Annotated in this window: 46 protein-coding genes and 1 other annotated feature (1 of these 47 running past the window's edge); of the genes, 26 read left to right on the forward strand and 20 right to left on the reverse strand. The window is 44.1% G+C overall.

Annotated elements, in window-relative coordinates:
* A protein-coding gene (locus GM612_RS02710) for a LysR family transcriptional regulator (RefSeq protein WP_155430842.1) crosses the window boundary here: on the forward strand, window positions 1–367 show its 3' portion. 530 nt of this gene lie to the left of the window's left edge; the window shows 367 of its 897 coding nt (coding positions 531–897); the start codon falls outside the window, past its left edge; it ends in the stop codon at window positions 365–367.
* A 219-nt stretch (window positions 368–586) separates the two neighbouring features.
* Here GM612_RS02710 and GM612_RS02715 read toward each other — a convergent pair whose 3' ends face one another.
* Both GM612_RS02715 and GM612_RS02720 read right to left on the reverse strand, forming a co-directional pair.
* Window positions 587–970, reverse strand: coding sequence for a hypothetical protein (locus GM612_RS02715; RefSeq protein ID WP_155430843.1), 384 nt, complete (start codon window positions 968–970; stop codon window positions 587–589).
* Complete coding sequence (locus GM612_RS02720) at window positions 971–1192, reverse strand: AbrB/MazE/SpoVT family DNA-binding domain-containing protein (protein WP_173021200.1); 222 nt, start codon at window positions 1190–1192, stop codon at window positions 971–973. It abuts the gene before it with no gap.
* A 506-nt stretch (window positions 1193–1698) separates the two neighbouring features.
* On the opposite strand from GM612_RS02720, the gene GM612_RS02725 reads away from it, so the two are divergent.
* The 5 genes from GM612_RS02725 to GM612_RS02745 all read left to right on the forward strand — a co-directional run bounded on the left by GM612_RS02725 (window position 1699) and on the right by GM612_RS02745 (window position 14333).
* Window positions 1699–2862 carry a 2-isopropylmalate synthase gene (locus GM612_RS02725; RefSeq protein WP_155430845.1) on the forward strand — a complete coding sequence of 388 codons (1164 nt, stop codon included), beginning with the start codon at window positions 1699–1701 and terminating at the stop codon, window positions 2860–2862.
* A complete protein-coding gene (gene leuB, locus GM612_RS02730) occupies window positions 2862–3932 on the forward strand; it encodes a 3-isopropylmalate dehydrogenase (protein WP_155430846.1) in 1071 nt (356 codons plus the stop codon). The genes GM612_RS02725 and leuB overlap by 1 nt, the downstream gene beginning before the upstream one ends.
* A complete protein-coding gene (gene leuC / locus GM612_RS02735) occupies window positions 3913–5289 on the forward strand; it encodes a 3-isopropylmalate dehydratase large subunit (RefSeq protein WP_155430847.1) in 1377 nt (458 codons plus the stop codon). The genes leuB and leuC overlap by 20 nt, the downstream gene beginning before the upstream one ends.
* On the forward strand, window positions 5289–5870 hold the full coding sequence (gene leuD / locus GM612_RS02740; RefSeq protein ID WP_155430848.1) for a 3-isopropylmalate dehydratase small subunit: 582 nt from the start codon (window positions 5289–5291) through the stop codon (window positions 5868–5870). The genes leuC and leuD overlap by 1 nt, the downstream gene beginning before the upstream one ends.
* 516 nt (window positions 5871–6386) lie before the next feature.
* Window positions 6387–14333 (forward strand): mucin-binding protein, encoded by a 7947-nt coding sequence (locus GM612_RS02745; RefSeq protein WP_155430849.1) that lies wholly within the window; start codon window positions 6387–6389, stop codon window positions 14331–14333.
* A 165-nt stretch (window positions 14334–14498) separates the two neighbouring features.
* Here the strand turns inward: GM612_RS02745 and GM612_RS02750 are convergent, their stop codons facing one another.
* Complete coding sequence (locus GM612_RS02750) at window positions 14499–14984, reverse strand: GNAT family N-acetyltransferase (RefSeq protein ID WP_155430850.1); 486 nt, start codon at window positions 14982–14984, stop codon at window positions 14499–14501.
* Between the two features lie 111 nt (window positions 14985–15095).
* Between GM612_RS02750 and GM612_RS02755 the strand changes: the two genes are divergently transcribed.
* The 9 genes from GM612_RS02755 to GM612_RS02795 all read left to right on the forward strand — a co-directional run bounded on the left by GM612_RS02755 (window position 15096) and on the right by GM612_RS02795 (window position 25316).
* A complete protein-coding gene (locus GM612_RS02755) occupies window positions 15096–15968 on the forward strand; it encodes a LysR family transcriptional regulator (RefSeq protein WP_155430851.1) in 873 nt (290 codons plus the stop codon).
* Window positions 15969–16181: 213 nt separating this feature from the next.
* Window positions 16182–16419: a binding site (T-box leader), on the forward strand.
* Window positions 16420–16577: 158 nt separating this feature from the next.
* Window positions 16578–17984 (forward strand): branched-chain amino acid transport system II carrier protein, encoded by a 1407-nt coding sequence (gene brnQ / locus GM612_RS02760; protein WP_155430852.1) that lies wholly within the window; start codon window positions 16578–16580, stop codon window positions 17982–17984.
* Window positions 17985–19094: 1110 nt separating this feature from the next.
* On the forward strand, window positions 19095–19253 hold the full coding sequence (locus GM612_RS02765; protein WP_155430853.1) for a hypothetical protein: 159 nt from the start codon (window positions 19095–19097) through the stop codon (window positions 19251–19253).
* 515 nt (window positions 19254–19768) lie between these two features.
* A complete protein-coding gene (gene pxpB, locus GM612_RS02770) occupies window positions 19769–20521 on the forward strand; it encodes a 5-oxoprolinase subunit PxpB (RefSeq protein ID WP_343031767.1) in 753 nt (250 codons plus the stop codon).
* On the forward strand, window positions 20511–21512 hold the full coding sequence (locus tag GM612_RS02775) for a 5-oxoprolinase subunit C family protein (RefSeq protein WP_155430855.1): 1002 nt from the start codon (window positions 20511–20513) through the stop codon (window positions 21510–21512). Before pxpB ends, GM612_RS02775 begins: the two co-directional genes overlap by 11 nt.
* An 18-nt stretch (window positions 21513–21530) precedes the next feature.
* Window positions 21531–21947, forward strand: a complete 417-nt coding sequence (locus tag GM612_RS02780) for an acetyl-CoA carboxylase biotin carboxyl carrier protein (RefSeq protein ID WP_155430856.1) — start codon at window positions 21531–21533, stop codon at window positions 21945–21947.
* Between the two features lie 13 nt (window positions 21948–21960).
* Window positions 21961–23271 carry an acetyl-CoA carboxylase biotin carboxylase subunit gene (locus tag GM612_RS02785; protein WP_343031768.1) on the forward strand — a complete coding sequence of 437 codons (1311 nt, stop codon included), beginning with the start codon at window positions 21961–21963 and terminating at the stop codon, window positions 23269–23271.
* A gap of 26 nt (window positions 23272–23297) precedes the next feature.
* Complete coding sequence (locus tag GM612_RS02790; protein WP_155430858.1) at window positions 23298–24059, forward strand: LamB/YcsF family protein; 762 nt, start codon at window positions 23298–23300, stop codon at window positions 24057–24059.
* Between the two features lie 30 nt (window positions 24060–24089).
* On the forward strand, window positions 24090–25316 hold the full coding sequence (locus GM612_RS02795) for an NRAMP family divalent metal transporter (RefSeq protein WP_155430859.1): 1227 nt from the start codon (window positions 24090–24092) through the stop codon (window positions 25314–25316).
* Between the two features lie 189 nt (window positions 25317–25505).
* Here GM612_RS02795 and GM612_RS02800 read toward each other — a convergent pair whose 3' ends face one another.
* The 5 genes from GM612_RS02800 to GM612_RS02820 all read right to left on the reverse strand — a co-directional run bounded on the left by GM612_RS02800 (window position 25506) and on the right by GM612_RS02820 (window position 30797).
* Entirely contained in the window at window positions 25506–26699 is a 1194-nt protein-coding gene (locus GM612_RS02800) for an MFS transporter (RefSeq protein WP_155430860.1), read from the reverse strand.
* Window positions 26700–26828: 129 nt separating this feature from the next.
* Entirely contained in the window at window positions 26829–27722 is an 894-nt protein-coding gene (locus GM612_RS02805; RefSeq protein WP_155430861.1) for a DMT family transporter, read from the reverse strand.
* Between the two features lie 277 nt (window positions 27723–27999).
* On the reverse strand, window positions 28000–28557 hold the full coding sequence (locus tag GM612_RS02810; RefSeq protein ID WP_155430862.1) for a ferritin-like domain-containing protein: 558 nt from the start codon (window positions 28555–28557) through the stop codon (window positions 28000–28002).
* A 13-nt stretch (window positions 28558–28570) separates the two neighbouring features.
* Window positions 28571–28813, reverse strand: coding sequence for a heavy-metal-associated domain-containing protein (locus GM612_RS02815; protein WP_155430863.1), 243 nt, complete (start codon window positions 28811–28813; stop codon window positions 28571–28573).
* Window positions 28814–28880: 67 nt separating this feature from the next.
* Entirely contained in the window at window positions 28881–30797 is a 1917-nt protein-coding gene (locus tag GM612_RS02820; protein WP_155430864.1) for a heavy metal translocating P-type ATPase, read from the reverse strand.
* Between the two features lie 182 nt (window positions 30798–30979).
* On the opposite strand from GM612_RS02820, the gene GM612_RS02825 reads away from it, so the two are divergent.
* The 3 genes from GM612_RS02825 (at window position 30980) to GM612_RS12605 (ending at window position 35161) form a co-directional block, all read left to right on the forward strand.
* The gene (locus tag GM612_RS02825) at window positions 30980–32227 is read left to right on the forward strand and encodes a DUF998 domain-containing protein (protein ID WP_216644504.1); all 1248 of its coding nucleotides are present in this window, start codon (window positions 30980–30982) and stop codon (window positions 32225–32227) included.
* 94 nt (window positions 32228–32321) lie between these two features.
* The gene (locus GM612_RS02830) at window positions 32322–33923 is read left to right on the forward strand and encodes a peptide ABC transporter substrate-binding protein (RefSeq protein ID WP_155430930.1); all 1602 of its coding nucleotides are present in this window, start codon (window positions 32322–32324) and stop codon (window positions 33921–33923) included.
* A gap of 323 nt (window positions 33924–34246) precedes the next feature.
* Window positions 34247–35161 carry a DMT family transporter gene (locus tag GM612_RS12605; protein WP_343031770.1) on the forward strand — a complete coding sequence of 305 codons (915 nt, stop codon included), beginning with the start codon at window positions 34247–34249 and terminating at the stop codon, window positions 35159–35161.
* Between the two features lie 459 nt (window positions 35162–35620).
* Here GM612_RS12605 and GM612_RS02840 read toward each other — a convergent pair whose 3' ends face one another.
* Both GM612_RS02840 and GM612_RS02845 read right to left on the reverse strand, forming a co-directional pair.
* Window positions 35621–35794, reverse strand: coding sequence for a hypothetical protein (locus GM612_RS02840; RefSeq protein ID WP_155430865.1), 174 nt, complete (start codon window positions 35792–35794; stop codon window positions 35621–35623).
* Between the two features lie 233 nt (window positions 35795–36027).
* Window positions 36028–37395, reverse strand: coding sequence for a uracil-xanthine permease family protein (locus GM612_RS02845; protein ID WP_155430866.1), 1368 nt, complete (start codon window positions 37393–37395; stop codon window positions 36028–36030).
* Between the two features lie 561 nt (window positions 37396–37956).
* On the opposite strand from GM612_RS02845, the gene GM612_RS02850 reads away from it, so the two are divergent.
* Entirely contained in the window at window positions 37957–39291 is a 1335-nt protein-coding gene (locus tag GM612_RS02850) for an MFS transporter (RefSeq protein ID WP_155430867.1), read from the forward strand.
* A gap of 467 nt (window positions 39292–39758) precedes the next feature.
* Here the strand turns inward: GM612_RS02850 and GM612_RS02855 are convergent, their stop codons facing one another.
* On the reverse strand, window positions 39759–40598 hold the full coding sequence (locus GM612_RS02855) for an aldo/keto reductase (protein WP_155430868.1): 840 nt from the start codon (window positions 40596–40598) through the stop codon (window positions 39759–39761).
* A 114-nt stretch (window positions 40599–40712) separates the two neighbouring features.
* Window positions 40713–41552, reverse strand: a complete 840-nt coding sequence (locus GM612_RS02860) for an aldo/keto reductase (protein ID WP_155430869.1) — start codon at window positions 41550–41552, stop codon at window positions 40713–40715.
* A 265-nt stretch (window positions 41553–41817) separates the two neighbouring features.
* Here GM612_RS02860 and GM612_RS02865 point away from each other — a divergent pair, with 265 nt between their 5' ends.
* Both GM612_RS02865 and GM612_RS02870 read left to right on the forward strand, forming a co-directional pair.
* Complete coding sequence (locus GM612_RS02865) at window positions 41818–42741, forward strand: ABC transporter ATP-binding protein (RefSeq protein ID WP_155430870.1); 924 nt, start codon at window positions 41818–41820, stop codon at window positions 42739–42741.
* Window positions 42728–44344, forward strand: a complete 1617-nt coding sequence (locus GM612_RS02870; protein WP_155430871.1) for an ABC transporter permease — start codon at window positions 42728–42730, stop codon at window positions 44342–44344. The genes GM612_RS02865 and GM612_RS02870 overlap by 14 nt, the downstream gene beginning before the upstream one ends.
* 149 nt (window positions 44345–44493) lie before the next feature.
* Here the strand turns inward: GM612_RS02870 and GM612_RS02875 are convergent, their stop codons facing one another.
* The 3 genes from GM612_RS02875 to GM612_RS02885 form a co-directional block, all read right to left on the reverse strand.
* The gene (locus GM612_RS02875) at window positions 44494–45159 is read right to left on the reverse strand and encodes a DUF6198 family protein (RefSeq protein WP_484592874.1); all 666 of its coding nucleotides are present in this window, start codon (window positions 45157–45159) and stop codon (window positions 44494–44496) included.
* A gap of 466 nt (window positions 45160–45625) precedes the next feature.
* Window positions 45626–46174, reverse strand: coding sequence for a PadR family transcriptional regulator (locus GM612_RS02880; protein ID WP_155430872.1), 549 nt, complete (start codon window positions 46172–46174; stop codon window positions 45626–45628).
* Between the two features lie 69 nt (window positions 46175–46243).
* Complete coding sequence (locus GM612_RS02885; RefSeq protein WP_155430873.1) at window positions 46244–46780, reverse strand: phenolic acid decarboxylase; 537 nt, start codon at window positions 46778–46780, stop codon at window positions 46244–46246.
* A 608-nt stretch (window positions 46781–47388) separates the two neighbouring features.
* Here GM612_RS02885 and GM612_RS02890 point away from each other — a divergent pair.
* From GM612_RS02890 to GM612_RS02910, 5 genes are read left to right on the forward strand one after another with little or no spacing between them, the layout of a single operon-like run.
* The gene (locus GM612_RS02890) at window positions 47389–48468 is read left to right on the forward strand and encodes a methionine ABC transporter ATP-binding protein (RefSeq protein ID WP_155430874.1); all 1080 of its coding nucleotides are present in this window, start codon (window positions 47389–47391) and stop codon (window positions 48466–48468) included.
* Window positions 48465–49136, forward strand: a complete 672-nt coding sequence (locus tag GM612_RS02895; RefSeq protein WP_155430875.1) for a methionine ABC transporter permease — start codon at window positions 48465–48467, stop codon at window positions 49134–49136. Before GM612_RS02890 ends, GM612_RS02895 begins: the two co-directional genes overlap by 4 nt.
* Window positions 49137–49166: 30 nt before the next feature.
* Window positions 49167–50027, forward strand: a complete 861-nt coding sequence (locus GM612_RS02900; RefSeq protein WP_155430876.1) for a MetQ/NlpA family ABC transporter substrate-binding protein — start codon at window positions 49167–49169, stop codon at window positions 50025–50027.
* Window positions 50028–50057: 30 nt separating this feature from the next.
* Window positions 50058–50531, forward strand: a complete 474-nt coding sequence (locus tag GM612_RS02905; protein WP_155430877.1) for an S-ribosylhomocysteine lyase — start codon at window positions 50058–50060, stop codon at window positions 50529–50531.
* Window positions 50532–50576: 45 nt separating this feature from the next.
* On the forward strand, window positions 50577–51347 hold the full coding sequence (locus GM612_RS02910; protein ID WP_155430878.1) for an acetoin reductase: 771 nt from the start codon (window positions 50577–50579) through the stop codon (window positions 51345–51347).
* 89 nt (window positions 51348–51436) lie between these two features.
* Here GM612_RS02910 and GM612_RS02915 read toward each other — a convergent pair whose 3' ends face one another.
* The 5 genes from GM612_RS02915 to GM612_RS02935 all read right to left on the reverse strand — a co-directional run bounded on the left by GM612_RS02915 (window position 51437) and on the right by GM612_RS02935 (window position 56930).
* Window positions 51437–51634 carry a hypothetical protein gene (locus GM612_RS02915; RefSeq protein ID WP_155430879.1) on the reverse strand — a complete coding sequence of 66 codons (198 nt, stop codon included), beginning with the start codon at window positions 51632–51634 and terminating at the stop codon, window positions 51437–51439.
* Between the two features lie 103 nt (window positions 51635–51737).
* Window positions 51738–53909 carry a hypothetical protein gene (locus GM612_RS02920; RefSeq protein WP_155430880.1) on the reverse strand — a complete coding sequence of 724 codons (2172 nt, stop codon included), beginning with the start codon at window positions 53907–53909 and terminating at the stop codon, window positions 51738–51740.
* Between the two features lie 464 nt (window positions 53910–54373).
* Window positions 54374–55447: a recombinase RecA gene (recA, locus tag GM612_RS02925; protein ID WP_155430881.1), complete on the reverse strand. Its 1074-nt coding sequence runs from the start codon at window positions 55445–55447 to the stop codon at window positions 54374–54376.
* Window positions 55448–55721: 274 nt separating this feature from the next.
* The gene (locus GM612_RS02930) at window positions 55722–56126 is read right to left on the reverse strand and encodes a hypothetical protein (RefSeq protein WP_155430882.1); all 405 of its coding nucleotides are present in this window, start codon (window positions 56124–56126) and stop codon (window positions 55722–55724) included.
* 294 nt (window positions 56127–56420) lie between these two features.
* Window positions 56421–56930: a DUF2798 domain-containing protein gene (locus GM612_RS02935; protein WP_155430883.1), complete on the reverse strand. Its 510-nt coding sequence runs from the start codon at window positions 56928–56930 to the stop codon at window positions 56421–56423.
* Between the last annotated feature and the right edge of the window lie 741 nt (window positions 56931–57671).

Genomic DNA, 57671 nt, shown 5'->3' on the forward strand with positions numbered 1-57671 from the left:
TGAGCAGGGCAGCGTCAATTTTAAACAGTTGGCAAATGAAAAATTTATTATGCTGAACCGCAAATTTATTCATCCTAAAGTGTTCAAGGCGTATTCCGAATATGCTGGTGTCAACCCGCCGGTAATCTACAGAACCCCTGATATCGCCTGGATCACTAGTTTAGTTAAGGAAAATTTGGGTATCAGTCTACTAGTTCGTGATATTGTGGCTAAGAGTGACGAAGATGTCCTAGCGTGTCTGACAATTAATGATCCGCTTCCGGAACAGTTTAACGTGTCAATTGTCAGTCGGAAGGGCTACGTTTTAACCCCAGATGAAAATCATTTTGTGCACGATTTGATGCAGTTAAAATTGCCAAAAAGTTGATCTGATGAGCTTTTGAATGTCATACACGCAATCGTTGGTTGGATAACATCACCCAAAATATTACGACAACAACGTAAATCGGACTCAGTATCCTAGAATTGAACGCAATCAGGCGGTATCAGATGAATTCGATAACTTTGGAATTCTTCTGATACCGCCTGATTTTAAATGAAATGGGCTATATATCGTCTTATCGTCAATTGTCTTCATAGCGGGGCACTAATGCTCCTTTAAATGGTCGTTAAAAATATTGAATAATTCGGTTTCAGGGACCTGGTCTTGATCAACACGATTGACTAAGTCAGTGAACTCAGCGTTACTGAAAGTTAATTCATAGTCGTTCAGGTCAGCCAACGTTGACACCGCAATGGCGGCCGTTTGCAAATTATAACTGGAAAATGGTTTACCAGAAATGATCGACGCAAAGAGGAAGCCGGTTTTATTGGCCACCATTTCACGTAAGTTTCGGTCATAAAAGTTTGCTTGCGGCACTGCAATGATCTTATTTAGGAGATCAGCGTTGTTGATGCCGGGTTGCTGACCAGCATCGATCACTAACCGGCTATTAATGGCAATCAGTTCATCCGCTGTAATATAACGCATCTATTCGTCACCTCGTAGTTGATCTAGGGTCAAATCGTATTGGTTGATAGCTCTGTCAAGACTACTGTAAAACTGGTCGTCAAGCTGAACATCATTTCTAAACGTGACATCGATTTCATCACCCTTTTGAGCGTTTAATTTGCGGGCAATATTAGCGGGAATCGTAATGGCAAGTGAATTACCCACCTGAATAATTTGTCGACGTGATTTGATTTCATTCATTGTAAGGAACATCCCTTCCGTTATAACAAATTCATATTTATCCACGTGCATTATAGCACAAATGATACATTTCATCATTAGTATCTTAAATCGTACAATTAGAATTCCGATACTATATCAAAGAATCCGGAATATATTTCTGAGAAAAAAGAATATCAATAAATGCGCGTGGAACGAGATTCCAGACATTAACGGGAATTTGGCCTGCTTAAAATGAGAAAAATATTAGGAATATTAGAAAACACGTTGTCAGCTCTCATTTAATATGCTAAAGTTTGGCCATACTAAAAACGACGAGGAGGTTACACATGATGACTGTTCAATTTAACAACAACTCAACACTTGCAACCTCTTTATTAGCCTTATTACTATGACTTAGGATTTGACAATGTAACACGTCAAGTCCTATTTGCGTTATGGAATGGGGCTGACGAAACAACACCCCATTCTCTGTGAATGGGGTGTTGTTTTTGGTTAAAATACTAATCCTGAGAGGATGATCCACTATGACAAAACAGATTCAATTTTTTGATACCACGCTGCGTGACGGCGAACAAACCATTGGTGTTAACTTCAGTATTGATGAGAAAGTAGCAATCGCAAAGCAGCTTGAGGCGTGGGGTGTCGACGTCATTGAAGCCGGCTTCCCAGTTGCTTCCGAGGGCGATTTTGAGGCCGTTCAAGCAGTTTCACGCGCCGTGAAGAAGGCCTGCGTAACTGGTCTTGCGCGGGCCCGAAAAGGTGACATTGATGCTTGTGTAAAAGCAACTGCCGATGCCGCCCATAAACAGGTACACGTTTTCATTGCTACCAGTCCGATTCATCGTGATTCAAAATTACATATGACTAAGCAGCAGGTGATTGATACTATCACCGACTGCGTCTCTTACGCCCATCAGTTTTTCGATATCGTTGAGTTCTCACCGGAAGATGCTACCCGGACGGAACCTGATTTTCTCGTTGAGTCGATCAACGCTGCCACTGCAGCTGGTGCTACAGTGATCAATATTCCGGATACGGTGGGCTATACGAACCCCGTCGAATTCGCAGAACTCTTCAAGAATCTCCGCGAAAACGTGACGGATTTTGATAAATACACCTTTTCGGTTCACTGCCATGATGATTTAGGAATGGCCGTTGCTAACAGCCTGGCATCAATTGAAAATGGGGCGACTCGAATTGAAGGCACCATCAACGGAATTGGAGAACGTGCCGGCAACGCAGCGTTGGAAGAAGTTGCGGCTGCCATGTACGTTCGTAAAGATTACTATGATGCTACTAACAACATTAATATGAAGGAAACTAAGCGCACCAGCGAGATGATCAGTCGATTTGCTAAGATGCCGGTGCCGCATAACAAGGCGGTTGTCGGTGCCAATGCATTTGCCCACGAATCAGGGATCCACCAAGACGGCATGCTGAAGAATCCACAGACTTATGAAATTCTGACGCCTGAAAGCGTTGGCGCCCAAAAGACGACCCTGCCCCTTGGTAAACTTTCTGGTTCACATGCGGTGATGACCAAGCTAAATAAAATGGGTTACGATGTCGACCGTGATGATATGAAGACGATTTTTCCACGGTTCAAAGATAAGGCCGACCATACCGACATTGTCTCCGAAGATGATTTGCGTGTGATCATGGATCAATACAACGAGGTGAGCGCCTAATGACAGCACAGATCACAGTTCTTGCCGGTGACTACATTGGACCAGAGATCATGGCAGCAGGGCTGAAGGTTTTAGCCGCTGTCAGCGAGGGTCAAAACTTCGACTATCAATTACATGAGATGCCATTTGGCGGTGCTGGCATTGACCAAGCCGGCGACCCCTTACCAGCCGAAGCACTGCAAACTGCCCAGAAAAGTGACGCCATTTTGTTGGCAGCAATCGGCGGGCCAAAATGGGATGGTGCGCCTAAGACGCCAGAGCAGGGACTGTTAGCGATTCGAAAGGCACTGAATTTATTTGCAAATATCCGACCAACTGAAATTAGTCCGGCTATGCAAAAATATTCACCAATTAAGAACACTGAACCGGTTGATTTTGTCATCGTCCGTGAGTTGACTAGCGGTATCTACTTTGGTCAGCCACGAGAAACGACTTCGGAGTACGCACTGGATACGATGCGCTACACCAATCAAGAAATTGAACGGATCACGCGAGTGGCATTTGACATGGCAATGAAGCGCCGCAAGCACGTCACGCTGGTAGATAAGGCCAACGTGCTGGATACCAGTAAGCTCTGGCGAAAAATCGTCGCTCAGATTGCCACTGAATATCCAGCAGTCACCTACGACACCAGTTACGTCGATGCAGCTTCAATGAAAATCATTGCTTCGCCAAGTCAATTTGACGTCATACTAACTGAAAACCTCTTCGGCGACATTTTGAGTGATGAAGCGGCACAGATCACCGGTTCACTGGGAACGATTCCCTCGATGAGCCGGGGCAGCAATGGGCCGTCGCTATACGAACCGATTCACGGGTCGGCGCCAGACATTGCCGGGCAGGGAATCGCTAACCCGATCTCAATGGTGAAGTCAGTGGCCATGATGCTGACCCACTCGTTTGATCGAGCCGACCTCGCGAAACAAATCAGCGATGCAGTTGATGCGACTGTTGAATCAGGCGTTGTCACACCAGACTTGGGCGGTAACGCAACCACCGATGAGATGACCAGTGCAATTATTAATCATATTAAGGAAAGCAGGCATTCATATGAGCCAGACCATGTTTGATAAAATTTGGAACCAGCACGTGATTACTGGAAATGCAGGGGAGCCGCAATTGATCTACGTCGATCTGCACTTACTCCACGAGGTGACTTCACCGCAGGCCTTTGAAGGGTTGCGCGAAAATCACCGAAAAGTCCGTCGAACCGACAAAACCTTCGCGACGATGGATCACAACGTACCGACGGAAGATATCTTTAACGTCAAAGATAAAATTTCTCGTCTGCAGATTGATACCTTAGGGAAAAACGCGAAGGAATTCGGCGTTCGCCTAGCTGGTATGGGGGATGAAGACCAGGGAATCATCCACGTTATTGGCCCGCAATTGGGATTAACGCAACCGGGGATGGTTATCGTTTGCGGGGATTCGCACACGGCTACTCACGGCGCATTCGGTTCCATTGCATTTGGCATCGGGACCTCCGAAGTTGAACACGTTTTGGCTACGCAAACGATTTGGCAGACTAAACCAAAGACGATGGGGATCCACGTTCATGGTGAGCTGCCCCACGGGATCTACGCTAAGGATATCATTATGGGATTGATTGCGCGTGAAGGGGTATCATTTGGAACGGGCTACGCGGTTGAATTTTACGGGGATACGATCGACCGGATGAGCATGGAAGAGCGCATGACCCTGTGTAACATGTGTATCGAAGGCGGTGCCAAAATGGGTGCGATGAAACCAGATCAAAAAACCTTTGATTACGTGGCGGGTCGAAAGTATGCTCCAAAGAACATGGAAAAGGCTATCCAGTATTGGCAGCAATTCTACACGGATGATGAATCGGCATTTGATACCACCCTTGATATGGACGTTACCGAACTGGCACCGTTCGTATCTTGGGGAACCAATCCCGGGATGGCCGTTCCGGTTGACCAACCGTTTCCGGAAATCAAAAATGAGGATGATCGTAAGGCGTATGAATATGTTGGCTTACATCCAGGTCAAAAAGCGCCGGAAATTCCAATTGAATTTGCCTTTTTTGGTTCATGTACAAATGGTCGTTTGTCTGATTTGAAGATTGCGGCATCGATCCTCAAGGGTCATCACATTGCGCCGCAAGTCACGGCCTTAGTTGTACCGGGGTCACGGACGATTAAACACGAAGCCGAAAAGTTAGGCCTGGATAAGATCTTTAAGGATGCGGGCTGTGAATGGCGAGAACCTGGTTGTTCAGCTTGTCTTGGCATGAATCCTGACCAAGTGCCGGCCGGCGTGCACTGTGCCTCAACTTCGAACCGGAACTTTGAGGGCCGTCAAGGGGCAGGATCACGAACCCACCTGGCCAGTCCGGCAATGGTTGCTGAAGCAGCCATCAATGGTCACTTTGTTGATATTCGAAAGGTAGGCGTTGCATAATGGAACCGATTACCACAATTACAGGCACTTCAGTACCAATCATGAAAGATAACATTGATACCGATCAGCTAATTCCCAAGCAATTTTTGAAAAATATTTTAAAGGTTGGTTATGGTCGCCATTTATTTTTCGATTGGCGTTATAACAAGGATGGCTCGCCAAACGCGGATTTCATTTTAAATCGGCCGGAACGGCAAGGTGCTGAGATCTTGATCGCGGGGGATAATTTTGGCTGTGGCTCTTCACGTGAACACGCCGTTTGGGCACTTAAAGATTACGGCTTTAAAGTGGTGATTGCGGGTGGCTTCAGTGATATCTTCTATATGAACAGTACGAAGAATGGCTTCCTAGCAATCAAGCTGCCACGAGACCAGCGAGAGACATTAGCGGCCGCACCAGCGGATGCCAAAATTACCGTTGATCTGCCTAATCAGGAAGTTCGTTATGATGGCCAAACTTTTCCGTTTGATATTGATCCATTGTGGAAGCATAAGTTCGTTAATGGTTTGGATGATATTGCGATTACGATGCAGTATGAAGATCAGATTGAAGCTTACGAGTCAAAGATCCCCCAGTTTTAGAAATCCAGTTGAACGGATCAACTAAATTCGAATTAAATAAAGGGACACTATATTAAATTATGTCCCATTTAACGTCTAAACGTCCTTGTTGTTTTTGATGAACAGCAAGGACGTTTTAGTGCAGTTGACTTTTTAATGATTAGATTTTAATTTTTTCATTAAATTATCAGGCGTTACCGAATTTTAGAAATCTTTTTTATAGTTGAGTTTCTAGGAATATTGATCTATAGGTTGATACTTCTTTTATCAGCTTACCAAAAAATTTCAAAAAAAGGTAAAAAATTAAAAAAGTTGGGAAACAATACATCTATACAATCAGAAAAAATTGTGCCATTATATACCCGGATATTTGATTTTTGTAAATCGTTTAGGGCGTTCATTAGATTGTTAATCACGATGGATGGACTAAATAGATTGTCATTCGCAAGTGTTTAAGAATGGATGTTTTAAAGGGATTTTAACTTTCAGCGTTAAGCTTTGAGTACTGGCGATTAGTATGGTAGGGGGGATTACCAGATGGTTGGAAAAAATAATCAACAGAAGTTAATCGATTCAAATGTTAGGGAGCATTATAAAGCATATAAGGTTGGAAAAAAATGGGTCTTTGCGAGCATTGCTAGCCTGTCACTGAGTGCGGCTTTGTTTTTGGCTGGCGGTACAACAGCCTTTGCTCAAGATAATACCGTGAATACTGGCACCAACGATACGACAGAAAGTACACCTAATTCTAAGTTAAGTGGGTCGAGTGTGAAGCTAAGCAGTGCGGCCGATTCTAGTCAGACGGATTCAGCAGCTCATGCTAACACCAATTCTCAGGGTGCAGATCAATCAGGTACAGCAGAGAATAAGGGCACTGGAAATACTCAGGCTAATCAAAATTTAACCTCAGCTGCAGCAAAAAGCACCGCGGCAGCTCAGTCAACGCCAACTGCTTCAGTTTTCGATTCAGCTGATACAGACAGTCAGCAACAGACAGTTCAACCGGGCAAACAGTCAGGGACTGCAGATCAACAGACTGCTCAGTCAGATCCGCAATCAGGGGCGTCGAATCAGCAGACAGTGCAGACTGATACACAGACAAAAGGTACCAGTCAGGATGCCAATACCAAGACGCTGGTTGAACCAACTGCCAGTGAACTTCAAACAGCGAAAAACCAATCTGCACAAGTATACACGCAAACTCTTAAACCACAGACGGTCATTGCCGTTGGTGATTCAGATACTGAGGCGTCACTAACGTTGAGCTCTCCTGGCGTTGGGTATGGGACAACTAATCCTAACGATCAACTTGTTGCGACTTTCAAAGTGACCGCTCAACCAGGTGATAAGTATGTGATTACTTTGCCGGCTGCCACACAGGTATTTAGTTACAAATCGGTTGATCCATTGGCTGCAGCTGTTGGGACAACAGTTGTTGATACACCTAAAAATGGGCCAGTTACCATTACTGATACCTTTAATGTTGCAACAGTAACCACTCAGTTGATCAAGATTGGTTTAAATGATAATTATCTTGCCCAATGGCAGGCCATGGATAATGTGGGTAAAACGGTCACCGAAACGATAACCTGGTCTGCAAACGGTGGTGATCCGGTGCCGGTTACGTTTACTCAAACGATTAAACCAACCGTTAATCTAACTGGTGTGACACAGCTGTTTCCTGACGCAGGTAGTGTTCCCGAGCTACTACCAAATACGAACTATGTTTTTAGTTTGGCAGTCAACGAAGCTAACGGTGTTAAGGATGGTGGTTCAACAACTTCTTTAGTAAATCTTGATGATAATTATGGTGGGACGACGGTGACGATTCCGGTGCCAGCCGGGTTCAAACTTGATGAGACAAACACTGCAAAAATTAATAGTTTCTCCGCTGGTCATCCTGACAAGACAACCATTACACAACCAGGCGGAGCAGGCACCGATTTGATTATTAATGTTCCTGTCGGCAGTGGTACTGAAAACTGGCGCAATGAAGGCCCTTATAAAATTATTGGTTCTTTTGATATCACGCAACCAGCTACCGATACCGATTATACTGCTGATGGCGGGCCCGCCTTCAGTCAGATCATAAACTCAGACGGGGATAAATTAACCGCAACTGCTGCACCTTGGAAGGTTACTATTCTTGGTGTCAATTCGGGTGGTTCAGCCATTGGGGCTGGTAAAGCAACCGTCTCAGCACATGCTTCAGAGGCTCAATTATTGCTCGATAATGACCCGACGGATGATCCAACTTATCTATCAAGTTTTGGGTTTATGATGAATGCAATTCAAGATACCAGTGACGCTACGATTACAATTAAGATTCCAGATGGACTTGATGCAACTGGCATTCAGACGCCAACTTCAGATGTCAATCCGAAGGTCTATCTGCCTGGGACTACTAGTTACTCATACGTTTTGACCCTAGCTGATGGTTCAACTGAAACGGGGACGGTGAACGCTGGTGACAAGGTGGTTCCTACTAAGTCGTCATCCATTAGGACACTCGTATTGACGCCGAACCAACTTGCTCCAGGGGCAAATACTGAAACGGCTGTCGGGTATGATGTCACTAAACCGGTTACCGGTCCATATCAAAATTTAATTGTTTATGGTAATTTGGCACAAACTTATGATAATGGTGATCCAGTTAAATATGGAGATACTTTAACTTCATCGATTGCACTCTCAACTTCTAAATCAGATGCTGCGGCTGATACTGTGTCAGCAACGATTGTTCAAACTGTCGTCGAAGATAGTTCTTATGGAATAGGATATGCAAAGCAGTCAAGCACTACCCCAGGTGAAGAGGGTGGGAACTTTTATGTTCAAGGCGGTAATTACGGTCAGGTTTCGAAAAAGATTTTTGAACCAATTTTCTACTTTGTTTTACCGACTGCCGTTGCTGTTGATGGCACGCCCACTGCCTTACCGGGAGCCAAAATTAGTGAATTTAAATCTAATGATGGCCATACTGTCGTTAAAATTGACTATACGGGTACTGGTATTACTGTGAATACGGATGATGCAAGTAAAAATGGTAATATCAATGTCGTCAATAACCCCGATGCACTTCCAGGTTCATACCCGTATTTGATGTATATCGTATCGCCAACCACTAAGCTTACCAATAAGACTCGAGTTGAGAACACTTCATATACTGAAGGTAATCAGAATGCCTTTTTGATGCAAAATGGTTCCGGAAACTGGCAAATTGTGACTGCTAGTTCGTTTTTTAACACATCATTGGCACAGGGTAACACTGATCCTGATCCTGTAGCTGCTGGCAAGAGTGATGATCAAGGGTCTTCAACGCTAACCTTTTATGATAATATTCTTTATCTTGCTCTTGAGGCCAATGCCAAAGATAGTCAGGCATCAATAGCGATTAATCTGCCGACAATTGGTGATGCGAAGGGGTCACAGTACACCTTTAATTTAGACGGTCCAATCACTGTCCCAACTAATTATACGGATGTCAGTGGGACTGGTACGGCCATTAATCCAACAGTCCTTTATTCGACGAAACCACAAACGATGCTTGGAACTGAGACTGCACCTGATTTAACGGGTTACGTTCCGGCGTCAGAGGTTAAAGATTGGTCAACAATTCGCTCCGTAATTGTTCAAATTAAAGATATTAAGGCCAACAGTTCAACGGGTCGAATTGCCTTAACTGGGACCACGGCTGAACCGTTTGCTACTCAGGCGGGTAAAACCGGATCCCTCCAAACGGCATTTTACGGTGATGGTGCGAAGGTCAGTCTTGGTGGCAGTCAAGACGCATCGATCAAGATAATCGGGGACTCCACTATCCAGGCTCGCTATCACTATGTTGACCAAAACGGTAAAGACCAATATGTAGCTCTCGACGATTTAAAACAAAAACTAAATGATAATGTTGATGTGTTTAAGAATGACTATCCGACGAAAGTGACGGACTTTTCGGCAGCTGACCAAGCACTTATTCCAGCCGGCTATTCATTGGTTCAAGATTCAGCAGGTAATGTTGACCCGAAAATTATCGATGGTACTGGAGACGGCTCTGCGATCTTTGGAACAGTTGCTCAATATTTCTATGATGGCGATTTTGTTCAATATGAGCTGGAAAGCAACATTAGTGCAACGGTTAATTATGTTGATGATGATAATGGGGGCGCAGTGGTCGGCTCGGGTGTCGAGTTGAACGGTGCAGCAAATGCGACATCAACTTGGAACCTCGGCAAGGTGCCAGCGGGATACGTTTTGGTTGATAATCAGCCAAATGTTTCAGTGAATAGTGATACGAAAGACGTTACTGGGACATATACGTTTACTACTGATCCAAAACAAACAATAAATGTTCACTTGACCCACCATGTCTCACATGGGACTGTCCAAACGACACGGACTATTAATTATTTACTGAATGGTTCGACAACCCAAGTAGCTGATCCTACTATCCAAACAATTACTTGGAATTCCAGCACCGACGATATTACTGGGGCGACTGTCTATACGGCCCAAAATCCTTTTGGACCACAAAATACAGCGGTTGTTCCTGGCTATTCTGCAAAGTTAGCTGAGGTAGCCGCAGAATATCCAGATGCCACAACTACGAAGCCAACCGACAGCAGTGTTGATGTTTACTACACCGCAGATCCACAAACCTTGAAGGTGACCTACGTCGATGATTCGGATGGGTCCACTGTTAAGACAGATAGTGTTAATGGTGAAACAAATGGGACTGGAACTTATACCGCAGTCGTGCCCGCGAAGTATGAATTAGCCAAAGGGCAATCAAGTACGGTGCCATATACGTTAACTACTGGGATAAATGCTATCACCATTCATTTGACCCACCACTTTACGACAAGTGCTGCAACCACGACCCGAACCATCAATTATTTGTTGAACGGGACGACAACACAGTTGGCGGATCCAACAGTTCAGACGATTACCTGGGCTGTTAGGACTGATGATGTGAATGGTAATACTGTCTACACGGCTCAGGATCCTTATGGTCCGCAAGCTACGGCAACTGTTGCTGGCTACACCGCAAAATTGGCTGAGGTAGCTGCAAATTATCCAGATGCCACAACTTCGAAGCCAACTGACAGCACTGTTAATGTATACTACACTGCTGATCCGCAAACCCTGGCGGTGACCTATGTCGATGATACCGATGGTTCCACTGTTAAGACTGACAGTGTTAACGGTGAAACTGATGGCACTGGAACTTATACCGCAGTTGTGCCTGCTAAGTATGAATTAGCGAAGGGTCAAGCTGCTACTGTACCGTATACGTTAACTACTGGGACAAATGCCATCACAATTCATTTGACCCATCACTTTACGACAAGTACTGCAACCACGACCCGAACCATCAATTATCTGCTGAATGGGACGACAACGCAGTTGGCTGACCCAACGGTTCAGACGATTACCTGGGCTGTTAGGACTGATGATGTGAATGGTAATACTGTCTACACGGCTCAGGATCCTTATGGTCCGCAAGCTACGGCAACTGTTGCTGGCTACACCGCAAAATTGGCTGAGGTAGCTGCAAATTATCCAGATGCCACAACTTCGAAGCCAACTGACAGCACTGTTAATGTATACTACACTGCTGATCCGCAAACCCTGGCGGTGACCTATGTCGATGATACCGATGGTTCCACTGTTAAGACTGACAGTGTTAACGGTGAAACTGATGGCACTGGAACTTATACCGCAGTTGTGCCTGCTAAGTATGAATTAGCGAAGGGTCAAGCTGCTACTGTACCGTATACGTTAACTACTGGGACAAATGCCATCACAATTCATTTGACCCATCACTTTACGACAAGTACTGCAACCACGACCCGAACCATCAATTATCTGCTGAATGGGACGACAACGCAGTTGGCTGACCCAACGGTTCAGACGATTACCTGGGCTGTTAGGACTGATGATGTGAATGGTAATACTGTCTACACGGCTCAGGATCCTTATGGTCCGCAAGCTACGGCAACTGTTGCTGGCTACACCGCAAAATTGGCTGAGGTAGCTGCAAATTATCCAGATGCCACAACTTCGAAGCCAACTGACAGCACTGTTAATGTATACTACACTGCTGATCCGCAAACCCTGGCGGTGACCTATGTCGATGATACCGATGGTTCCACTGTTAAGACTGACAGTGTTAACGGTGAAACTGATGGCACTGGAACTTATACCGCAGTTGTGCCTGCTAAGTATGAATTAGCGAAGGGTCAAGCTGCTACTGTACCGTACACGTTAACTACTGGGACAAATGCCATCACAATTCATTTGACCCACCACTTTACGACGAGCACTGCAACGACTACTCGAACGATCAATTATCTGTTGAACGGGACGACAACGCAGTTGGCTGACCCAACGGTTCAGACGGTTACTTGGGCTGTTAGGACTGACGAAGTTAATGGTAATACTGTTTACACGGCTCAGAATCCTTATGGTCCGCAAGCTACGGCAACTGTTGCTGGCTATACCGCCAAATTAGCTGAGGTAGCCGCAAATTATCCAGATGCCACAACTTCGAAGCCAACTGACAGCACTGTTAATGTATACTACACTGCTGATCCGCAAACCCTGGCGGTGACCTATGTCGATGATACCGATGGTTCCATTGTTAAGACTGACAGTGTTAACGGTGAAACTGATGGCACTGGGACTTATACCGCAGTTGTGCCTGCTAAGTATGAATTAGCGAAGGGTCAAGCTGCTACTGTACCGTACACGTTAACTACTGGGACAAATGCCATCACGATTCATTTGACCCACCACTTTACGACGAGCACTGCTACGACAACTCGTACCATCAATTATCTGTTGAACGGGACGACAACAAAGTTGGCGGATCCAACAGTTCAGACGGTTACCTGGGCTGTTAGAACTGATGATGTCAATGGCAATACTGTATACACGGCTCAGAATCCTTATGGACCGCAAAATGCAGCGGTTGTTCCTGGCTATACCGCAAAATTAGCTGAGGTAGCCGCAGAATATCCAGATGCCACAACTACGAAGCCAACTGACAGCAGTGTTGATGTTTACTACACCGCTGATCCGCAAACTCTGCAGGTAACCTATGTGGATGATACGGATGGCTCAACCGTTAAGACTGATCACGTAAATGGTATTACAGACCAAACTGGCAGTTACAGTGTGACGGTTCCTGCCGGTTATCTGCTCGCAAATGGTCAAGCAAACACGTTGCCATATACTTTGACAGCTGGCAACAACTCACTCACCGTGCACTTGACCCACCACATTACTGATTCAACGATGCAGACTACGCAAACGGTGGACTACCTGATTCAGGGCACCACAACGCCGCTGAAAGCACCAACTTCCCAGACCATCACGTGGAACGTGGCCAAGGATGATGTCACTGGTATATCTACCTACACGCCGGAGACACAGTATGCCGCGACCAGCGCACCTGCATTTGACGGGTATATTCCTTCTACCTACGAAGTAACGGCTTCCACACTGACTGCCACGACGAGCAAGCCAAACAATAGCGTTGAGACGATCTTCTACGGGCCGGTGCAGGAGGGTCTGACTGTCAAATACATTGATGACCCAACCGGCAAGCTAGTGAAAACTGAACAGATGGGTGGTTCTAATGGTACGACATTAACAATCGATCCAGTGGCACCTGCTGGTTACGTATTGGCAAATGGCCAACCAACTGAGCTGACGTACACGCTGACACCTGGCGATAATGCGGTCACCGTGCACTTGAATCACCACATTACTCATACCAATTGGGTTACAACTCGCACGATCCACTTTGTCGATCAAAATGGTAATCAAATAGCTGACCCAGTCACACAAACCTTAACCTGGAACGTTTCAACCGATGATATCACTGGCCGGACCGTTGCAATTCCTCAGGGTGGCTACGCAGAATATCCTGCCAAGGACATTAGTGGTTATACGGCCACCACTGCGGGTATTCCAGCTGATGACTTGTATCCAGTTATGGGTGACGATGTGCACAGTTCTAATGTTTACATTGTTTACACAGTTAATCCAACGACGCCGGTTACACCACTAACTAATGGTGGTGAAGGCACCGATGGTCAGCCAGACGTCAATCAACCTGGTGGTGGCACTGATGAGACTCAGCAACCAGGAGAGGGTGAGGATCAAAATGATGATCAGCACCCACAATCTGGTCAGAACAATGATCAAAATGGGGCTCCAGGTCTGCAATCCGGTCAAGAAAATGCAACTGGTGAAGAATCAGGCGCTGAGATGGCTTCTGCTGAGAACAGTGGGGCAAAAGCCCGCGTTAAAGCTGATATGAGTCAGAGTGCTTCCCGTCAGTCTCAAGCCGCTGCAAGTAAGGGCGAAAAGTTACCTCAAACCAATGAACATGAGAATCACTCATCGCTTATTGGTCTGGCATTACTAAGCGTCATGAGCTTGCTTGGACTTGCTAAGCGTAAGAAGCATGAAGAGTCATAATGTTACACGTGAAACAAAGCGAGTGTGACAAAACTCGTAGCGAAAAAGGGGATTTCCACTTGGGAAATCTCCTTTTTTGACGCTATAAGGCCAGAATCTAAACTTTGGCATGCCGATGTTCATAATATTCTCAGCAATAAGGGATTGATTGTCCCAAGCGACGGGTTATAAATTCAGTTCGTACAAGCGCGAATTTCGATTCGGATAGGCATAGGAGACGCCCAACTGTTCTGCCGTGATTTGCTTAAATCCTTGACGTTCGTAAAAGGTATGTGAGCGGTGCTCGCCCTCAGGAGTGTCCAATACAAGGCGTTTAAAGCCGTGAGAGGCTGCAAATCCCATCAGCACGTCAAAGAGCTGCTGACCCAAACGAACCGGTTGTCCGCGATATTTTGGATAGGTAAAGAATTTTTTTAGCACGGCGGTGGTTGGCTGTACGGGCAACAAGGCAATGCACCCCACGACCTGATCCCTTTCTAGAGCCAGCCAGAAATTACCGCCAGGTTGCTGGTAATAAGCCTCAATATTAAAAATATCATCCTGTTCCGCCATTTTGATACCAAGATGAGCTTCTTCATTTTGACAGTAGTTGATTAAATCGACTAGTTGCGCCGTGTGATGGTAGTTTGGCTTAAATGGTTCAATCTGCATTTTAAAACCCCCGTTGTTTATTCTGATAAGAATAGTGTATGCTGGGTAGGGATATAAGTAAAATTGATAGTTAAAATATCGGATATCACGATAATTGATAGTGAGGCTCATATGGAAATCAGACAACTTAAAACATTGCAAATGATTGATGAATTGCACAGTTTCTCTAAGGCAGCGAAACGCCTTGGCTACACCCAATCAACCGTTTCGATGCAAATTCAAAAACTGGAGTCAGAAGTTGGGGGCAAGTTACTTCAGTACGATGGTCACGATGTTACACTCACGGCTGCCGGGCAAGCCATGATGCCAATGGTTAACCGAACCTTACAAGATTATGGTTCCTTAGAACGGTTTTCACAGACGACTGATCAGTTCGGTCAGTTGCGAATCGCGGCGCCTGAATCGTTAACAATTTCGTTAGTGACCCCAATGCTGAAACGATTCCACAAGGTACAACCGAAAGTTGATATTCACCTTCAAAATGCCACCTGCCTGCATAATGAAGAAGCACTTATCCGCGGGGATGTCGATGTCGCTTTCATGATGTGGCCTAGTCGCCCGAAACCGCAGTTAGTCGATAGGGACTTGGGCGAGCAAGAAATTGTGCTTGTGGTCTCTAAGACTGCCACGTTCAAACAGTTACTAGCGGATCCTAGTGCCACTTTCATCATCAACGAGCCAGACTGTTCTTACCGTAATCAGTTTGAAACCAGCTTGTGGCAACAGCACCAGCGGAGATTTCCGACTTGGATGCTACCAAGTATTGCGGCGATCAAAGCCGCGGTCATTAATGGACTGGGGTTTAGTTACTTACCAAAGTCAATGGTGATAGCAGAACTTGAGAGTGGTGAATTGACTGCGATTCCAACCGATATTGAAAATCACATTCACGCCCATTTGCTGACGCGAAGCGATTCAAAGGAGAATCGTTCTATTGCCAAGTTCACTTCATTATTTAATGCAGTCCAGCAAGAACCAAACTAATTTGAAATGAGTGGTCTTAACGCATCGGCCGATTTATAGAGTAGCGTGTTTTAATTTGGTGATGTCGATTAACGACGTAATAACCCGGTCGGCTATCACTTCAAATATTTTTGGACGGGAAAAGTGAAGATTTCAGACTAACATAACAAAAAGATTAGAATTTAATGTTGACATTCTAATCGACTGTGGCTATGATAGACCCAATGAAACAATTAAAACGCTATGAGAAAGTTAAGTAGCTGTTCAGCACCTGTAAGCGAGCTTCGGTTGGTGAGAGGAAGCCAGAGTTGAATAGTGAAGATCCCTTTCGAGCGACGTACCGAAGTTGAAGTAACGTACGTTGGGTACTCCCATTATCGAGTTAGCGTATCGCCAATTGGCCGTACGTGAAGAGGCTATTTCAGTGATGAGATAGCAAGATAAGGTGGTACCGTGCATACGCACCCTTAGCTCACATGAATTGTGAGCTGAGGGTGCTTTTTTGTTACATAGCGTCATATCAAATAAAGGTGGTGGTTTCCGTGGAGGATCAGATTAGTCATATTAGTCAAAACCAGATTCATATTCAAAATTTAAGCAATTATACACATATTACGGAGGTCTTCACATATGGAAGAAGTCAAAGATTTAAATCCTAAACCGTTAACAGTCAGACAGTACCTAGTCGTGAGTTCGATGCTTTTTGGACTCTTCTTTGGAGCCGGAAACCTAATTTTCCCGATTCACCTGGGACAGCTTGCCGGTGCTCACTGGGTCATGGCAACGGTTGGTTTTCTAGTTACTGCGGTGCTGCTGCCAATGTTATCCGTGCTCGCCGTTGCCGTCACCCGTTCAAAGGGGGTCTATGACATTGGCCGGCCACTTGGTCCAACGTTCGCACTGGTCTTCATGGTTTTGATTCACGCAACAATTGGGCCACTTTTTGGGACACCGCGGACCGCTTCAATTCCATTTTCAGTTGGTGTTCAGCCATTATTACCAGCTAATATGGCCCACGTTGGTCTACTGGTATTTTCAGCCGTCTTCTTTGGGGTAGCTTTCCTCATTGCTTATCGGCAATCAAACATCATGACAACTATTGGTAAGGTTTTGAATCCGTTATTCTTGCTGATGCTATTCTTCGTCTTCGTTTTAGGCTTCTCACACCCAATGGGTCATGCATCGCAACAGGCCGTTACATCTGCCTACGTTCACGCGGACTTCTTCAACGGCTTTTTGCAAGGCTATAACACGATGGATGCCTTAGCTGGTTTGGCATTTGGTGTAACCGTTGTTACTGCCGTTTCTCAATTAGGTAAAACCTCCGCTAAGAGCAACGCTAAAGTGACTGCCCGTGCTGGTGTCATGGCAACGGGGATGATCGGTGTGATCTACGTTGGTTTGATTTTCCTTGGTGCAACAACTTTAGGTCGCTACAAAGTTTCTGCTGATGGTGGTGTAGCCTTCAATCAACTGGTTGGCTACTACATGGGGACGTTTGGCCACGCACTGCTGGCAACGCTGCTCACAGTAACTTGCTTGACCACTGCAGTTGGTTTGATTGCTGCATTCGCACAAGACTTTCACAAGCATTTCAGCCGTGTCAGTTATCGTCAGTGGTTAGGTTTCATGAGTGTAGCTTCCTTCTTGACCGCTAACTTCGGTTTGGATACGATCATTGCTTGGTCAACACCAATGTTGATGTTCCTGTACCCATTCGCTATGGTTCTTATCCTGCTGTCAGTCTTCTCACCACTGTTCAAGCGTGATAGTGTCGTTTATGCATTCGTCGTTGTCTTCACGGCGATCCCAGCATTCTTCGATATGATTGCGGCATTTCCGGCAGTTGTTAGCCAAAGTGCATTTGGGAAAGCTATGGGTGCTGTTCAACAAGCCGTCTTGCCATTCGCAAATTTAGGTATGGACTGGGTTGTACCAGCTCTGATTGGGTTGGTATTAGGTCTTGGTTTTCACTTCCTTCGCCCAGTATTTGCCAGTCACAGAGTCGCTTCACGTCAACAAGTTAATAACCGTTAATCAGGGTTTAAATACAGTTTAGAAATGACCTGCAACAGGGGGAGTGTTGCAGGTCATTTTTCTGTTAAAGGGAATAAATTGGATTTGAAAGCATTCGTAAAATGGTACAGATATAGGTTAGTGTGGATAGAATTTCTGAAAATTATTGTTTTAGTTTAATGAATATTCAATTTTTACTAATGAATACTATAATCGCATATGATACATATAGTTCCTATTTTCTAAATATTATTTGCCTACAAATAGCTATTTAGTTAATGTAATAAGGACTATGTAATTATTATTATAAAATATGTCTTACTTACATTTATTCAAAAGGTGCTATAATTATGTTGTAAGCGCTTTAATAAAACTGCTGCTTACAGCTCCTATAGAAATCTCTTCATTGATCCCACTACAATCAAAACACCTTACGTGCAAGAGCCATCATGCTGTATCTAAACTTCCTTTCGTATCACAAACTTGCGAGCGCGCGATATTTTCAACTACAACTCTGATTGGGTGAGTGAGGCGAAGGGATTTTTTTGTGGTTTCTACTGGCGCTTTGCCTTAACTGTGAATGGTTGAACTAATAACTGGTGAAGACGAAATCGGGTGAGTACAGGGTAAATAAAAGCAATCAGATTATTCGATTAACCAAATTATCGACTCGGTGTTTTCCCGATATCAGTGGCGCTTCCAGTTTTTCTGACGTGGCCTATAATTAAAGTTGCGAATTTTTGATGACAAGTAAGGTAGGATGACCAGTCAGCTCGGCAAACGTACCTTTTACAAGCACTATTTGGGTGAATTGGTACCCCAAAGGATTTTTAAATGATGCCATATTGAATTCATTAAAGAAAACAGAAACTCAATATGATGGCATATCCAGAACTAACTTTTAAAATGAACGGTGAAACAGTTGAATGGGAAGAAGTTGCCCTTTTGAAAGCTTATCGACCGCCCATGCATTGGGTGAAATTGCAGAGTTGGGTGCAAAGTTACAACTTGATGGCCCAGAGATGTAGACGTTGAACAACTGCATTTACTATCTAACAATGACCTTCTTCAAACAGACCAGCAAAGGCGGCACCAAACGCTGCCGTAGTGATCGCAGGTAAAGGCTTCTTGATGTCGGATGGTACAGCTAGGAATATGGCAGCAATGCATGAGTTCATTCCTACCATTAGTAGTCTAACGGCTAAGTTAAGTTTGTATACGCCAAAGAGCATACCGGAAGAATTGCTGATTAGCGATCGAATTCACTTTGCCATTGATTTGGCTCAGTGATTAAGGAGATGTTGGATAAAAGACGTGCGATGGATGGGTTAAATAAGTATTGAGGAAAACGTTAAACTGAGGTACTAAACGGCGCAGAAGTATACTGCGCCGTTTTTGTATTCAAAAGGAGTTAGTAAATAGTTTATGATTTTTTAGCTAAAATGAATAATTAAAGTCAATTTTATTAAATCTAGACAGATCCAATCTTTCCGCTATTAATTATTATCAAAAAATTCTAAAATGAATATTTTCTTGTTATATTATCTAACATTATTGATATATCAACGAATATAGTTTCTGGTCACCCAAGGATTATATGAATATATATAAAAATGAAGAAAAAATATTTGATTTTAATGCTATTTTAATCTAGAATATGCGTATCAAGTTATGGGTTAAACGCGGCCTAATAGTATCTAAAAACACTAAAAGTTGACCTTTAATATGACGTTGTCGTCTATAGAACTCTTTTTCACTTATTCTAAACTATCAGTGACCATTAAATCATAGTAGGAGGGATGAACGTGCTTGCATATCAATTTTTACCTGCAGGTGATAAAGCTGTTAACATCACCTTTGAACGGCGGGTCAGTAGCGTCATTAACCAGCAAATTTTAAAACTCCAGCAGCGGTTAAAGAATTTAAATGTTGAGGGTATTACTGGCTTTCTGCCTGCATTTCGAACTCTCACGATTTTTTATGATCCGGTCCAGGTTAGTTTGGCTCAACTGAAGAAAATTGTGAACGCTGCGATTTTAGATGGCCATCAGCTTGCTGTGTCGCCATCTAAGCGCGTTCACATTCCGGTTTGCTACGACAGCTCTTTTGGACCTGATCTTGATACCATTGCAAAACAGTCGCATTTATCTAGAGAGAAGGTTATTGAGCGACATAGTCAACAAGATTATTTAATCTATATGCTAGGATTTCTACCGGGTTTCGCTTATTTAGGCGGTCTGGATCCAGACCTTGCCACTCCACGATTAGCCACTCCGCGGCTTAAAATTGCACCAGGATCCGTTGGAATTGCCGGTGAACAGACCGGAATGTACCCAATTGAATCACCAGGGGGTTGGCAAATAATTGGACGAACACCGTTGCATTTATTTCAACCGGAAAGCGCCCATCCTTTCTACTATCAAGCTGGTGATTATATTCATTTTGATGTGATTTCTCGAAGCGAGTACAACGACATTGCTGCTCACTTGGAGGATTATCACGTTCAGGTAGATACGTTACCAACGATGGAGATGGGGGTATCACAGCATGGCGCTTAAAATTATCTCTGCTGGACCAATTACGACTGTCCAAGACCAGGGACGTACAGCCACTCAAAGCAGTGGTTTCTCAGTTTCGGGCGTCATGGACTTTGATGCAGCTGGTGTGGCTAATCTACTGGTTGGAAATGATTTAGATGATGCCGTTGTAGAAAGTAGCTTGCAGGGACCAACCCTAACTTTTACACAAAGTAGCCATTTTGCTATCACTGGAGCAACAGCCAACTTGAAGCTAAATGGTCAGCCAATCAATGCCTATCGCAGCTACTTTGCTCATCGAGGTGACCAATTGGTAGTCGGCCACTACAGTAGTGGTCGGTTTGGGTACCTTGCCGTAACCGGTGGCATACAGGTTCCGATTGTGATGGGAAGTCGGTCAACCAGTTTAAAGTATCATCTTGGTGGGTATGATGGGCGACAATTGCAATCCGGTGATGTTCTTCAGACCATTCGCGATGAAGTTGATGATCACCAGTTTCAGCAAGCAACTCCTTATTCTTATGTTAGTGACGCAGTAGCGCACATTCGGGTAACTGCTGGACCACAGTATCAGGATTTTCCAGAACAATATCGTCAGCAATTTGTACAGCATACTTTTGAAATGAGTCAGCAATCTGATCGAATGGGTGCGCGATTGCATGGCACTCCGATTGATACTAGTGACGTTGCGGAAATGCTGTCAGAGGGAACCGTTTTTGGGGGTATTCAAATTCCAAATGATGGGCAACCCATTGTTTTACTGGCCGATCGTCAAACTACAGGTGGTTACCCAGTCATTGGGGTCGTTGCTAGAGTGGATCTGCCCAAACTAGTCCAGCTCAGTCCGGGTCAGCAAATTCGGTTTCAGTGGATATCAACTGCACAGTCTCAAGATTATTACCGACAAAATTACGGTAGTTCTACTGCAATCAAACAAGTGCATCATTTTAAAAAGTTGGCTGATCTTGACCGTGGACCAGCTAATCGTATTGCACTGCTTTTTGACGATTAATTTAAGGGGGAAGATGTTTTGGAAGTATCTGAAATAAAAGCCATCATGGAACTAATGGTTAAAAATGGGATCAGTTCGCTTAAATACCAGACAAAGGATGAAAAATTATCCCTTTCACGTGAAGCGGCAATGACGAGTGGGTCATCTTTACCCCAGTCCACTACCAAGCAATCTGCTGAGACAGATGTCGATGACGTGCTAAGTATTAAAGCACCTTTTGTTGGTATCTTCTATACGTCTAATGGTCCAGATGATGAGCCATTCGTGCAGGTTGGCGATACTGTTAAAAAGGGCCAAACTGTAGCAATCATCGAATCCATGAAGATGATGAATAACGTCGTAGCTGATCAAGATTGCCAAATCAATAAAGTGATGGTCGCTAATGGGGACCAAGTCGAATTTGATCAACCACTTTTTGAAATCGAGAATCTATAAGGGGAGGATCGTAGTGGAAAAAGTGTTAATTGCTAACCGTGGTGAAATCGCGGTTCGTATTATTCGAGCTTGTCAGGAATTGGGGCTAAATACCGTAGCGGTCTATTCAACGGCCGACCGAGACGCTCTGCACGTCAAGTTAGCTGATGAAGCTGTCTGCATTGGTTCTGCCAGCCCGAATAAAAGTTATTTGAACATTAATAACCTGCTTGGTGCTGCTCAAATAACTAACGCTGACGCCATTCATCCGGGATATGGTTTTCTTTCAGAAAATGCTGAATTTGCTCAACGATGTGAACAAGCTAACCTTACTTTTATTGGACCGCATTCTGATACCATTCGCTTTTTGGGTGATAAGGCACGTGCTCGTGATGCGCTCAAAGCAATTGGGGTGCCCGTGACTCCTGGTAGTGATGGGGAGCTAACGTCTGTAGATGATGCTCAACGCATTGCTACCAAAATTGGTTATCCAATCATGGTCAAAGCAAGTGCCGGTGGTGGTGGCAAGGGAATGCGATTAATTCAAAGTCCTGATCAACTACCAAAACTTTTTACTTTAGCCCAAAACGAAGCTTTAGAGGCTTTTGGTGACAAACAAATGTACCTCGAAAAATTTATTGATAAACCACGCCATATTGAAGTTCAAGTCATGGGACTCCAAGATGGTACTGGTATTGCGGTTGGCGAACGAGATTGCTCATTACAAAATCACCATCAAAAAGTGGTTGAAGAAGCTCCCAGTAGCATTGATCCCGCAACCCGCAATGATATGTTAGCCATTTCGAAACGCGTTGTGGAAGAACTTCATTACCTTGGCGCAGGGACCATTGAATTTCTATACGCGGGTCCTCATCAGTTTTACTTTATGGAAATGAATACCCGGATTCAAGTGGAGCATCCAATTACGGAACTCACTTCTGGTTGGGATTTAGTGAAAGCTCAGCTTCTGATTGCTGCCGACAAACCTTTACCACAGCCCAGGGCGGCTAATGGCTATTCGATTGAATGTCGGGTTAACGCTGAAAGTGCTGGTAAAATTACCGGACTGCATTTACCCGGTGGTAACGGAATCCGGGTTGACACAGCCCTGTATCAGGGGTATCGAGTACCGCCAAATTATGATGCCATGATTGCTAAAATAATTAGTTATGGTCCCAACCGGCAAGCGGCCATTCAAAAAATGCTAGTTGCAATTGATGAAACGGTTATCAGCGGCATTAATACCAATCTAGATTTCTTAAATCGGTTACTGCGAACAAAACAGTTTCAGGAAGATCAGTTTGATATTGAATTTATTGAACGAGAATTGCTAAATACACATTAAAATTACTATTTTAGGAGGTCGTTAACATGCCACAAGTAGATTTAAACTGTGATTTAGGAGAAAGCTTTGGCCGATATACACTTGGACTGGATGACCAAGTACTCCCATATATCACATCGGCTAATGTTGCCTGTGGATTTCACGCGGGAGATCCAGAGGTTATGCAACACACTGTTGACTTAGCAGTCGCTGATCACGTTCAAATAGGAGCGCATCCTGGTTTGCCTGATCTTGAAGGCTTTGGACGTCGCCCAATGCAGATTACTCCTGAAGCTGCAAGGGATGATGTCAAGTACCAAATTGGCGCCCTACAAGCCTTCGTGCCTTCTCATCGTTTACATCATGTGAAGCCGCATGGTGCTTTGTACAATATGGCGGTTAAGGATTACGATTTAGCCTATGCCATTTGTAAGGGAATCAAGGAAGTGGATCCTCAGCTCTTATTAGTGGGATTAGCAAATAGCCAGCTTATCCGAGCAGCTAAAGAGGTTGGCCTGCCATACGAGCAGGAAGTGTTTGCAGACCGCGCTTATGAAGCTGACGGCAGTTTGGTTTCTCGTCAAAAGCCGGGCGCAGTAATTGTTGATGAAGATTTAGCCGTTAGCCGTACAATCAATATGATCAAGACGCATCAGGTCACATCAATTGATGGTCAGGTTATCGATATTCAGCCGGACACCATTTGTGTTCATGGTGATGGTGTAAAAGCGCTAGCATTCGTTAAAAAGATCCATCAAGCACTAACTAATGATGGAATTAAGGTTACTGCACAACAAGTCCACGCGTAGTAACTTTGAACAAAATAAGGAGGAAAGCCAATGAAAAGAAAAGACCAACCGACTGAAACTCTAACTGAAAATAAAAAGAGGTCACCGTTTAGTGTTGCCATGGGTGCTGCATTCATGATGGCAATGGCCGCAGTGGGGCCCGGATTTTTAACTCAGACGGCTACGTTCACTGGTGAGATGGGGGCTGACTTTGGTTTCGCAATTTTACTATGTATTATTGCTGATATCATCGTGCAGTTAAATATTTGGCGAATCATCATTGTTTCGGGTAAGCGAGCTCAAGTGCTTGCTAACGAAATTGTTCCTGGCTTGGGTTATGTTTTAACTGGCCTGATTTTCATTGGTGGTTTCTTCTTCAATATTGGCAATATCGGTGGTGCTGGTCTCGGACTTAACGTGCTATTTGGCATTGATCCTAAATATGGTGCAGTGATTGCTGCCGCAATTGCGATTATTGTCTTCGTTGTTAAAAACGCAATGACAGTGGTTGACCGCACTGTTCAACTTTTAGCCGTTGTCAAAATTGCAATTTTAATTTATATTCTAGCTGTCACTACAGTTCCGGTAGCAACCGCAATTCATCATACATTTATGCCAACACACATTAACTTTTATTCAATCGTGACTATTATTGGCGGTACTGTGGGTGGCTATATTTCCTTTTCTGGTGGCCATCGACTGCTGGAGGGTGGCGTTCATGGGAAGGAAAACATTAAGTATGTCAATGAAGGTGCCCTGACTGGGATCGGCGTCGCTTCTGTTATTCGAATCATGCTGTTTTTAGCTGGTCTAGCCGTGGTTGTTGCGGGGCATACCCTAGATCCCTCTAATCCAGCTGCTTCAATCTTTAAAATTGCTGCGGGTAACTTTGGTTATAAATTTTTTGGCTTATTGCTACTAGCTGCTGGGATGACCTCCACATTAGGATCGACCTTTACCTCTATTTCCTTCTTGAACTACTCACAAAATAAGCAATCATGGGTCAACAGGTATCGTTCAGCACTCATCATCATATTTATTTTAGCTTCTACATTGATCTTTTACTTTGTTGGTAGTCCTGCTAAAGTTTTAGTTGTCGTCGGCGCCATCAACGGGATGATTTTACCAATTGCGCTGGCTATTTTGTTGATTGCTTCGGCCAAGAAGAGTATTGTCGGCGATTATCATCATCCAAAATGGCTGACAGTTACCGGATGGCTGGTTGTGCTCTTTATGGCGTACGCTGCAGTCCAAACATTGATGACCATTAAACTGTAATATGACATCTATTCCGATAAACAGAGCCTTTGTAAGCTAATGCCATTAAAAAGAGCTTTAGAGTAGTGAGATAGTTAATAAGCTGCTTTAAACTAAAATTAACCCTTATCACAAAATGGATAATCTTTGTGATAAGGGCTAATTTTTCTTTTGAGGTGTTTGCCCCAGAGATTTCAAACCAAATAATTTCTATTCTCCTGCCGGTTCATTCAAATGATCCGGTTCCTTCAAAATCAGGTGTCCGGCAAGTGAAATAACTAGAAATACTAAGGCTACCAGGCACACACCATTCCATTTATCAATGCTCCAGGCCCAGGTCGCAAACATCGTGCCCAGAGAGCCACCGAGAAAGTAGCTAAACATGAAAACAGAATTGTTTCGGCTACTTTCTTTTCGATTCAATGACTGCACAATAGCCTGGTTAGAGACCTGACTGAATTGCGTACCAAGGTCCAGCAGCACAATGCCAAGAATCAGTCCAACCAGCCACTGACCAATCAGCCAGAAAAGGAGAAAGGCGAAGGCTGAAAATACAATTGATAAGCTAATCGTTAACTTTGGTGAACGGTGATCCACTAGATTACCAATGTATGGCGCGGCTAAGACGCCGGCAATTCCAAGTAAACCTAATAGACCAGCGACATTACTGCCTAGATGATATTGATCCGCTAGGTAAAAAGCCAGTGTCGACCACATCACGTTAGAGACGGCGAACATGCAAAAGCCGTTTAAAGACGACCCCTGCAGTCGACGCTGGGTCATAAATAGACGTGGTAGTGAACTGATCACGTTACCATAGCTTAATTTTTGGTGTCCACGTGGATCTCTAGGCATCCGTTGATGGACGATGACCAGCAAGATGACATCCAGTATTGCCGCAATGAGATAAATATCTTGCCACGGCATCACACTCCCGAGCAGACCGCTAAATGAGCGTGAAAGTAAAATCCCGGTTAATAAGCCACTCAAAACGGTTCCGAGTACCTTTCCTCGTTGCATGGCTGGCGCTAGGAAACCGGCGTAGGGGATAATAATTTGGGGTGCCACTGAGGTAATACCAATTAGGGTAGTAGCCACAGCGAACACCACTGCATTTGGCGAAATGAAGGCCACTAATAAGGCCAAGATCGAAAGGACCATCATAAACTGAATCAGATGATAGCGGTCGAAGATGTCACCTAACGGAACGATCAGTAGTAGACCAAAGGCATAACCAAGCTGAGTCAGCATTGCCAAAACACCCACCACAGCTTTGGACAGTTGAAAGTCACTGGCAATGAGACCTTCAATCGGTTGAATAAAGTTTAAGTTAGCAACGATTACACCTGTAGCAATCGCCATTAACAGCACGGTTCGACGTGAAATCGATCGTGGTTCTTCCATTTTTAATTCACTCTTTTCTCGTTTAATTCAGTTTGCAGAATGCTTAATTGTCGGAGAAAAGGACTTTCCGTGCGGACGATGAGCCAGTGAAATAGGCGGTAAGTCACGTGCATCCCTCGATTCTAGTCATTATTCGCGCAGTGTCAAAACAACGCCGAAGAAAATTAATAGGCAGCCGGCAAGAAAGCTAAGGTGCAAAGCTTCTCCAAGCACTAACCAGCCCAGTAGACTGCCAACAATCGGCTGAAAAAAGAAAAATAAGCCAGATTGACTAGCTTTCAGATAACGTAGCCCCTTGTTCCAGAGCACAAATGAAATAGCGGTAGAGACGATTCCAAGGTACAAGATACCGCTACTTACTTTAGCGGTTAGCAGAATTGGCCAGTCATAATGTGGGTAGATGGAAAAGACCATTGGTGTCAAGCCAATGATTGCAACGATGGTCGCAACTGTCGTGATTTGCAACGCCGAGTATCGGACGGGTACCTTCTTAAGCAATACCGACATTAACGCCCACGTCAAGGCGGCGATTACAAGTGACGCCACACCCAGCAATTGTGACTGTTTCACGTGAAACAGTCCGCCACCGGCAAACATCACGCCAATTGTGGCACTTACGACAGCCAGAATTCGTAGCTTGGTCAGCTTCTCGTTGAGGATCAACGCAGCAAACAGCGTCATGAAGGCCGGCGTTGTCGACGTGATAATTGAGCCTATCTGAGCGTTTGCCAGCATAGTACCCGTTTCTTGAAAAACGATACTTGCCAGTTGACCAATCAGGCCAATACTAATGAGTAACGGCCAGTCTCGCACTTTGATTTGCCAATGGATTCGTTGTTGCAAACAAAATAGCAGTAACGCAATAATACCAACGAGATAGCGCGACCAAACAAGAATCAAGGGCGGTACACTGGGCACAACAATTTTCACCACAACAAACATGCCACCCCAGATACTGGCTGCAATTGTGAGGTAGAGACTACCTTTCAGTTTTGATTTAGTTGATGGATATAATTCATTCATGTACTTTTCACTCCGTTTTTAAATTTAATTTGCATATCTAACAGAGGGAAAAGACCCTATGTTAGGAGTTAACCTAACATTGGTTGGTCGTTTTCAAATAATGATGAAAATAACATTTGAGCACCATCTTTCATGAAAGTTTGCACTCATCATTATAGCGATGTTAAAGGAATTTGTGAAATGCAAAACGGGCACGCTAACAATTTTAGCGTGCCCGTTTGTTTGAAATAGGACCAATATACCCCCCGGTAACTGGTCCTATCAAACAATCGTTTAATTAATTATCATCATCGTCATCGTCTTCTTCAACCAAGCCTTCCCAGGCTGTCTTGCCTAGTAAAGCTTGTAGTTGCTGGATGGCGTGGTTGTTATGAGCCAACAGAGTGGTGAGTGTTGCCGCTAATGCTGGCCGGTCTTCTTTTTGGGCGAGCTTGATTGCTCGGGTCACAAAGAGGTTTTCCGTACTGTAATCATGAGCTGTAAGGTTGACTAATTCGCTGGTTGATAAATATTTATTCCGACCATCTTCATCGAGCATTTTATATTCCGTGTATTCTGCAGTTGTCGAAGGCGGCAATTCATTTTCGTCCAGTAGCGCATCCGCAACGGTATCGTAGTCGGTACGAGCCTGGTCAATCAATGAATCGTATAGCGGACGAACAGCCGCGGCTTCAAAGCCCTTCATGAACCATTTAGCCTGGTGTAACTTAACGTCCATGATTCGCAAGTTAGCGACGATGTGTCCAGTCATCGCACCCGCAGTTGGGGTGTGATGGTCAATGTCAGCCTGTTTTACTTCTGCTTGATACTTCTCTTCAATTACATCACTTGCCATTATGTTAGTCCTCCTACTTTGATGCGACTTGGTCTTTGACTTTGATCTTCTTGACTTCGTAGCCTAGCTTATCAACGACCTTGCCCAGCTCCTCAGCTGAGACAACACTGTCATCGAAGTCGGCCTTAGCCTTGCTGGCATTGAACAGAACTTGAACCTTTTCAACACCGTCTTGATTTTCCAAACCCTTTTGAATCTTAGTCATGCATGATGGGCAGGTGAGACCATCTAGTTGTAATATTGCTCGTTTTGTCATAATAATGACCTCCTTGATTTCTTTGATTATCTATAGTTTAAACTGTTCTAATGCATTTGAAATTGACCTAAATCAAGTTGCCGCTAGTTTGTTGCGAATTTTTTGGTTGCTTGGTTGTTGGCAGCTTGCCATAACCAATTAAGCGCATCGCGTTGAAGATGACGACCAGAATGCTGGCTTCGTGGACAAACATCCCGCTGGCCATGTAAATGAAACCGGCGATCAAACCAATCAGTAGGAAGACAACCACGGCGATGGCGATGAAGATGTTTTCCTTGGTATTCAGGACGGTCTTCTTGGACAGTGAGTAAGCGTGAACCAGTGCTTCAAAGCTTGATTGCATCAGCACAACGTCGGATGTTTCAATGGCAACGTCGGTCCCACTTCCCATGGCAATACCAATTTGAGCGGTGGCGATTGCCGGACTATCGTTGATACCGTCACCGACAAATGCAACGTGACGGCCCTGATCCTTGAACTGTTTGATGTAGTCGACTTTTTCTTCTGGGAGAAGTTCGGCGTGCACTTCATCGATACCAATTTGTGAAGCTACGTACTGCGCGGTAATTTGATTGTCACCAGTGAGCATAACCAAGTGCTTGGCACCATGATCGCGAAGCGCTTGTAACTGTGCCTTGATGCCCGGACGAATGGTATCAGAAACCCCAAGGATCAATGCTAATTGACCATCCACAGCGACCATGACAACTGAACTACCAGTTTGTTGAACAGCTTGTAGATCTTGTTGCTGAGCAGTTGTCAGTGAGACATGATTAGCAGACATCAGTTTTAGATTACCTACAAGAACGTCGTGGTTAGAAATGTTAGCGGTGAGGCCTTGACCTTTGACCGTGCTGTTATCGGTCACGTTAAGTTGTTCGTAGTTTAAATGCTGCTGGCTCACGTAATCGGTGATTGCCTTACCCAGAGGATGATCGGATAGACGTTCGGCACGGGCCACCAGCGTCAAAGCAGTGGCTTCATCGTCAACATAACTTTTAACAGCGGAGACAGCGGTATTACCAAGGGTCAGGGTACCAGTTTTGTCAAATACAAAGGTGTCAACCTTGGCGAAATCGTCCATCACTGCGCCACCCTTCAACAGGATGCCGCGTTTAGCACCATTACCGATACCAGCCACGTTTGAGACCGGCGCGCCGATGACTAAGGCACCAGGGCAACCTAGAACGAGGACGGTGATAGCGGTTGGAAAATCACGGGTGAAGAGGTAGACCAGTACAGCGATGATCAGGACAGCAGGTGTATAGTACTGGGCAAATTTATCAATGAACGATTCGGCAGGGGACTTTGCGTCTTGGGCGTCTTCAACCAGTTCAATAATTTTACCAAACGTGGTATCTTCGCCGACTTTAGTTGCTTCTACAGTCAGGGTTCCGTTGCCTAGGATCGAACCGGAGAAGACGTCGTCGCCCTTGGTTTTAGCAACGGCTTTTGATTCACCGGTGATTACCGATTCATCTAAGTAACCGGATCCAGAAACAACTTTACCATCAACCGGAACGGATGCACCAGTTTTAACCAGCACGTGGTCGCCTTCGTCAACGTCGTCAATGTCAACTTCTTCTTGTGAGCCATCAGTATTTAATAACACTGCTGTGGCAGGTGCCATTTGCGTTAATGACTTGATTGACTGACGGGTCTTTGAAAGGGTCCGTTCTTCCAAATAACTTCCGAAGAGAAACAGGAAGGTGACGATGGCTGATTCATTATACTCACCAATGATGAAAGCACCGATAACGGCGATGCTGACCAGCAGTTCAATGCTGACTACTTTCACTCGTAATGCTTGGTAAGCGTGAATCATAATTGGAACCGCCGCAATGATTGAGGCTAGGATAAAGGCCCAATTATAAATGACCATTGAATTGAAAAGGTATTTACCTGCAAAACCAAGGACGATCAGAATGGCACTGATCAAGGTGATCTGCGTTTGATATTTTTGAATAAATCGTTGAAATTTCATTTCTACCGCTCCTTTAATCATTTGATTGTCTTAAGTTTAGGGCGGAATGGCGCGAAGTGAATTGACGTGGGTCAAGTTAACGCAATTTCTTTTAAAAAGTTTTGTTCAATGAGCTTCCAGACTTGATTAAATCTGTGATTTCCCCCAAAATAAACAGCGATACTAATTTGGGGAGAAATGTTATGCGTATAGAGATTCCAGATCAAATTGTGAAACAGCTTAAAATTAACGAAACCGGACGCGTTAAATTAGAATTACGAAATAATGACGCGGTGCTCACGACCAAAGACAGTGAACAATCGCTCTTTCAGCGGATCTCTCTGTGGTGGTACCTGTTGCCAGCATTGCTGAGTGCCGTGGCGTTCAACATTTTTTATGCGGTTCAAAATCGCAATCAGATTCCAATGAGTGGCAGTAATTCCTTTGCATCGTGCGTGATCTTTGCAGGTGTGCTGATTGGCACCATCATGTTTACCATCTTTTTTATTCGTGAGCGGCGCAACCAGACGAACACTTTTTCAGCCAATATTTATTGGCGAAACTTCCCGGTCGTGATCCTATCATTTGCGCTGATTCTGGCGGTGGGATTACTGGGAGTATTCTGGCTTTTTGGGACTATTTTTAAGGACGTTTCTTTTGACCGTTTAACTTCTACCATTATTTTCTTTATTTTCGAAGGCATCATTAATTACATCATGATCTACGCGGCTTTCGCCTTATCATCGCGGACGTTGATTAGGCTCTTTACCCTAGTGATCGTTGGTGGGGTGGTGATCTCCATGGCAACTAACAGCAGCCTGCTTTGGTGGCAGCATAACCTGAGCTTTTTAGGGACCAAGTTAGCGACTAATAGTTGGCAATTTAACATGACAGTGATGTTTTCTGCTCTGATATTAATTGCGATGATCGATTACATCTTTGTCTCCCTGCATGCTAATTACCCGCATTCACTCCGTTTATCAACGTTACGGGCTATCTTGACAATTATGGCTGTGGATTACGGCGCGATTGGCTTTTTCCCCAATAATGCGCAATTCCATTTGTTGCATGATCACTTGGCTAAGGTACTGGTTTACTTCATTATTTTATTGATTATTGGTATTCGCTGGTTGCTGCCAGGAATCTCAAAACAGTTTTTACACATCTCTTACACCATTGGAGCCATCTTAATTGCTGCTGAAATTGCGTTTAAGGCGATTGGCTACCTCTCGCTAACGGCGTTTGAAATCATTGGGTTTATACTTGCCTTTGGCTGGGTACTCCTGTTATTGCAAATGCTTCAGGAACTGATTGATACCGGCACACGAGTCTTCTACGTGAAAATTGAAGATGGCACTAAGCAACCAGCTTCTACTGTTACTGAAACCGAACCGGTTAAGGCACAAAAAGCGGCTTCAAAAGCCACACCAGCCGATTTGAAATCAGAATGAGATGCTATTTTCATGGTAATTTTGTAACGAATGAGGGACTAGTCGATCTAACGGAAGAGAGGGAACGGTAGTGAAGAAGAAACACGGATTGATAATGAGCACGATAACTTTAGTGGCAGCTGTGATCTTAGTCGGTTGCGGGAAGGGCCATCAGCAGAGCAGCCAAAAAAGTATTTCGCTGATGCAGACCTCCGACTTAACTAGTTTGGATAACACTAATCAAGCGACCATGCCTGAATTCAACACGCTGACCAATATTTCAGAGGGCTTATACCGGCTGAACGACAAGGATCAGCCGGTTGCAGCCATGGCAACCAAAGTTGAGAAACCGTCTGATAATGGTTTAAAATACACGTTTCATATTCGTAAAAACGCCAAGTGGAGTAATGGTGATCCGGTGACGGCTGCAGACTTCGAATATTCGTGGAAGCGGTCACTGAACCCAAAGAATAACCCGGTCTACACATATGTATTTAGCGGTATCAAGAATGCTGATGCAATTATTGCTGGGAAGAAATCTTACCAAACCCTAGGCGTTAAGGCGACTGGTACTAAAACGCTGACGATCACGTTGGATCACCCGATGAACTACTTTAATAAACTGGTGGCGATGCCGGTGTTTATGCCACAAGATAAGAAGTTTGTGGAGAAAATTGGCAGTAAGGCTTATGGTACCAGTGCCAAGAATACGGTTTCAAACGGGGCTTTCAAGATCACCGGCTGGACGGGGACTAACTCCACTTACACGTTGGTGAAAAACAACTACTACTGGGATAAGCGGGCAATCAAGCTGAGCCAGATTCACTATCAAACGGTTAAGGACGCTAATACGGCGCATAATTTGTTTACTAAGGGACAGCTGGACGACGCCACAATTTCGGGCGTGACTGCAAAAAGTCTGCAGAAGGACCGTCATTTAAAGCGGGTGCCAAAGGCTTGGACCTATTACCTGCAGTTGAATCAACGTAGGGGGCAGCCGTTAGCTAATCAGAAGCTGCGTGAAGCCATTTCGTTAGTGATCAACAAACAGCAATTAGCCAGCAAGGTACTGGCTGACGGTTCCACGGCTGCTAGTAGCTTTGTCAGTCCAAGAACCGCCACGGATCCCACGACAGGGCGTGATTTCAGTAAGGAGACCAGCACCACTTATCGGCCAAATGTGAAGAAGGCGCGTCGCTTGTGGGCTGAGGGACTTAAGGAAATCGGCAAAAACCGTGGGACAGTTAAAATGTCGATCATTGGCGATGATCAAGATGTCACCAAAAACGTTGCTCAGTTTCTCCAAAGCCAGATTGAAGAGAATTTGAAGGGTGCGAAAGTAGATATTAATAATCTGCCGGATAAGGGTTTTGCGGACCGTAAGACCAATGGCCAGTTCACGATGAGTCAGTGGTACTGGTTAGCTGATTTTGCTGACCCAATCAACTATCTGGGGATCTTAACTTCAGGTAATGCGATGAATCCAGGACATTACAGTGATCAAACCTATGATCGACTAGTTAATGAGGCGAAGGCTGCCGGCACTCAGGCTAACTATTGGAAATACTTGCGGCAGGCCGAGGGTCGGTTGCAGGATCAAACGGGCATCATTCCACTGTATTATGTAAAGGAATCTCATTTGGTCAACTCTAAGCTGACTGGGGTCGCCTACCACGTGGCGGGATTCGCTGATTATACGCGAGCCCGACTAAAATAGGGCGGCATTTATCAGGAGTGCAAGAGTGTGATAAAGCCCGGTTATTAATGGAAAGTTTCTTGACCGGAAATGCGCAAATTAGTTAATATTTTGTGTGAAGAGGTCATGGCTTGATTCTTGTATTTTACAGGAATCAGGCTTTTTGTTGTCTGCCACATGTCTGAAACTAACGTCGAACTGATGAAAGTGGTTTCGAGGTGTGCTCAGTACCAGCAATATAGACCGAAAATTAGTCAGAATTGGCTAAATGAGGTTTACATTCGAAACAAAATTCTCTAACATAATACTCAGTGACTTTTAATCTAAAGAGAGAAGGGGTGCGCGTGACTGAAAAACATAAGGGAATCGCCTTTGCCATTATTGGCACCACTTTTTGGGGCATGTCAGGGGTGACCGCCCAGTATTTGTTTGCCGACCAACCCGTTGAACCAGCTTGGCTTGTTGGGGTTCGGATGGGAATCGCGGGTGTTTTGCTGGTGGTTTGGAGTCTCTTTACTGATTTTCATGAAGTCTTTGCTATTTGGCGGCACTGGCGCGATTGGGTTCAACTGATTCTATTTGCGATCTGTGGCATGATTCCATCTCAGTACTGTTACTTTATGGCGGTCAAACACGGAAATGCACCAACGGCGACGATCTTACAATTCTTAGGACCGTTATTCATTATCATTTATTTAGCCTTACGCCACTTACGCTGGCCCCGGCGCATCGACATGATCTCCATGGCAGTTGCCTTATTCGGTACATATTTACTGGTCACCAAGGGCCAGTTCGATAGCCTTCAACTTGCTCCGGCTGCCGTTTTCTGGGGTGTATCAGCAGGGGTTGGCCAAGCACTTTATACCTTGATTCCGATCCGACTTTTACGTCAATACGATGCCAAGGTGGTGACGGGGTGGGCCATGATTATCGGCAGCTTGGTATTTTTGCCGCATAACTTGTCGCAGCCCTTACCGGCGCTAAATGCAGTTGGGTGGGCAGGCGTGCTATTTGTCGCGACTTTTGGTACGATGTTTGCCTACCTATTGTACTTGCAAAGCCTAGATTATATTCTGCCTGCCACAACGGGAATGCTGAGCTCATTTGAGCCCTTAACCGCAACGGTGCTTTCCATTATCGTATTGCATACCGCCTTTGGTGTTCCAGAGATGATTGGTGGTGCCATGATCCTGGCCACGGCCTTCTTGCAGGCAATGGCGGTTCGTGGGCCGCACCCAACTACCCAAAAGACTGGTTAAGTTTATCTTCTAAAAAGTACGGTTTGAAACTTACTTGTGAATTAATTATTATTGGATGGTGTCAAATATTCATGACTTTTCTCGAATGCATAGGTGACGTGAGTATGTTAGTCACGTGCATTTCTGCACGTTAGTTACTTTGCAGGGTTTATTGCCGCTTCCTTTTGAAAGTTTTGGCTACTATCTTTTCCATCAAGACTAGTTTTTCACTTTTGGAAGTTGATTGAAGCCGGCACCGGTAGATTATGATGGTATCTTTACCAGAAAAATAGAACCCCTTTAAACCCAAAAAAGCCATACCAGTTTTCTACAATGGAATTTGCTGGTATAGCTTTATTTTTTTAGACAAACCCAGTAAGCAACTTCAATGCCAAGCCCTTAGAGTTTGGGTCAGTTAGTCTTGTTCTTAATTCAACGTCTAAACTATCAGTCCAGTCGATGATCAGTCTCATTTCAATTTTAATAAAAAGCTTGAGCTCCCTGTGGCGTGGCGATAATAATCGCAAAGACAATCAAAACCACGCCGATCACCGTGCATAGCCACGTGCGGCCGGGACTTCGCGTAATTTTTAAAGCGTAGTAAGTTGTTCCAGTTCCCAATAGTGCAGACGATAGCATAATCCAAAAGCCCATCTAATGCCGCCTTCTCTCCGTTATTCAACCCATATTTTAGCATCAGTGAGACGACGGCGTCTGGAAAGTTTCTCTTAAGAAACCGTTCGATTTAAAGAAAACATAAAAAGTGATGAACACTACCCAAAATGTTGACTGTATGACATGATGATGTCATCAGAATTTTGGGTAAAATTCATCACTTTCTTAATTTTTAATTAGAGGCTGCAAAGGCAATTGTGCATTTTTATACTTTACCGGCCACTGTTTACTTGTGCTGTATCTGTTCGCTCTTTGGCCAGTGTTTTGGTACTAGACATCAGTAAGTTCAGGATGATTGCACTAATGGCAGCGATGGTAATCGGTGAGCCTAGAAGATATTGCAACATCTGTGGTGCTTCATTGACAACTTTGCTAGGAATCAAAACGAGTGCCATGGTCAAGACGATTGGAACACCAATGATATAAATTGCACTTTCGCTGGTGCTGAGGTTTCGAATGACATTCAAACCATTTAACATGATGATGACACAAATGATGGAGTAAACGCCACCGATTACTGGTGCTGGTACTGCCGCAAAGAATGCGGAAAGCTTTCCACAAAATCCAAGGATAACAAACCAGAGACCAGCTGAAACGAAGACCCGTTTACTGGCAACACCAGTGATTGAAACCACTCCGGCGTTAGTGGAATACCCGGTCATTGGAGTGGCACCTAAGAGTGCTGAAATCAAGCAACTTAGACCTTCACCAATAATCCCCATATTCCACTGTTTATTGGAAATTTTTTCACCCGTAACGGCACTCATCGCAAACCAGGTGCCGGTCGTTTCGGTTGTGAGCACGAGGTAAATAACCACGAAGGTGAGAATGGCTGGTAATGAGAAATGCAGGCCGTAATGCAGTGAAGTAAATTGCGGTAGGCTAAACCATGGTGCGGACTGGACGGATGACCAGTCGAAGCGGCCCATTAACGTTGCAGCAATCGAGCCGGCAATCAGTGCAATGACAATTGAACTGACTTTTAAAACCTTTTTGAGCTGCGGAATCCGAATGCTTAAAATAATTGCAATGAGCATGACGACAGCGGTGATACCAGCAATAATCATATTAGAATTAACATTGCCAGATGCTTTAAACACGTTATCGTTGAGGGCACCGGGCAGTAGTGAGAGACCAACACAGGTAATGATCGTTCCCCCGACGATTGCCGGTACCAGTTTGTTAATGACCTTTTGAAAGACGCCAGAAAGGCCGAGTGCAATGAGTAAAAATGACCCAACAACTAGCGAACCGAGAACGGTCGCCATTCCTCCATGTGCGCCACCATTGGCCAGATAAATTCCGGCCACGGCGCCCACAGGCACGAAGGATGGTCCTTGCGACACGGGTAATTTCATAAAGAAACGTGTCTGCAAAATCGTACCGATCCCACAAGCGATGAACGCGGCTTGCAGGAAGCCCGTTTTTTGTGCAACGGACATCGACAGCAGACCAGCCATGATGATCGGCGCAACATAAACGTCCATTGCTAGAACGTGTTGCAAACCGAGAATACCAGCTTGTCCAACTGGTACTTTATCGTCTGGTCCATACAGTAAACCATTTTGTTTCTGAGTCATGTTTTGTTATTCTCCCTTTGTTTTGTGTTCCTTGAACGTCGACTTGATCAATCGTCTGCTTAGTCGTTTGATACATCTATTGATTCAAAGATAGCTGGTCACACTGTCAGGTGGAATAGGGGTGGGCAAGTGTACCAACGGGTCAGGCAGCTAAGTAGCCGGTCTTAAAACTGCCTGAACTAGGTCGCTACTCGTTTAAGCATTTGGATAATGAAAGCACCTCACTTTATTGAAGAATTATGAAAGAATTGAAAAGAGCGAATAATCATTTGTTAAGAAAGACTATTATTCGTGCAATTGCTTTGACAGCTATTATAAGCACTATCTATAAGGGTTTCAATGGATTTTCACGAACATTTTGCAATTCTCATAATTTGTCCTGAAAATATTCATTTTAAAAATTTTTGACACCGTTTTCGATACTGGCAGTAAGGGTTTAACCAAAATGAATAAATCAAATTTATATTCATTGCTTGCATGATTAACCAAATTAGATTAGAATAGGCTCTAATCAAATTTTAATTATTTTGTCTTGTGGCATATGTGCAAGGAGGTTTGCTTATGGATCACGCAACAAAACGAACGGAGCGACAAATTGCTGCCAATATCTTAAAGGGCTCGTTAGGCAACATGATTGAATGGTTTGACTGGTATGTCTACGCATCGTTTGCAATTTACTTTTCCGCTGCTTTTTTCCCAGCTGAAAACAAAACGGCTGAACTGTTATCAACCGCAGCGGTTTTTGCGGTGGGCTTTCTCATGCGTCCAATTGGTTCGTTTGTTATGGGGCGGTTTGCTGATCGAAAGGGGCGACGAGCATCACTGACGTTGTCGGTTTCCATTATGGCCGCTGGTTCCATGGTCATTGCCTTGACACCAAGTTTTAAGGCAATTGGCGTTTGGTCGCCAATTATTTTAGTCGTCACACGACTGTTTCAGGGCTTATCCCTGGGAGGTGAATATGGGACCTCAGCGACGTATCTTTCTGAAATGGCTTCGCCAAAGCGCCGTGGATTCTATTCTTCATTTCAATACGTCACTTTGATTTCTGGTCAGTTGTTCGCTTTATTGGTTCAAATCATCCTGCAAAAAGTTCTGACCAATGCGCAGCTCTTTGCCTTTGGCTGGCGAATTCCGTTCGTTGTTGGTGCGTTTGGTGCACTTGGTGTCCTTTGGTTACGTCTTTCCATGGAAGAGTCAGATCAGTTTAAAGCTAAAAATAAAAATAGTGCCAAAGCAGGTACTTTGACGTTGCTGGCTAAGTACCCCAAACAGTTCTTTACCGTAATGGGCTTAACTTTCGGCGGAACGATTGGCTTTTATGCTTTCACTACTTATCTACAGAAGTTTATGATCACGACGACTGGTTTGAACACACGGTTAGTTTCAGTAATCAACTTCTTTGCGCTATTGATCATGTTGATCATCCAGCCAATCTTCGGGCACATCTCTGATAAGATTGGCCGCAAACCGTTACTGATGTGTTTTGGTATCGGTGGAACAATATTCACCGTGCCGATTTTCTCATTATTGGCACATGTTCACACTGCATGGGCAGCCTTCGCACTAATGCTTTGCGGGCTGGTGATTGTTTCTTGCTATACTTCGGTCAACGCGATCGTTAAAGCGGAACTTTTCCCCAGTGAGATTCGGGCTTTGGGGGTCGGCTTTCCGTATGGCCTAACCTGCGCGATCTTCGGTGGAACTGTCGAGTATGTGGCGCTATGGTTACGCTCTGCGGGTTTGGAATCGTTGTTCTACTACTACGTTGCATTTGCCGCGTTCGTTTCACTGATCGTATACTGGCATATGTTGGAAACCTCGACTGCGTCTGAGATTAATGTAGACAGTGTGACTGATGCTGAACTGCAGAGCACCCAGGTTGAGGGTCGATAATGATTTCTGTAATGGTAGTGATGTTTTTTAAAATCCAGAGTTATTCTTGTCATTAGACGCCGTTTCACGTCATTGGTTGTAGCTAGAAAAATTGAATAAGAAAGGGCGATTCTATTTCATTAAAGAATCGCCTTTTTAGCGCAACAAAAAAGTCCTGCGAATAGATTTCGCAGGACCCTCTCTTTAAGTATCAGCTAGTTAACTGAAAGCTCCGTAGCTGATGCTTCAAGACATATTCCGTTGCTCAAAGCATCACCCCCTTTTTGAATTATCAGTATCATACAATATCCAATTTAAAATGTCAATAACTTGTTCTCAATTTAATTGCGGTGATTGTAAGCATAAAAGACAATCTGGATTAGGCTTAAAAAAGCGATTTTTGCCTGCTGCTTATTACCAAAAAGGTAATATTCAGGCCTTACAGCGCACAATCGGTCAGCAGAGATGCAAAATTTAGATTTTGATAGCTAGTCAAACTCCTCATATTCATTTGGATCCTGACCATCAACTCGACCATCAGGTTTTGACAGGTCGTTAATGATCTTGATTTCCTCTGGAGTCAGACGAAAATCGAAAATATCAAGATTTTGCCGCTGGTGAACTAAGCTGCTGGACTTTGGAATTGGCACGATACCTCGTTGGGTGTGCCAACGCAGGATAATTTGACCAGCGTTCTTTTGATATTTTTCGGCTAGCTCTTTAATTGCTGGCTCCTGGAGTGCTTTACTGCCACGGCCTAGTGGACTCCAGGCTTCCGTCACGATACCACGGTCAGAATCCGCCTTCAGGCCAGCTTCGTTATTCCAGTACGGATGGACTTCAATCTGGTTAACGGCTGGAGTAACACCAGTTTCCTTGATCAAGCGGTCTAAGTGTTCTGGTAGAAAGTTTGAAACACCGATCGAATGGATCAGACCTAATTTTTGTGCGGTGATCATTGCCTGCCACGCCTCAACGTAATGGTCACGTTTGGGCAGTGGCCAGTGGATCAAGAAAAGGTCGAAATATTCCAGTCCCATACGCGCCAAGGACTCTTCGATCGCATTTAACGCATCATCATATTGATGGTACTTTCCAGGCAGCTTTGAGGTCACAAAGAATTGCGAACGTGGGATGCCACTCTGGCGAATTGCTTTGCCAACGATACCCTCATTGTCGTAGTTTGTGGCACTGTCTAATGAACGATAACCGTCGCTGATTGCCGAAAGTATTTGGTCGACCCCATGGCCACCGCGAATTTGAAAGGTACCAAAACCCAACATAGGTAGTTTGTGACCGTCGTTTAAGATTGTGTATGGTATAGTCATTTTTTAACCTCCTTGCACTGTTAACTCATTCATTATAACTTTTAGAGCTGACTGTAAGTCAAGCTGGATGCAGAGAATTGGGTGGATGAAAAATCCAGTTTTACCCGTGGTGACTTATTTTGGCTCTTCGTATTCATTGGGATCCAAGCCTTCGATTCGTCCATTTGGTTTTGTAAGTGCACTGATTGACGCAAGTTCTTCAGGCGTTAGTCTAAAATCGAAGATCTCAAGATTCTGGCGCTGATGGATCAGACTGCTGGACTTAGGAATTGGGACCACACCTCGTTGTGTGTGCCAGCGCAGAATAATTTGGCCAGCATTTTGATGGTATTTTTTGGCTAATTCTAAGATCACTGGTTCTTTGAGTGAGTCGCTGCCACGTCCAAGCGGACTCCAGGCTTCCGTGACGATTCCTCGTTCTTGGTCAGCGTGCAGCACGGCATCGTTGATCCAGTACGGATGCATTTCAACCTGATTAACTGCCGGTGTTACCCCGGTTGCATTAATTAGACGGTCTAGGTGTTCGGCCGTGAAGTTTGAGACACCAATGGTATGAATCAAGCCTAGTTTTTGGGCGGTGATCATTGCTTTCCAAGCATCAACGTATTGATCACGCTTAGGATTAGGCCAGTGGATCAGTAACATATCAAAGTATTCAAGTCCCATGCGTGCTAGCGATTCTTCAATGGCTGCTAGTGCCAAGTCATACTGGTGATATTTCCCGGGTAATTTCGTAGTGATAAAAAAATGGCTACGGGGCAGACCGCTAAGTCTAACAGCTTTACCGACGATCCCTTCATTGTCATAATCAGTAGCGGTATCGAGTGAACGATACCCATCGCCGATTGCGGATAGGATCTGCTCAATGCCCGCAGCACCCTGAATCTGAAAAGTTCCTAGGCCAAGCATGGGTAGCTGGTGACCGTCATTTAATAAAATCGTTGGAATAGTCATTTCAATGCCTCCTCGAAAGTTGACGATGAGGTTATTATAACTTGTTGAGTGCGCTATTAGTCAAACATTTCGAGCTATTGGGTAGGGTAAGTCTTTAATGCGTTCAGGCTTTTCAAAAACCCCAGAAATGCCATCAGTGTGGCCGTTTACAAGCGTCAAATTAAATAGTCGTTGACTGGGTAGACAGCCAAATCTATACTTTGGATGAAACATCGGTTAAGTATTGAACGACACCGCTAATCCGACTTTTTGGGAGGGGAAGATCATGGCTCAGTCGGTTATCCATATTAAGCAACTGGAGAAGAAATTTGGAAATTTTCAGGCGTTAAGAAATATTTCCTTTGATGTCAACCCAGGCGAAGTCTTTGGCTTCATTGGTCCTAATGGTTCGGGAAAATCAACCACAATCCGTATTTTACTGGGGATTTTGAAAGCTAACGGTGGTTCAGCAACAATTTTTGGAAAGGATGTTTGGCAGCAGGCCGTACAGATTCATGAACGGATTGCATATGTTCCCGGTGACGTTTATCTATGGCCGAACTTGACGGGTGGTGAAATCATTGACTTTTTACTGAAGCTCAATCACCAACATCATTCAGCTCGGACTGACGAATTAATCAAGGCGTTCGAACTTGACCCGCGAAAAAAGGCCCGTACCTATTCAAAGGGTAATCGGCAAAAGGTGGCCTTAATTGCCGCTCTGTCTACTGAAGCGGAGTTATACATTTTTGATGAGCCGACCAGTGGATTAGACCCGTTAATGGAAGAACTTTTTCAAAGCCACGTGTTAGAGCTGAAGAAACAGGGGAAAAGCGTGCTTCTTTCGAGCCATATTTTGTCTGAAGTGGAGCGCATGTGTGATCGAATCGGGATTGTTCGGGCAGGAGAAATCGTGGAGACTGGCACGCTTAATGAGATGCGGCAATTGACACGTACGCAAATTACGGTGCAGACGCAACACTCTTTAGATCCAGTCAAGATTTTAGCTGGGATTCATGGTTTTACCCCGATTCCAGAAACACTCAATAAAGCGACCTTTGCCGTTGACACCTCCGAGCTAAACCACGTAATGGTGGTGCTCGCACAGCAGGGGATTGAGGCATTGCAGTCCATGCCACCAACTTTAGAAGACCTCTTTATGCGGTACTACGATCATGCCGAGGGGGATGATAGCCATGAGGCAAAGTGATCGTGTTGCACAAACTGGCTACTTGACCAAGATGTTTTTACGTCGTGACCGTTTTGCCATTCTGATCTGGTTATTGGGTATTATTGGCCTCATCGCGGCTGGAGCTGAGAAAATCGTCGGTCTCAGTGGTGACGCCGCACAAACTAACTCGTTGGTAACGGCCTTACAAACACCATCCATGGCCGCATTATTTGTTCCCCTTTCTGGGGCCACAGCCAGTACTGCAGTTATCTTTGCTGCCTCCATGGTTGTTTTTACAGGACTAGTGTCTGCAATGATGAATATTTTCTTTGCTGTTCGGAATACGCGTACTCAAGAAGACAATGGTGTTTTGGAGATGATCCGTGCACACAGTGTTGGCCGCCAGAGTTCATTACTAGCCACAGTTTTCGAATTATTGCTGGTAAATGGGCTGGTGGTTTTGCTATCTGGGTTCACATTACAGTTCATTAATATGAAGGGTAGCGACACTGCGGGCAATTGGCTTTTTAGCATTGGCATAGCTGTTCTTGGGATGATGTTTGGGTCACTTTCCCTTCTGTTGGCTCAGTTTGCCAGTAATGCGCGGGGTGCGACAACGATGAGCTACGGCTTGCTAGGAATCTTGTACGTTGCTAGAGCGCTAACGGATGTTAGAAATGTTAAATACACTTGGTGGACCGTTTTTGGCTGGTTGGAAAAAGTTGACCCGTATGGCCATAATCGACTGATGCCTGTCATCTACATGCTGGGTCTAGCACTGGTGATGTTAACAATTACCTTTTTAATCAGTGCAAAAAGAGATCTCGGTTCAGGATTATTGCCTGACCGTCTCGGCCACCGTAGAGCCAATGGATTCCTGATGGGTCCCATTAGTTTAATTTTTCGACTGGAGAAGACCAGCCTAATTGCGTGGATCGTTGGGTTAGCTGTTTTTGGGCTTAGCATGGGCACGTTGTTCGATACAATTGGCGACATGATTCATAACAGTCCAATGGTGGCTAAAATTATTGGACCGGCAGCAGCAGCTTCTGCTGGCCGAACCGCAACTTTGCAGTTTGCAGCGATGATGGCAGTAATAATGGCGATTGGAGCAAGTGTCCCAGCGATATCGACAATGCTACGGCTAAACAGTGATGAACAAAAGGGTTGGCTAGAGTCAATTCATGCCCGTGGCATTTCGAGATGGCATATATTTGTTGCCTATACGTTAGTTGGAATAGTTGGTAGTTTACTGTCGTTGTTGGCTGGGACTCTTGGCATGGCCGTTGGCAGTCAGGGGACGTGGCAGGCATTTGCAATCAGCCGAATTTTGCGTGTCTTCTGGGGCTTTCTGCCGGCGAATCTAGTAGTAATTGGCATTGTGGCTGTTTTGTTGGGGTTGCTCGGCCGTTATCAACAGATTGCGTGGGTAATCCCCATCTACGCGCTGCTCTCCATTTATTTAGGTGGATTATTGGATTTTCCAGAATGGACGCGGAGATTGACACCGTTCGGCTGGATCAATCGGGTACCACTAAGAAATGTTCAGTGGGCTCAGGTGGGATGGCTGACAGTGCTGAGCCTAGGACTGATTTTAGTTGGCTACTTTTTATATCGGCGACGTGATTTAGTTGAAAATTAACTTAAGGAGCAGATTTCCCAGGAAATTGATTGACGTATTTCTCAACTGGATTTGTACCCTATGTAATATCTTTAAAATTGTAAATGTAAGTATCTAATTAAAAAGAACTGCCGGCAGACTGAAAATTTCTACTAGCAGTTCTTTTTTTATTACCCGTGAACTGGTTTAGCTCTGAAGTTATGTGTCAAATGTGGCCAGATCCATTGATCAGAGGTGGCAATTAAGATGCCATTACCGAAAATTGAGAATAGTGTCGCCAGGTTAACTGATAAGATTTGTTTCGTAGCAAAAAACGTGATAATAATGACGACTGCTGGCGGCACAAAGTCCAGCAATTGCGAAGCGGTGGCGTTGCCCTTGAGATATAGAAACCGCAAAATATTAGTAGTATCGTCGTTTGGATGCATGATGATATTTGCCCGCTGATAAAGCGAAATGCCTATGCAAAACAAAACGATCCCAAGACAACTGAAAATCAAGCGCATTATGACGGGTGTTCGACCGACGCCTAATGCTTCAAAGAGCTGCGCGGAATATTGAACGATGGTGCCAAAAAAAGCCACGTAGACAATTTCACCTACCAATCGCTTGCCATCAAAGTGGTGGATCAGCACCTGGTTTGTGATTGCGTTGATCACGCCAATAAAAAACAAGAGTAGTCCGAGACTGACCCCTGTCCAATTATTTAGATTTACTGCTGAGGCGGTCCACAGGCCACTTCCCATGTTGCCAGCAACGGAAAGCCCATTGCCGAATGCGTTGGCAAACAGACCAATAACTAGACCAACCCAGCGTTCCTTTAACGTATTTTTCACATTATCTACCTCGTTCTTCATTAGTTTAGCATGATGAGACGGAGGATGAAAACATGAATGTAAGCTAAATAAAAAATTTTTTTACATTTTGAAAGTTGAAGACGAGATAGGCAAAAAAATAACCGTCTCAACTTTGGCCAGTTGACGGTTATTTTATAACCTATAACGCCAGCGTCTGGAACGGTTCTGCATGGAGACCGTATTCACTTTCGCTCTCTTTTCTTCTTTTATCGTAGCTCCTAAATTTGACTTATGCCAAGACATATATTTGCTTGGATGATTAAGTGAAAATTAAGCGTGAATCACTGAGGATGGGATTCCAACCCTCATTGACTCCCACCTGCTTAAAAAAGAAAAGTTAAGGGGCGTTTAATTGCAACTGAAGAGTCATAATCGTAATAATGGCCAATTTTCCAAGTAGACTAATTTAACAAGATCTAAAAAAAGATGAGTGCCAATCTGGCAGTCATCTTTTCATTTCTGCATCTAATTTTTTCAGCCAACTCACATAGTTGCTTTCCCGTTCAATACCACGGCTTAGAGTTAGGTAATGACCGTAATGAGCTTGAATGGCGGTTTGATTTGGAAATACCGTCGTCATTCGGTGACGCAAATAGTTGCGCCGTTCAGTGCTTAATTCGAGCTGGCGACTGATCAATGGCGGCAAGAGTTTGCTATTTTGATCATCAATGAAAAATAGCTTTAGGGGGAAAAGTTCGTCATCATTAGCAGTTAAGGGTGTTTCGAGCCACTCGGTTAACACCTGTTCACCAGTTGTAGTTACTTGGTAATAAGTCTGATTTCGCTTGGAAGCCACTTTTTTACCTAATGCTAGTGGCCTGATCCAGCCGTCATCAGCCATTCGTTGCAGCTCAGGATAAATTTGACTATGCGATGCCGTCCAAAAGTCACTGATCTCATGTTTGAATTCCTGCATCATTTGGTAGCCCGTCATCTGTTGATTACTATGAATCAACCCCAACAAAATGTAAGGTAAAGTTCTTCTCTTCGGCATATCGAACGCTCCAATATCACTTATTATCCTTATTATGCCATGAATTGAAACGGGGGTAAATGCACTTGGCTACTTCTTCACACGCTTGTAATTAGCATCGAAGTAGCGACCTTCACGGATGTCATCGACAATACCATCGTAGGGTGCTTCCGAAATGACATCTTCATTGTTCTGACCTGCATCGCCTACATAGGTGATTTTAGCAAATTCTGGCACGACCATCTTGGGGTAAGTGTCATACTTCTCGCGTGATTCCTCCATTAGGTCAATGTGGTCATTTTGATAAGTCACCGTAATTTCTGGATGATCTTGAACCCACTTTGGGAAGAAGATGGTGCCGTGCATCTTGCCCTCATTAGGCAGGAAAACCAGTGCAACATCGGTGCCGGTTGGCTCAGTCCAGTCAACTTTATAGATACCGTCAGTCAGCATCACAATGTTGGCCTCTTGACCAGTTACCCAACGACCTGCAACCATGCCACCATGAATTCGATAATCCACGGTGTGATCATTTTTAGCATACCATTCATATTCCCAACCATTATCATAAGTGTAGATAAAGTGAGTCCCTAAAAAGTCGTCCAGTGTTTTAAACGTTTTTGCCATTTTGAATACCTCTTCTTAATTTGCTATGTCGATAACGACAATTAATATAATAAGTCGTTAACGACATATAGTCAAGAATTAAATCTTGAATTAATGTTGTTAGCTAGCTTTAGATTATGAGAATTAAATCGTTTAAAATTTGAAGATGTTCAGAATGCTTTTATATTGGGATTTATATGGTAACAAATCTGTATTTTAATGAGAAATAAAATTAAAAAATACTAATTTTTCCTTGACACGTAATTATGCGCGCGGCATAATATTCACCAGTTGTTAATACGAAGCAAGCGACAAGATGAGTAAGTTCTGCGTTGTCCATAGAGAGTCACCCAGTGGTGAAAGGTGATGTCAACGGTTAGCTGAAGATGGTCTTGATAATCGCTCTGTTGCTGAACCCTTGAGCTAGGTAGCAGCGGGAACTCCCGTTATAGAGTTAGGGTATGCGCTGACAGCAAGTACTGAATCGCCGTTAGTCAGTACCCAATGAGGAATATTCCCGCGAGGGGTATTCGAACTAAGGTGGTAGCACGATAAAATCGTCCTTTTATTTAGACATAAATAAAGGGACGATTTTTTTATTCCAAGCATGACTGAGGAGAGACAGGCTGATGAGTGAGCAAGTGGCAAATGCAATTGAATTGAAAGATATTTCGGTGACCTTTCACAACAGTGACCAGGCGATAGAAGCTGTTAAACACGTTGATTTGCAGATCAAGCGGGGGGACATCTACGGCATCATCGGTTATTCGGGAGCCGGTAAAAGTACGCTGGTCCGGGTCATCAACCTGCTGCAAAAACCAACCGGGGGTAAAGTGATTGTTAATCATCAAGAAATTCAGCAACTAAAGCCAGTTGAACTACGGCAGGCACGTAAGAAAGTTAGCATGATCTTCCAACATTTTAACTTGATGAAATCACGAACCGTTCAGGGAAACGTTGAATATCCGTTGCTGGGGACGAAGATCAGTAAGCGGGAGCGTCGGGAAAAAGCGCAGCGGTTGCTGAAGTTGGTGGGACTCAGTGAATATGCCGAAACCTATCCCAGTCGGTTATCTGGCGGCCAAAAGCAGCGAGTTGCTATTGCACGAGCGTTAGCGAGTGACCCTGAGATTCTGATTTCTGATGAAGCGACTAGTGCGCTGGATCCTAAGACGACCAAATCGATTTTAACTTTGCTCAAGCAATTAAATCAGGACTTGGGGTTAACGATCGTGCTGATCACCCATGAGATGCAGGTAATCAAAACAATTTGCCATAACGTGGCAGTTATGGATGCCGGTGAAATTATTGAACGCGGTTCGGTCGCCAAGGTCTTCACGGAACCGCAGCAGAAATTGACGAACGACTTTGTGGAAACATCAACGAACGTTAAAGAAGCAATCGAGCGGATCACCAGTACCATTCAGATCAGCGACTTTGCAGCCAACCAAGAGCTAATGTATTTCAACTTTATTGGTAATTCCACCAAACAAGGGGTGGTTTCCGAATTCTCACAAAAATATGGGGTGGACGTCAATATTCTGTTTGCTAATATCGACCAAATCGATGGCGAGAACGTTGGCTACATGATTGCAATAATTACTGGTGATTTGGACGTTTTCAATGATGCAATCGAGATGCTTCGGCCAGAGGGTGTTAAAACCAGAATTTTAACAAACGAGACGCTGCAAGGAGGTGATGGTCGATGAACGCAATTATGCCAAATGTGATGGCGATGAAGGGCCAATTTGTTCAAGCTACTTGGGAAACCATCTATATGACGCTGGCCTCGGCGGTGATTTCGGCCGTGTTGGGTCTGCTGTTCGGCGTCTTGCTGGTGATTACCCAACCGGGAGGAATATTAGAAGACAAGGTAACTTACTCCGTTTTGGACAAGGTGGTCAATCTGTTACGGTCGATTCCATTTATTATTTTGCTGGCAGTTATTTCACCCCTGACAAAGTTTTTAGTTGGCACCACTGTTGGTACTACTGCCTCATTGGTACCGTTGATTTTCGGTATCTTTCCGTTTTACGCACGGCAGGTTCAAAATGCGTTACTGGACGTTGACCATGGGGTAATTGAGGCGGCTGAGTCAATGGGGTCCAGCCCCACCGAAATCATTTTCCGCATTTATTTACGTGAGGGGTTGGCTGACATTATTCGGGTATCCATTGTGACAATCATTAGTCTGATTGGTCTGACTACTATGGCGGGTGCGATTGGCTCTGGTGGTTTAGGAGATGTTGCCATTAATATCGGGTATGCTCGGTTTGAAAACGACATTACTTTTACCGCGATGATCATCATTTTAATTATGGTTTTTGCTGTTCAACTGATTGGCGATTGGATTGTACGTCGGGTTGAGCGTTATTAAAAAATTTGGGAAGAAGAGGGCGCAAAGCAAATGAAGAAAAGTGTGTATTGGTTAATTGGCATTATTGTTGTGATCGTGTTAGCGGGCTTTGGTATTCACAGTGTCTCAAGTAGCCAAGCGGCTAAAACTAGTAAATCAAGTACCATCACAATTGGTTCTCAAGGCTCTGATATTGATATCTGGCAACATATTGCCAAGTCAAATGATGCTAAGAAACTGGGACTTAAAATCAAAGTTCGCAATATTGCGGATGGCGTCCAGTTGAATAAAGCGACTGCTGATGGTGATGTGGACGTTAATGCGTTCCAGTCCTGGTCATATTACTTAACCTATAACAATCAAAATAAGTCCAATAAGCTAGCTGCTTTAGGAACAACTTACATGGAGCCAATGGGGTTGTATTCTAAGAAATACAAGAGTGTTAAGGCGATTCCAGCTGGCGCAACCATCGCCATCGCGAACAACCCATCACAAGCTGCTCGGGGTTTGATCCTGTTACAGAAGGCTGGCTTGATCAAGCTGGATAAGAACTTTGGCTACGTGGGAACAATTAAGGATATTAAGAGTAATCCGAAGCACTTTAAGTTCAAGCAGATCGATGATACGACAGGACCACGGGTCATTAACGACGTGGACGCCGTACTAATTTCTAACACGGTTGCGTTGGAAGGCCATCTTCACGTCCTGACTGATTCAATCTATCACGAAAAAGTTGACCAAAGTACTAAAGATAACATCAATATCCTAGCCACCGCTGCCAAAAATAAGAACAACGCTAACTACAAGAAGCTCGTGAAGTTGTACCACAAGAAGGATATTCAAAAGTACATCAAGGATAAGTATTACGGCACCAAGATTGAAGTTAACAAACCGTTAAGTTACCTGAAGTAAACTGCATTTTAAAAAAGGAGATCATCAATTATGGCAAAAGTTGAAAGTTTTTCATTGGACCACACAAAGGTTAAAGCACCATATGTTCGTTTGATTACTGAGGAACACGGGACAAAGGGTGATACCATCAGCAACTATGACCTGCGATTGGTACAGCCAAATCAAAACGCCATTCCAACTGCTGGCCTACACACTATCGAACATTTGTTGGCAGGTCTGCTGCGTGACCGCCTTGACGGGGTGATCGACTGTTCGCCATTTGGTTGCCGGACTGGCTTTCATCTAATCACTTGGGGGACGCATTCCACTACCGAAGTCGCTAAGGCGCTGAAGGGTTCACTGGACGAAATTGCCAACAAGATCGAATGGAAAGATGTGCAGGGAACTGATAAATACAGTTGTGGTAACTACCGCGACCACTCACTATTTTCAGCTAAGCAATGGTCAAGAGACATTCTGGAAAAGGGCATCAGCGATGATCCCTTTGAACGTCACATTATTTAATCACAAACTCGATTAAATTTTCAGTATTAAAAGGAGGCTGCCAAAATGGCAAAATTAGCGATCGTTACGGGTTCAGGACAGGGTATCGGTGAAGGTATTGCCCATCGATTAGCCAAGGACGGTTACGCCATCGCTGTGGCAGACATCAACAACACAACTGCTGCTCAGGTTGCGCAGGATCTTAATGACGAGGGGTATCGCGCCAAGGCCTACCACGTGGATGTCGCACACCGTGATGAGGTGTTTGACCTAGTTGATGCGGCGGTGAATGACTTAGGCGAACTGGCGGTTTACGTTAATAACGCTGGCGTCGCCTTCATTGACAGTTTCGTTGATTCTGATCCGGCTGACGTGGAGCGCTTGTTGGATGTCAATTTGCGTGGCACTTACTGGGGGATCCAAGCGGCTGGCAAGAAATTCAAAGAACAGGGTCATGGTGGTCGAATCGTGAACGCTGCGTCGCTGGCAGGGTACGAAGCCTCAGCGCTTCAAAGTGCTTATTCAGCTTCCAAGTTTGCTATCCGTGGACTGACGCAGTCTGCAGCGAAGGAGTTTGCCAAGGATAAAATCACGGTGAACGCTTATAATCCGGGTATCGTGCGCACCAAGATGCGTGATGCCATTGATGAAAAAACAGCGGCAATCAAGCACGAATCGATTGCGAAACAGCAGGCTGATTGTCTGAGTGAGATTGCCATTGGACGAGAAGCGACGCCAGCGGATGTTGCTAAAGTTGTCGCCTGGTTCGTCAGTCCCGGTGCCGGTTATGTTACCGGCCAAAGTCTGCAGGTCGATGGCGGGATGAGGTTTCATTGAAGGATTAGAAAAGAAAACGCCTTGCGTAAATACAGTTTGGGGAGGAACTGCATCTACACAAGGTGTTTTTAGCGTTTATGCTTTCTGACTCACTTGCGGATCTCATCCAAAGAAACCACTTCTGGTTCTGAATCAGCCTTAGACTTTTTGGCTTCACCAAGCTCAAGCGCTGTCTTGTGAGTGACCTTGTTTAGGCGGTGTTCGAATGGTATGACATTCTTGGAATGGACCTGTAATAGTCGGCCAATGCTTATTGAACTGGCAGCGAATTTTAAGATTTGTTCCAAACCCTGGACGGCCCATTTTTCATTCAGTCCAAGGCAGTGACAATAAAAGTTTCGGGGGAGTTCTAGTCGAAACGAGTGCTTAGCAAATTGACAAAGTGTTTTATTAACGTCGTTTACGTCTTTTTTTCGCTAATTTTCGAGCGGCGTCAAGCGACATCCCCTGATGATGAGTGAGCGAGGCTTGAAGCAATTGCGGGTCTGGAGCCAGTAACGTTTTGAATTCGGCCTTCGTTAGGTCAAGTGCTTCACGACACTTATCGTACTTATTCGCGAAAGCCTCGATCTGCTTACTAGTTGGCGGTTCACTTTGGTCAAGTTCATGTTGAAGAGCAATCTGGAACCGTTTTTTAGTTGGTACCGCTACCTGACTATTAAGCAGATAACTAGCTGCGGAGTTCCAAAAATCGTTATCGCTTAAGGTACTTGGAATGTTAGTCAGCTTTGCTGCTTCAACTTTGGTATAGGTTGGTTTTACTGAGGAGAAGAACCAGTTGATACGGAAATTATTATAAGTCTCTGGCGTCTCTAAATTAAGCACATTACTGTCAAAGTCAATGAGATTCGTCAGATTGAAACCATCAGCCAACAGGATGGCGGCAACGTCATGTTCAGCTAAGAAAGCCGTTAAATTCGTATCAATTCCGTGGTTTGGTTTATTAAATACATAAGATAGTTTGACAATGAAATTTGAGTAATCAGTGTCATCTGGCGCAAATTCGTCACTAACATCAGCATATCCGTCATCAAAGTCATTAAAGGGTACAAGTTTATCGACCCAGTCAGAAAGAGCAGTTTGCATGGATTCATCCTGAGAAAGATGTTCTTGCCTGGCTATAAAGTCGACGAAGCGTGACATCACCTCGAAAGTATCCTTTACCTCTTGTGTCTTCATGTTGTGCCAAACTAAGTGCGAATCGAATAGAATCTGGGTAAATGCTTGACCATTCCATTTATGCGGGACACGGCCGGTTTGGATAAACATGTCATTATAAAAGTGGTTCAGAGTTGCTCTAACCTCCTTGACCGTCAGCTTAAAGCCTTTGGGGGTGTCTTGGAAATACAAGTCAAAATTATTCGTGAACGACTTAATCAGAGACTGTTCTTTCGGTAAAAATGGTACGAGGACGTCTGTTTGAATGGCAAAAGTCGTCGCTTGGTCTAAATCTTTGTGTTCACTTCGGGCTTGTTGGGTTTTTTCAAGCATTTCTTTGGGTCGAGTATTGGAGCCGAAAAGACGCTTTAACGTTTTCATTGTGTCGGCTGATAAGTAGCGCGGTTGCAAGGTCTCAGGATCCAAATATTGATAGCGTCCGTCATTGACCGGTTGAAAACCGAGGGATTCAATATCAATTTCAGCCGTGTTAAGTTCCATTTGGTCATGTTTTAAATACTGAAGGGCGGGGATGGACTGGTCACTGATGGCTTTTTCTAACTTGGATTGAACGGTTTTTACTGAGGAAACAACATCTAAAACAGTTTGGTGAGTGTTAAGAAATTGTTTCCTAGCGGTAGCTTCTTTCAAATCAATATCATCAATTGAGGCTGCAATTAGGATGCGGTCTATTAAAGTGGTTGAGTAGTCTTTGCCCGTTTCAAGCAAGGCATCCATGGCACTTTCGAAGGCGTCTGTTTTATATTCAGCATTCTTAGGGTACAAGCTACTTAAACTGTTTCTAAGCAGGTCGGCAACTGTATTCAGTGGCATTTGGAACATATGCATCTCATGGTAGATATCCTGAAGTTCTTCGAAAGTTGAATTTTCCGCAAATAAAAGCACGTCACTGATATGGGCTTGGCGATAAGATTCAAACTGATCGCTGTCTTTAATTGGTGGGACGTGCTGGATTTGCCGAAGCTTGGCAAGTAAATAGTAACTTTGAAAGCCCATACCAGCTCTAAAACGCATTGCAATGTTTCCCTCGAGCCGTTTTGGCAGCAGGCTAGTGCCCTTGATTTCGCCAATCGACATTAAGTAGGTCACATACTCACTCAAGATGGATAGCCAGTCCAACGAATACAAGCGCGCTTCGAGAAGTTCCCAGTATGGATCGCCGATAAGAATTATTTCTTGAGCGGCTTTTATTGTCCACGTGCGCGGATGCTGGCCCCAAATATCGTACATTTGACTGGTGAATTCAAGTAAATACTCGGGAGCCAGTTTCTTGACTTCCGGATTGTTTACAGATGATTGCTGAAAGGCTTTGGTTTTAAGAAAATCGGCGATGTTGTTTCTAGCATCGTTTAGTACCGATTCACGAGTAATTCTTTTTGGCATATTATCCTCCTGAAAGTTCTTCTGGATCAAGTATACGGGTTTTAACTAGAAAATAAAATGGGAGCTAAGACAGTAAAGTCTTAATTCCTTATTTTAAGTGAATGCAACATTCTTGATTGTAGCTTTTTGGTTATGAGTTGATCAGACATTAAAAATAGTTTAGTCAATTTGACTTAATTTTCTAGTAATTATGGCGAAAGTTAAACGGATCTTTGAATAGGCTGGTGACCAGGTGAAAATGCTAATGATATGTATTTAAAAGTGAGTACTTCATTGAAAAAAGTACCAGACAGGGCTCCGACCGGGGGACTGTCTGGTGCTTTTTGTAAAAGTTAGAACGATTTAATGTGACATACCGAAGCCAAAGTAATCCTTAAATTAGGAAAACGGCATTAAATCTGCTGTCATCAAGACAACTGCGAGTTTTAAAAATCGTTAAGAACGTTTATGATCATTCCCTTACCCTAGGAAACTTCAGAATCTTTACCATCCGAGGGTGAGTCACCTTTATCGCCGTCCCAGATTGCTTTGATCTTATCCGCAATTTCATCTTGAACGTCAGTATGCTGTTCCAGATAATCAAGGGCATTAGTTTGCCCTTGACCCATTCGTTCACCATTATATGAATACCAGGATCCGGATTTTTGAATCACATCATTATCAACAGCTAAGTTCAAAATGTCACCGGCCCGTGAAAGGCCGTGGCCAAAGAGGTTTTGAACTTCAATTTGCTTCAGGGGCGGTGCAACTTTGTTCTTAGTGACTTTGATCTTCACATTGGTGCCAATAATATCGGTGCCTTCCTTAATGTTTTCACGTTTACGAATGTCGAGCCGAACTGTTGCGTAGAATTTCAGGGCACGACCACCTGGCGTCACTTCTGGATTACCAAACATCACACCGATTTTTTCACGAATCTGGTTAATGAAAAGTAACGTGGTTTGCGTTTGATTAGCCATACCAGCCAGTGCCCGAAGTGACTGTGACATTAGGCGGGCTTGCAGGCCAACGTGATTGTCACCGATTTCACCATCAATTTCTGCCTTTGGCACCATTGCTGCTACGGAGTCAAAAACGACCATATCAATGGCACCGCTTTGAACCAAGTCATGAGCAATCTGAAAGCCTTCTTCGGCGCTCCCTGGTTGTGATAACAGTAATTGGTCTAGATTGACACCTAGAGCTTTGGCATAGGTCGCATCAAGGGCGTTTTCAGCGTCGATATAAGCAACGATGCCACCTTCTTTTTGCAAGGAGGCAACCGCTGTTAGTGCTAGCGTCGTCTTCCCTGAGGACTCAGGACCATAGATCTCCATGATTCTGCCGCGCGGGTAACCGCCACCAAGGGCATGATCCAGTGAAAGCAGACCGGACGAGAACCGTTCGATTTCTAGATTGGGTTTATCACCCATGCGCATCAAAGCACCTTTACCAAATTTCTTTTCAATATCATGCATTGCATGATCCAAGGCTTGTTTACGCTGTTTATCATCGTTTTTTTGAGTAGGGTCATCAGGATCGAATAAATGTAAAGCCATGAGATGCCTCCTTTTCGAACATACGTTCTAAAACTACAACTCTATTGTAGTCCATTTTTCAGGATAAACAAGCCTTCTGCAGTCGATTGTTTCATGTGGAACGTTTATGGCTCATGATTAGTACTGGGAAATTGATTATTGAAAATCAAGTGAAATTAGACACGCCCTTCTAGATTGTTTATATCACGTAGAAGGGATAATTCCTGATGAAAAACAGCCCTCAATTAACTAATGGGCAATGAAAAACGTTTGCATCAGAGTTGAAGGGCTGTTTTTAATGATTTAGTAGTAGATAACCGCAAATAATACCAAGCGCAATGACACCGTTGACGTGATCGAGGCGCTTGCCACTGTGATAATATTTCCTGCATTTGTCATATAACGGTTTTAAACTAGGCTCAATTTGTTTGCCATCTTCTCCCATGAAAAGACGAAAACGTTCAAGTGACTCAGCTTGCCGATGGATGCGACCAAATAACAAGATGATAAGCACACCGATAATGGTGAAAGCAATAATGGTCATTGCGTTAGAGACGCGTGCAGACAGGAAACTAGGTTGACCAAATAGCCTGGAAAAAACGGTGGCAAGTAGTACAAAAATGAAAATAATAAGGTTAACGAGTTCAGTTTGCCAGTACGAACGAAGATTTTGATGAAAATAGTTAAGTTCCTTCTGCATGTTTGCAACCTCTTTTCCGGAGTAAGACTCTTAAATATTATAGTCGATTAATAGGGTGAGTGGGGATGAAATCTAAAAAGTGTGGTGGAATGTAGTAACACACCGAGAGGCTAAAAAGGTGCCACTTGATGAATGACCAATTTTGGGAAATTCATCTAGTGGCACCTTTTGGCGAGAATCTGATTTATGTTATAAATTCAAATTCGTTGTGGTATTGAAACTTTGATTTATTCTTAGCAGTGTTTAAACGAAAAACTATAGTCGACCTAGGCAGCTCTAGATTTCAACCTGACTTTATTCTTCTTCGACTTGTTTGCTCAATGTTTTGGACTTCAATTCAGCAGTTTGATCGCTTGCAGCCTGCATTTTACCCAAAATAGCACGGGCAATTGGTCCGACAATGAATAGTTGTAGCGGCAGTGCCATGATGATGTTGAAGATCCATGCGTGTCCGTACGCAGCAAGGGAAACATGGCCAGCCATGATGATGCCGAACAGTGACATGCAGGTGACCATACCAATTACCATCAAAACTGAAATCGTGATACCAATCAGAACTACATTCTTCTTCATATAATCATTGATAATGTACTTAAAAGCCAGGCCCTTAGCGATTTTCCCCACAACCAGCATGTCAAGAATGACGGCAACAACAAGGCCACCGGGATATTCAACGAGCGTGTGCAATGGAAGGCTCTTTGTGAAACCTTCGACCAAAACAACATTGTAGCCCACCATTACGAGGACCATCAGGCCAGCCATAATGGCAGTGAAGACAACTTCTTCTTTAAAATTACGAGGCATTTCATTCTCCTATTCTTTTCACAATGCTGGTAACTATACACTAATGGGTGAGAGCGCGTAAGTTACGATTGTGTTACGAATTTGGAAGCGGTTGTGGGTTAATTATGCATGGAGGTTTAAAATGATGATTGATTGCGAAGGTTGCGAACTATAATTACATTCTCAGGATAGTTGATCCTTGATCGATCCATCAATATGCGGTTCTAAACAAGAGATGCAACTTTTTTCTAAAAATGTTTCATATATTATAAATACTTATTTTTTGGCCGAATTAATTGCAGTAATATAGTTTTTGAAGGGTAGATGACAACTTTTTTCTCCAGAAATTTCTTTGTGAAATTGTCCTGAATAAAGGACATTATGTCTTAGTATTGCAGATATAAAGTAAGTATATATAGTTATTCCAAATAATAAATAACTCAGACTAAACATAATTTTTGGTCTAGATAATGAGTAAAAAATGAGCAAGATTAAATTTTATAAATAAATATTGTGAATATTAATTGACAATTTTTTTTCCGAGTGATAGTGTAATTACAACATCAAAACGTCCTTAACTTTAACTTTTACAATTAGAATATTACCTGGGTGATTAGAGAAATAGTGGTTGGTGCAAACTATGCAGGGTAATAATTTGAAATACTAAAGTTATAGAATGCGGTTTTTCCACCGATACTTGGGAGCAAGTGTGAGATGCTTTTTGGGCGTCTTGAACTAGGGTGGTACCGCGTTAAAAAACGT

Origin of the sequence: Secundilactobacillus folii, assembly GCF_009720675.1 — a bacterium.
GTDB lineage: Bacteria > Bacillota > Bacilli > Lactobacillales > Lactobacillaceae > Secundilactobacillus > Secundilactobacillus folii.

Excerpts from the sequence above, each read along its gene's own strand:
- GM612_RS02715 (WP_155430843.1), bottom strand. The coding sequence starts at position 970 with ATGCGTTATATTACAGCGGATGAACTGATTGCCATTAATAGCCGGTTA.
- GM612_RS02720 (WP_173021200.1), bottom strand. The coding sequence starts at position 1,192 with ATGAATGAAATCAAATCACGTCGACAAATTATTCAGGTGGGTAATTCA.
- GM612_RS02725 (WP_155430845.1), top strand. The coding sequence starts at position 1,699 with ATGACAAAACAGATTCAATTTTTTGATACCACGCTGCGTGACGGCGAA.
- leuB (WP_155430846.1), top strand. The coding sequence starts at position 2,862 with ATGACAGCACAGATCACAGTTCTTGCCGGTGACTACATTGGACCAGAG.
- leuC (WP_155430847.1), top strand. The coding sequence starts at position 3,913 with ATGAGCCAGACCATGTTTGATAAAATTTGGAACCAGCACGTGATTACT.
- leuD (WP_155430848.1), top strand. The coding sequence starts at position 5,289 with ATGGAACCGATTACCACAATTACAGGCACTTCAGTACCAATCATGAAA.
- GM612_RS02745 (WP_155430849.1), top strand. The coding sequence starts at position 6,387 with ATGGTTGGAAAAAATAATCAACAGAAGTTAATCGATTCAAATGTTAGG.
- GM612_RS02750 (WP_155430850.1), bottom strand. The coding sequence starts at position 14,984 with ATGCAGATTGAACCATTTAAGCCAAACTACCATCACACGGCGCAACTA.
- GM612_RS02755 (WP_155430851.1), top strand. The coding sequence starts at position 15,096 with ATGGAAATCAGACAACTTAAAACATTGCAAATGATTGATGAATTGCAC.
- brnQ (WP_155430852.1), top strand. The coding sequence starts at position 16,578 with ATGGAAGAAGTCAAAGATTTAAATCCTAAACCGTTAACAGTCAGACAG.
- GM612_RS02765 (WP_155430853.1), top strand. The coding sequence starts at position 19,095 with ATGTCGGATGGTACAGCTAGGAATATGGCAGCAATGCATGAGTTCATT.
- GM612_RS02775 (WP_155430855.1), top strand. The coding sequence starts at position 20,511 with ATGGCGCTTAAAATTATCTCTGCTGGACCAATTACGACTGTCCAAGAC.
- GM612_RS02790 (WP_155430858.1), top strand. The coding sequence starts at position 23,298 with ATGCCACAAGTAGATTTAAACTGTGATTTAGGAGAAAGCTTTGGCCGA.
- GM612_RS02795 (WP_155430859.1), top strand. The coding sequence starts at position 24,090 with ATGAAAAGAAAAGACCAACCGACTGAAACTCTAACTGAAAATAAAAAG.
- GM612_RS02800 (WP_155430860.1), bottom strand. The coding sequence starts at position 26,699 with ATGGAAGAACCACGATCGATTTCACGTCGAACCGTGCTGTTAATGGCG.
- GM612_RS02805 (WP_155430861.1), bottom strand. The coding sequence starts at position 27,722 with ATGAATGAATTATATCCATCAACTAAATCAAAACTGAAAGGTAGTCTC.
- GM612_RS02810 (WP_155430862.1), bottom strand. The coding sequence starts at position 28,557 with ATGGCAAGTGATGTAATTGAAGAGAAGTATCAAGCAGAAGTAAAACAG.
- GM612_RS02815 (WP_155430863.1), bottom strand. The coding sequence starts at position 28,813 with ATGACAAAACGAGCAATATTACAACTAGATGGTCTCACCTGCCCATCA.
- GM612_RS02820 (WP_155430864.1), bottom strand. The coding sequence starts at position 30,797 with ATGAAATTTCAACGATTTATTCAAAAATATCAAACGCAGATCACCTTG.
- GM612_RS02825 (WP_216644504.1), top strand. The coding sequence starts at position 30,980 with ATGCGTATAGAGATTCCAGATCAAATTGTGAAACAGCTTAAAATTAAC.
- GM612_RS02830 (WP_155430930.1), top strand. The coding sequence starts at position 32,322 with ATGAGCACGATAACTTTAGTGGCAGCTGTGATCTTAGTCGGTTGCGGG.
- GM612_RS02840 (WP_155430865.1), bottom strand. The coding sequence starts at position 35,794 with ATGGGCTTTTGGATTATGCTATCGTCTGCACTATTGGGAACTGGAACA.
- GM612_RS02845 (WP_155430866.1), bottom strand. The coding sequence starts at position 37,395 with ATGACTCAGAAACAAAATGGTTTACTGTATGGACCAGACGATAAAGTA.
- GM612_RS02850 (WP_155430867.1), top strand. The coding sequence starts at position 37,957 with ATGGATCACGCAACAAAACGAACGGAGCGACAAATTGCTGCCAATATC.
- GM612_RS02855 (WP_155430868.1), bottom strand. The coding sequence starts at position 40,598 with ATGACTATACCATACACAATCTTAAACGACGGTCACAAACTACCTATG.
- GM612_RS02860 (WP_155430869.1), bottom strand. The coding sequence starts at position 41,552 with ATGACTATTCCAACGATTTTATTAAATGACGGTCACCAGCTACCCATG.
- GM612_RS02865 (WP_155430870.1), top strand. The coding sequence starts at position 41,818 with ATGGCTCAGTCGGTTATCCATATTAAGCAACTGGAGAAGAAATTTGGA.
- GM612_RS02870 (WP_155430871.1), top strand. The coding sequence starts at position 42,728 with ATGAGGCAAAGTGATCGTGTTGCACAAACTGGCTACTTGACCAAGATG.
- GM612_RS02880 (WP_155430872.1), bottom strand. The coding sequence starts at position 46,174 with ATGCCGAAGAGAAGAACTTTACCTTACATTTTGTTGGGGTTGATTCAT.
- GM612_RS02885 (WP_155430873.1), bottom strand. The coding sequence starts at position 46,780 with ATGGCAAAAACGTTTAAAACACTGGACGACTTTTTAGGGACTCACTTT.
- GM612_RS02890 (WP_155430874.1), top strand. The coding sequence starts at position 47,389 with ATGAGTGAGCAAGTGGCAAATGCAATTGAATTGAAAGATATTTCGGTG.
- GM612_RS02895 (WP_155430875.1), top strand. The coding sequence starts at position 48,465 with ATGAACGCAATTATGCCAAATGTGATGGCGATGAAGGGCCAATTTGTT.
- GM612_RS02900 (WP_155430876.1), top strand. The coding sequence starts at position 49,167 with ATGAAGAAAAGTGTGTATTGGTTAATTGGCATTATTGTTGTGATCGTG.
- GM612_RS02905 (WP_155430877.1), top strand. The coding sequence starts at position 50,058 with ATGGCAAAAGTTGAAAGTTTTTCATTGGACCACACAAAGGTTAAAGCA.
- GM612_RS02910 (WP_155430878.1), top strand. The coding sequence starts at position 50,577 with ATGGCAAAATTAGCGATCGTTACGGGTTCAGGACAGGGTATCGGTGAA.
- GM612_RS02920 (WP_155430880.1), bottom strand. The coding sequence starts at position 53,909 with ATGCCAAAAAGAATTACTCGTGAATCGGTACTAAACGATGCTAGAAAC.
- recA (WP_155430881.1), bottom strand. The coding sequence starts at position 55,447 with ATGGCTTTACATTTATTCGATCCTGATGACCCTACTCAAAAAAACGAT.
- GM612_RS02930 (WP_155430882.1), bottom strand. The coding sequence starts at position 56,126 with ATGCAGAAGGAACTTAACTATTTTCATCAAAATCTTCGTTCGTACTGG.
- GM612_RS02935 (WP_155430883.1), bottom strand. The coding sequence starts at position 56,930 with ATGCCTCGTAATTTTAAAGAAGAAGTTGTCTTCACTGCCATTATGGCT.